Annotated in this window: 48 protein-coding genes and 1 tRNA gene (1 of these 49 running past the window's edge); 36 read left to right on the plus strand and 13 right to left on the minus strand. The window is 63.1% G+C overall.

All coding sequences use genetic code 11. The annotated features are described in order from the left end of the window. From phrB to QD280_RS16785, 4 genes are all read right to left on the minus strand, one after another. Nucleotides 1-1,256: the 5' portion of a deoxyribodipyrimidine photo-lyase gene (gene phrB, locus QD280_RS16770; protein ID WP_279840047.1), read on the minus strand. It extends 241 nt beyond the left edge of the window; 1,256 of the gene's 1,497 nt are visible here — the first part of the coding sequence; it begins with the start codon at nucleotides 1,254-1,256; the stop codon falls past the left edge of the window. 49 nt (nucleotides 1,257-1,305) lie between these two features. Then, nucleotides 1,306-2,334, minus strand: coding sequence for a MerR family transcriptional regulator (locus QD280_RS16775; protein ID WP_326998975.1), 1,029 nt, complete (start codon nucleotides 2,332-2,334; stop codon nucleotides 1,306-1,308). Between the two features lie 149 nt (nucleotides 2,335-2,483). Continuing rightward, the gene (locus QD280_RS16780) at nucleotides 2,484-2,870 is read right to left on the minus strand and encodes a CbiX/SirB N-terminal domain-containing protein (protein WP_279840048.1); all 387 of its coding nucleotides are present in this window, start codon (nucleotides 2,868-2,870) and stop codon (nucleotides 2,484-2,486) included. 39 nt (nucleotides 2,871-2,909) lie between these two features. Continuing rightward, complete coding sequence (locus QD280_RS16785; RefSeq protein ID WP_279840049.1) at nucleotides 2,910-4,094, minus strand: FAD-dependent oxidoreductase; 1,185 nt, start codon at nucleotides 4,092-4,094, stop codon at nucleotides 2,910-2,912. Nucleotides 4,095-4,257: 163 nt separating this feature from the next. Between QD280_RS16785 and QD280_RS16790 the strand changes: the two genes are divergently transcribed. Next, nucleotides 4,258-5,193 (plus strand): TIGR01777 family oxidoreductase, encoded by a 936-nt coding sequence (locus QD280_RS16790; protein WP_279840050.1) that lies wholly within the window; start codon nucleotides 4,258-4,260, stop codon nucleotides 5,191-5,193. Nucleotides 5,194-5,213: 20 nt separating this feature from the next. Here the strand turns inward: QD280_RS16790 and QD280_RS16795 are convergent, their stop codons facing one another. The 3 genes from QD280_RS16795 to QD280_RS16805 all read right to left on the minus strand — a co-directional run bounded on the left by QD280_RS16795 (nucleotide 5,214) and on the right by QD280_RS16805 (nucleotide 10,146). After that, on the minus strand, nucleotides 5,214-5,975 hold the full coding sequence (locus QD280_RS16795) for an RluA family pseudouridine synthase (RefSeq protein ID WP_279840051.1): 762 nt from the start codon (nucleotides 5,973-5,975) through the stop codon (nucleotides 5,214-5,216). Between the two features lie 232 nt (nucleotides 5,976-6,207). Beyond that, nucleotides 6,208-9,150, minus strand: a complete 2,943-nt coding sequence (gene rapA / locus QD280_RS16800; RefSeq protein WP_107335838.1) for an RNA polymerase-associated protein RapA — start codon at nucleotides 9,148-9,150, stop codon at nucleotides 6,208-6,210. Between the two features lie 138 nt (nucleotides 9,151-9,288). Further along, nucleotides 9,289-10,146 carry a TlpA disulfide reductase family protein gene (locus QD280_RS16805; protein ID WP_279840052.1) on the minus strand — a complete coding sequence of 286 codons (858 nt, stop codon included), beginning with the start codon at nucleotides 10,144-10,146 and terminating at the stop codon, nucleotides 9,289-9,291. Between the two features lie 184 nt (nucleotides 10,147-10,330). Here QD280_RS16805 and QD280_RS16810 point away from each other — a divergent pair, with 184 nt between their 5' ends. Next, nucleotides 10,331-10,591: a hypothetical protein gene (locus tag QD280_RS16810; protein ID WP_279840053.1), complete on the plus strand. Its 261-nt coding sequence runs from the start codon at nucleotides 10,331-10,333 to the stop codon at nucleotides 10,589-10,591. Nucleotides 10,592-10,626: 35 nt separating this feature from the next. On the opposite strand, the gene QD280_RS16815 is transcribed toward QD280_RS16810, so the two are convergent. The 3 genes from QD280_RS16815 to ispB all read right to left on the minus strand — a co-directional run bounded on the left by QD280_RS16815 (nucleotide 10,627) and on the right by ispB (nucleotide 12,269). Continuing rightward, on the minus strand, nucleotides 10,627-10,857 hold the full coding sequence (locus QD280_RS16815) for a hypothetical protein (RefSeq protein ID WP_054556922.1): 231 nt from the start codon (nucleotides 10,855-10,857) through the stop codon (nucleotides 10,627-10,629). A 136-nt stretch (nucleotides 10,858-10,993) separates the two neighbouring features. Beyond that, a tRNA-Pro gene (locus tag QD280_RS16820) sits at nucleotides 10,994-11,070 on the minus strand. A 209-nt stretch (nucleotides 11,071-11,279) separates the two neighbouring features. Then, nucleotides 11,280-12,269, minus strand: coding sequence for an octaprenyl diphosphate synthase (ispB, locus tag QD280_RS16825; protein ID WP_279840054.1), 990 nt, complete (start codon nucleotides 12,267-12,269; stop codon nucleotides 11,280-11,282). Nucleotides 12,270-12,552: 283 nt separating this feature from the next. Between ispB and rplU the strand changes: the two genes are divergently transcribed. From rplU to thiO, 26 genes are all read left to right on the plus strand, one after another. After that, nucleotides 12,553-12,864 carry a 50S ribosomal protein L21 gene (rplU, locus tag QD280_RS16830; protein WP_043335971.1) on the plus strand — a complete coding sequence of 104 codons (312 nt, stop codon included), beginning with the start codon at nucleotides 12,553-12,555 and terminating at the stop codon, nucleotides 12,862-12,864. 33 nt (nucleotides 12,865-12,897) lie between these two features. Further along, nucleotides 12,898-13,155: a 50S ribosomal protein L27 gene (gene rpmA, locus QD280_RS16835; protein WP_043335969.1), complete on the plus strand. Its 258-nt coding sequence runs from the start codon at nucleotides 12,898-12,900 to the stop codon at nucleotides 13,153-13,155. 125 nt (nucleotides 13,156-13,280) lie between these two features. Continuing rightward, nucleotides 13,281-14,477, plus strand: coding sequence for an Obg family GTPase CgtA (gene cgtA, locus QD280_RS16840; RefSeq protein WP_043335967.1), 1,197 nt, complete (start codon nucleotides 13,281-13,283; stop codon nucleotides 14,475-14,477). A 203-nt stretch (nucleotides 14,478-14,680) separates the two neighbouring features. Beyond that, nucleotides 14,681-15,862, plus strand: a complete 1,182-nt coding sequence (proB, locus tag QD280_RS16845) for a glutamate 5-kinase (protein ID WP_279840055.1) — start codon at nucleotides 14,681-14,683, stop codon at nucleotides 15,860-15,862. Between the two features lie 289 nt (nucleotides 15,863-16,151). Beyond that, nucleotides 16,152-16,418 carry a 30S ribosomal protein S20 gene (gene rpsT, locus QD280_RS16850; protein ID WP_043335965.1) on the plus strand — a complete coding sequence of 89 codons (267 nt, stop codon included), beginning with the start codon at nucleotides 16,152-16,154 and terminating at the stop codon, nucleotides 16,416-16,418. Between the two features lie 279 nt (nucleotides 16,419-16,697). After that, nucleotides 16,698-18,194, plus strand: coding sequence for a murein biosynthesis integral membrane protein MurJ (gene murJ, locus QD280_RS16855; protein ID WP_279840070.1), 1,497 nt, complete (start codon nucleotides 16,698-16,700; stop codon nucleotides 18,192-18,194). A 134-nt stretch (nucleotides 18,195-18,328) separates the two neighbouring features. Beyond that, nucleotides 18,329-19,462, plus strand: coding sequence for a bifunctional riboflavin kinase/FAD synthetase (gene ribF / locus QD280_RS16860; protein WP_279840056.1), 1,134 nt, complete (start codon nucleotides 18,329-18,331; stop codon nucleotides 19,460-19,462). A gap of 11 nt (nucleotides 19,463-19,473) precedes the next feature. Beyond that, nucleotides 19,474-22,305, plus strand: coding sequence for an isoleucine--tRNA ligase (gene ileS, locus QD280_RS16865; RefSeq protein ID WP_279840057.1), 2,832 nt, complete (start codon nucleotides 19,474-19,476; stop codon nucleotides 22,303-22,305). Nucleotides 22,306-22,423: 118 nt separating this feature from the next. After that, nucleotides 22,424-22,951: a signal peptidase II gene (lspA, locus tag QD280_RS16870; protein WP_279840058.1), complete on the plus strand. Its 528-nt coding sequence runs from the start codon at nucleotides 22,424-22,426 to the stop codon at nucleotides 22,949-22,951. 20 nt (nucleotides 22,952-22,971) lie between these two features. Then, the gene (gene fkpB, locus QD280_RS16875) at nucleotides 22,972-23,415 is read left to right on the plus strand and encodes an FKBP-type peptidyl-prolyl cis-trans isomerase (protein WP_043335961.1); all 444 of its coding nucleotides are present in this window, start codon (nucleotides 22,972-22,974) and stop codon (nucleotides 23,413-23,415) included. Nucleotides 23,416-23,474: 59 nt separating this feature from the next. Then, nucleotides 23,475-24,443 carry a 4-hydroxy-3-methylbut-2-enyl diphosphate reductase gene (ispH, locus tag QD280_RS16880; RefSeq protein ID WP_052384823.1) on the plus strand — a complete coding sequence of 323 codons (969 nt, stop codon included), beginning with the start codon at nucleotides 23,475-23,477 and terminating at the stop codon, nucleotides 24,441-24,443. Between the two features lie 221 nt (nucleotides 24,444-24,664). Then, nucleotides 24,665-25,153, plus strand: coding sequence for a type IV pilin protein (locus QD280_RS16885; protein ID WP_279840059.1), 489 nt, complete (start codon nucleotides 24,665-24,667; stop codon nucleotides 25,151-25,153). Nucleotides 25,154-25,226: 73 nt separating this feature from the next. Next, a complete protein-coding gene (locus QD280_RS16890) occupies nucleotides 25,227-25,727 on the plus strand; it encodes a GspH/FimT family protein (protein ID WP_279840060.1) in 501 nt (166 codons plus the stop codon). Further along, nucleotides 25,724-26,290 (plus strand): type IV pilus modification protein PilV, encoded by a 567-nt coding sequence (gene pilV / locus QD280_RS16895; RefSeq protein WP_279840061.1) that lies wholly within the window; start codon nucleotides 25,724-25,726, stop codon nucleotides 26,288-26,290. Before QD280_RS16890 ends, pilV begins: the two co-directional genes overlap by 4 nt. Further along, nucleotides 26,287-27,276 carry a prepilin-type N-terminal cleavage/methylation domain-containing protein gene (locus QD280_RS16900; RefSeq protein ID WP_279840062.1) on the plus strand — a complete coding sequence of 330 codons (990 nt, stop codon included), beginning with the start codon at nucleotides 26,287-26,289 and terminating at the stop codon, nucleotides 27,274-27,276. Before pilV ends, QD280_RS16900 begins: the two co-directional genes overlap by 4 nt. Beyond that, nucleotides 27,276-27,854, plus strand: coding sequence for a hypothetical protein (locus QD280_RS16905; protein WP_192839446.1), 579 nt, complete (start codon nucleotides 27,276-27,278; stop codon nucleotides 27,852-27,854). The genes QD280_RS16900 and QD280_RS16905 overlap by 1 nt, the downstream gene beginning before the upstream one ends. Nucleotides 27,855-27,867: 13 nt before the next feature. Further along, the gene (locus QD280_RS16910; RefSeq protein ID WP_279840063.1) at nucleotides 27,868-31,485 is read left to right on the plus strand and encodes a PilC/PilY family type IV pilus protein; all 3,618 of its coding nucleotides are present in this window, start codon (nucleotides 27,868-27,870) and stop codon (nucleotides 31,483-31,485) included. Nucleotides 31,486-31,495: 10 nt separating this feature from the next. After that, on the plus strand, nucleotides 31,496-31,834 hold the full coding sequence (locus QD280_RS16915; RefSeq protein WP_043335952.1) for a hypothetical protein: 339 nt from the start codon (nucleotides 31,496-31,498) through the stop codon (nucleotides 31,832-31,834). Continuing rightward, nucleotides 31,834-32,319 carry a type IV pilin protein gene (locus QD280_RS16920; RefSeq protein ID WP_192839444.1) on the plus strand — a complete coding sequence of 162 codons (486 nt, stop codon included), beginning with the start codon at nucleotides 31,834-31,836 and terminating at the stop codon, nucleotides 32,317-32,319. The genes QD280_RS16915 and QD280_RS16920 overlap by 1 nt, the downstream gene beginning before the upstream one ends. A gap of 244 nt (nucleotides 32,320-32,563) precedes the next feature. Next, nucleotides 32,564-33,109 (plus strand): GspH/FimT family pseudopilin, encoded by a 546-nt coding sequence (locus QD280_RS16925; RefSeq protein ID WP_279840064.1) that lies wholly within the window; start codon nucleotides 32,564-32,566, stop codon nucleotides 33,107-33,109. Between the two features lie 7 nt (nucleotides 33,110-33,116). Then, nucleotides 33,117-33,599, plus strand: coding sequence for a hypothetical protein (locus QD280_RS16930; RefSeq protein WP_192839443.1), 483 nt, complete (start codon nucleotides 33,117-33,119; stop codon nucleotides 33,597-33,599). After that, the gene (locus QD280_RS16935) at nucleotides 33,599-34,600 is read left to right on the plus strand and encodes a hypothetical protein (protein WP_279840065.1); all 1,002 of its coding nucleotides are present in this window, start codon (nucleotides 33,599-33,601) and stop codon (nucleotides 34,598-34,600) included. The genes QD280_RS16930 and QD280_RS16935 overlap by 1 nt, the downstream gene beginning before the upstream one ends. Next, a complete protein-coding gene (locus QD280_RS16940) occupies nucleotides 34,597-35,136 on the plus strand; it encodes a hypothetical protein (RefSeq protein ID WP_054556937.1) in 540 nt (179 codons plus the stop codon). Before QD280_RS16935 ends, QD280_RS16940 begins: the two co-directional genes overlap by 4 nt. A 13-nt stretch (nucleotides 35,137-35,149) precedes the next feature. Further along, nucleotides 35,150-38,560, plus strand: coding sequence for a PilC/PilY family type IV pilus protein (locus QD280_RS16945; RefSeq protein ID WP_279840066.1), 3,411 nt, complete (start codon nucleotides 35,150-35,152; stop codon nucleotides 38,558-38,560). Nucleotides 38,561-38,771: 211 nt separating this feature from the next. Beyond that, a complete protein-coding gene (locus tag QD280_RS16950; RefSeq protein ID WP_054556939.1) occupies nucleotides 38,772-39,227 on the plus strand; it encodes a type IV pilin protein in 456 nt (151 codons plus the stop codon). 132 nt (nucleotides 39,228-39,359) lie between these two features. Next, entirely contained in the window at nucleotides 39,360-40,505 is a 1,146-nt protein-coding gene (gene thiO / locus QD280_RS16955) for a glycine oxidase ThiO (RefSeq protein ID WP_279840067.1), read from the plus strand. A gap of 49 nt (nucleotides 40,506-40,554) precedes the next feature. On the opposite strand, the gene QD280_RS16960 is transcribed toward thiO, so the two are convergent. Then, nucleotides 40,555-40,818 carry a PP0621 family protein gene (locus tag QD280_RS16960; protein ID WP_043337174.1) on the minus strand — a complete coding sequence of 88 codons (264 nt, stop codon included), beginning with the start codon at nucleotides 40,816-40,818 and terminating at the stop codon, nucleotides 40,555-40,557. Nucleotides 40,819-40,998: 180 nt separating this feature from the next. On the opposite strand from QD280_RS16960, the gene QD280_RS16965 reads away from it, so the two are divergent. Next, entirely contained in the window at nucleotides 40,999-42,633 is a 1,635-nt protein-coding gene (locus QD280_RS16965; RefSeq protein ID WP_279834865.1) for an NAD+ synthase, read from the plus strand. Between the two features lie 126 nt (nucleotides 42,634-42,759). Here the strand turns inward: QD280_RS16965 and QD280_RS16970 are convergent, their stop codons facing one another. Next, nucleotides 42,760-43,551 carry an outer membrane protein assembly factor BamD gene (locus QD280_RS16970; RefSeq protein WP_107335861.1) on the minus strand — a complete coding sequence of 264 codons (792 nt, stop codon included), beginning with the start codon at nucleotides 43,549-43,551 and terminating at the stop codon, nucleotides 42,760-42,762. Between the two features lie 106 nt (nucleotides 43,552-43,657). Between QD280_RS16970 and rluD the strand changes: the two genes are divergently transcribed. The 5 genes from rluD to ilvN all read left to right on the plus strand — a co-directional run bounded on the left by rluD (nucleotide 43,658) and on the right by ilvN (nucleotide 51,191). Then, nucleotides 43,658-44,611, plus strand: coding sequence for a 23S rRNA pseudouridine(1911/1915/1917) synthase RluD (gene rluD, locus QD280_RS16975; protein WP_054556942.1), 954 nt, complete (start codon nucleotides 43,658-43,660; stop codon nucleotides 44,609-44,611). Between the two features lie 39 nt (nucleotides 44,612-44,650). Continuing rightward, nucleotides 44,651-45,427, plus strand: coding sequence for a peptidoglycan editing factor PgeF (pgeF, locus tag QD280_RS16980; RefSeq protein ID WP_043337183.1), 777 nt, complete (start codon nucleotides 44,651-44,653; stop codon nucleotides 45,425-45,427). A gap of 321 nt (nucleotides 45,428-45,748) precedes the next feature. Further along, nucleotides 45,749-48,397, plus strand: a complete 2,649-nt coding sequence (gene clpB / locus QD280_RS16985) for an ATP-dependent chaperone ClpB (RefSeq protein ID WP_279840068.1) — start codon at nucleotides 45,749-45,751, stop codon at nucleotides 48,395-48,397. Between the two features lie 578 nt (nucleotides 48,398-48,975). Beyond that, nucleotides 48,976-50,700: an acetolactate synthase 3 large subunit gene (locus QD280_RS16990; RefSeq protein WP_043337225.1), complete on the plus strand. Its 1,725-nt coding sequence runs from the start codon at nucleotides 48,976-48,978 to the stop codon at nucleotides 50,698-50,700. Continuing rightward, nucleotides 50,700-51,191 carry an acetolactate synthase small subunit gene (gene ilvN, locus QD280_RS16995; RefSeq protein ID WP_043337227.1) on the plus strand — a complete coding sequence of 164 codons (492 nt, stop codon included), beginning with the start codon at nucleotides 50,700-50,702 and terminating at the stop codon, nucleotides 51,189-51,191. Before QD280_RS16990 ends, ilvN begins: the two co-directional genes overlap by 1 nt. 91 nt (nucleotides 51,192-51,282) lie before the next feature. Here ilvN and ilvY read toward each other — a convergent pair whose 3' ends face one another. Next, entirely contained in the window at nucleotides 51,283-52,212 is a 930-nt protein-coding gene (gene ilvY / locus QD280_RS17000) for an HTH-type transcriptional activator IlvY (protein WP_043337230.1), read from the minus strand. A 320-nt stretch (nucleotides 52,213-52,532) separates the two neighbouring features. Between ilvY and ilvC the strand changes: the two genes are divergently transcribed. Both ilvC and pssA read left to right on the plus strand, forming a co-directional pair. Beyond that, a complete protein-coding gene (gene ilvC, locus QD280_RS17005; RefSeq protein ID WP_043337232.1) occupies nucleotides 52,533-53,549 on the plus strand; it encodes a ketol-acid reductoisomerase in 1,017 nt (338 codons plus the stop codon). A gap of 209 nt (nucleotides 53,550-53,758) precedes the next feature. After that, nucleotides 53,759-54,610, plus strand: coding sequence for a CDP-diacylglycerol--serine O-phosphatidyltransferase (gene pssA, locus QD280_RS17010; RefSeq protein ID WP_279840069.1), 852 nt, complete (start codon nucleotides 53,759-53,761; stop codon nucleotides 54,608-54,610). The last annotated feature ends 260 nt before the right edge of the window (nucleotides 54,611-54,870 follow it).

The following is a 54,870-nucleotide window of genomic DNA, read 5'->3' on the forward strand; positions in this document are numbered from 1 at the left end:
CCGGTGGAGGCCGCCCATTGCCAGCCACCATTGTTGGCGCCCAGCTCACCATCGACGAGATGGGTCATGAAGAAGGCCTCGCCACGCCGCCAGTCGATCAGCAGATGCTTGGTGAGGAACATCGCCGTCACCATGCGCAGGCGATTGTGCATCCAGCCGGTCTGCACCAGCTGACGCATGGCGGCATCGACGATGGGGTAGCCGGTACGGCCCTCGCACCAGGCGGTAAAGCCTGCGTCGTCATCGCGCCACTGCAGGGCTTCGGTGTGGCGCTGGAAGGGGCGGTGGCGATTGACGCGCGGGAAGCCGACCAGGATGTGCTGATAGAACTCACGCCAGATCAGCTCGTTGACCCAGCTGGTCAGACCGACATCGCCATCGGCGAGGCTGCCGTTCTCTGCCAGTACGGCGGCGTAGCATTGGCGGGCCGAGATCATGCCCAGCGCCAGATAGGGCGAGAGCTCGCTGGTGCCCCGGGTGGCGGGGATATCGCGCTGTTCGTGGTAGCGGCGCGCGCGGAAGGTCAGGAAGCGTTCCAGACGCTCCTGCCCGGCCTCTTCGCCGGCCGGCCATAGCTCGGCGTCCAGCGCTGTCGCCGGCTTGCCCTTGAGCGTCTCGGGCAGTGGCGGGATGGCGTCGCCGTGGATCTCGCGCCCCTGGGCGTCACGGGGCGTGGCTTGCACTTCAGGTGCCTCATTCAGCGCCAGACGACGGGTATCGACTTCCTTGTGCCAGCGCTTGGAGAAGGGCGTGAAGACGCCGTAGTAATCGCCCTTGCCGGTCAGCAGCTCGCCGGGCGTGAAGGCCAGCATGTCGGTGTAGCGATGCAGGTGGACGTCGCTCTCGGCAAGGCGCTCACGCACGCGCCTGTCCCGTTCACGCTCATTGACGGCATATTCGTCGTTGAAGTGCAGGGCCTGGGCACCAAGCTCGTCGCACAGCGCGGCCAGCGCCTCGGGCACCTCAGCGAAGGTGTCGCAGTCGAGCACCTTGAGCGGGATGTGATAGCCGGCGAGTGCCTGTTGCAGGACATGCAGGCCGCGGCGCAGGAAGTCGAGCTTGTTGGCGCCGTGGCCGTGCTCGACCCACTGCGCCAGGCAGGGGGCGACGACGGCCACGACCGGGCCGCGTGCGGCGGCCTGCGAGAGAGCAGTGTTGTCGTGTACGCGCAGGTCACTGCGCAGCCAGACCAGCTGCAGGGGAGCCCCCGCTGGTGCGGAGGCGGGGGAAGAGGCGGATGGTGAGTCAGATGACATCGGGGCTCCTTGGCGATCGGTGAAACCAATGCCGAGCAGGAGCCTGCGATCAACGTGCCATCAAGGACCTCAGGCGAGCGACCGCCTGAATCGGGTCGGCCCCCAGGCCTTCAATGGGCCCGTCTACCAGCTCCTGCTGGCGAATCTGGGCGGCCGGGCCAGCGATGGCCAGCGGCACGCTCAATTGTTCTGCGACCCGCGGCAACTGACGGCGCATGACATCCGAGCGCTCGGCCTGGGTGCCGACCAGCACCACGGCCTGTGCCTGCAGGCGCTCTGCGGCCAGCGGCAACTCCGCCAGCGGCAGTGGGCCATCCAGCAGGCTGACGTGATAGCCGGCGTCGCTGGCGACCAGCGCGAACAGCAGCAGCCAGCTCAGGCCCGGTTCTTCCGGCAGGCGCGTCAGCGTGATGTGCGGGGCGTGACGCTCCTGATTGGCAAACACCAGCCGGGCACCGATGCGCGAGCGCAGGAAGCTCTCGAAGAAGCACTGGGCCAGGCGGGTACCAAAGGTGGCGGTACCGCGCTCCTCGAGCTGCTCGAGCAGCGGACGCCACAGGCGCTCGACCACGCTGCTGACCGGGTACAGCGCCAGGCTCTGGTTGTACAGCTCGGCCAGGCGCGCCTCGTCCTGGGCGTCGATGGCGGCCAGCGCCAGCTGCTGCTGGCCACTCCAGCTGCCTTCGTCCGGCATCGGCGTGCTTTCCGGCTGCGGCTGGTCGAGCAGCTCGCGTACCTGGCTGACAGGTACTCCGCGGTTGAGCCACTGCAGGATGTGTTCGATCCGCTCGATGTCCTCGCGGGCATACAGGCGATGCCCCTTGGGCGTACGGCGGGGCTCGATCAGTCCGTAGCGGCGTTCCCAGGCTCTCAACGTGACCGAATTGACGCCGGTCAGGCGAGAGACTTCGCGGATCGGAAACAGCGGCGAACTGGCAGTTTCCGTGGCCTTGTCAGTCATGAATGGTGTTACCTCTGGCGGTGACGAGGCATCCCGGGTGAAGCACAGGTGAGGACGACACACAGGGTAAAGTTGAAGTGTCGTCACTTGGGGCGCTGTGGGATACCGGCAATGCATCTTGTGCACTAGCTGTACATGTGGGCATCAGGATGGCGCAGCCGCCAGAGCCTGACAAGAGGCAAGCTGCGTCGCATCCCCGGTGCGCATGTTTTGAAGGTGCATCACAGCGCCTTTGACGCCGAAGGTCCCGTCATGAAATCGGCCGTCTAGGCGTTGTCCTGTTGCTCCACAATCTGGATCAAGGCCTCGACAAAGGCCGGATGTGCACCCACCGGGTCAAGCAGACTGATGGGGCAGTCGGGGTGCTGGCGCTGCGAGCCTTCCAGCATGGCGGGCACGTCTTCACGCAGATGACGGCCGGCCGCGAAGAACAGCGGCAGGATGTCGATACGCGCGGCACCGTCTGCCGCCAGGGCATCGATGGTGTCGGTCAGCAGCGGATCGCACAGTTCCATATAGGCCAGGCGTGTCGGGCGCTTGAGGCGGGAAGCCAGTGTGGCTTCCAGTGCCTCGAAGGGTTCGCGCCAGCGCGGGTCACGTGACCCATGGGCCAATAGAATCAAGGCGTTGTCGTGATCTGTGGACGTAGTCATGCAGCTATCCTGTGGGCGATGAGGGGTCGCGGCAGCGTATCAGCTGTCGGCGAGGGTGTTGAGCAGCTGTTCGGCTACCTCGTGTCCTGACAGCCAGGCGTCCTCGACGCGCGGGCCACGCAGGGCATCTCCGGCCAGCCATAGCCCGGATGTCCCTTGGCCGCAGATATTGTGGACATGGACATTGTGGGCATGGGCATTGTGGCCGGCTGCCGCTGAGGTCTGCGGCAGTGTCTGGGTCGGGTGAGCGTAGCGCCAGCGATGCGCCGTGAGGGTGACCTTACCCTGACTCCAGCCCGGCGCCAGCTCGCGGAGCTCCGGCAGTGCCTCGAAGGCCTGCCACAGCAAGGTCGCGACTTCCTGTGGCGACTTCTCCAGATTCGCTCGGCTCCAGCCGGCTGTCGCCAGCAGGCTCAGGGTTTCCCGAGCATGCGTCGGTGTCTGGCGGCCGGGACGCGAATGCTGGCGCATCACGCAGCGCAGCGGGCCATCATCGCCGCGACTGACCAGCAACCCTTGCCAGTCGGCGTCGCCCCCCAGCGCGGGTAGCGGCGTCTCCAGAGTGGCCATCAGTGTCCAGGTCGGCGCCATCTCCACCTGCGCCAGCGCCTCACTCAGGATTGGGGCCAGCGAGTCCTCGGCGAGCGCCGCCCCCTGAGCGTCGGTACCGGCCGTGCTCAGCAGTGCGCGTGCCTGCGGCGCCGGTGCGCTGATCACCACGTGATCGAAGGGGCCGTGCTGATCATCGTCGCTGTCCTCGAGCCGCCAGCGCTTGCCTGGCGCTGTGCCATCGCCCGCGATCAGGCGCGTGATGCGCGTTTCGCTGTGCAGGCTGGCGTGGGCCGGCAGCTGTTCACTGAGGTGGCGGCTCAGGGCGCTCATGCACGGACTGGCCACGTAGCGGGTGGAGTCATCGCGCAGCCGCTGCCATTGGCTCTCGTCAGATGGCGACTTGCCGAGGCTCAGCAGCCTCTCACCCCAGGGCGCGACAACGCCTGCGGCCCGCCACTGCTCGAGCGCGGACTGGAAGCGTGGATCACGCGCCGTGAAGTATTGCGCGCCGATGTCGATGGGGCCTTCGCTCGTTCGGCGACTGGCCAGGCGTCCGCCGGGGCCGCGTGCCTTCTCGAAAATCGTCACCGCATGGCCCTGTGCGGCCAGTCGGGTGGCGGCGGACAATCCGGCGATACCGGCACCGATGATGGCGATGGACGATACTGGCATCTGGAGGCGACTCCTGCGCGGGCGGTGTTCAGGGGGGACGGGTCGTCATATGACCCGACAGCAGATACGCTAAAGTTAACTTCTTGCGCATAATTGTACAATATAAGTATAGATTTATGGCGGAAGTCGGCACACTCGATGCTTCATCGCCGAGGAGGGCAACATGCGAATATTGATAACGGGTGCAACGGGGTTCGTCGGCCAGGCGCTGTGTCAGTCACTGGCGGCGGCGGGCCACTCGCTGGCGGTCGTATCGCGCCGCCCTGAGCGTGCTGAGCGCCAGTTTGCCGACCTGGGGCTGACGGTGGTCGCGGCGGATTCGTCACTGGCCTTCAAGGATTGGCAGCCTGAGGGCATCGTCAATCTGGCGGGGGAGTCGATAGCCGGGCGGCGTTGGAGCGAGGATCACAAGCGTGAGCTGCGCCGTTCGCGGCTGGAGACCACCGAGCATCTGGTGATGCTGTGTCAGCAGTTGGCCGCCGAAGGCCATGCGCCGCAGGTGATGGTGTCCGGCTCGGCGATGGGCTTTTACGGCGCGCAGCCCAAGGCGGGCGAGCCGGACGATGTCGAGATCGACGAGCAGGCGACGCCCCACGACGATTTCAATCATCGCCTGTGTCGTGACTGGGAGGCAGCCGCCATGCCCGTCACCGAATACGGCGTGCGGCTGGCCATCATCCGCACTGGCCTGGTGATGGAGGCCGATGGCGGCACGCTGGCCAAGCTGCTGACGCCCTTCAAGCTCGGGCTCGGAGGACGGCTGGGCGATGGGCGCCATTACATGCCGTGGATCCACCGCCACGACATGATTCGCATCATCGAGCGTCTGCTGGCGGATGACAGTCTCAGCGGTGCCTTCAATGCCAGCGCGCCGCACCCGGTCACCAACATGGGCTTCACCCACGCTCTGGCACGCGGTCTGGGGCGTCCGGCGATCCTGCCGCTGCCGGCCAAGGCGCTTGAGCTGGGGTTGGGGGAGATGAGCACCCTGCTGCTGGAAGGCGCCCGCATGGTGCCGGCGCGTCTGCTGGCTGCCGGCTTCACCTTCGACTACCCGACCCTCGACGTGGCCTTCGCCGATATCCTGTCACGCAAGTGAGCCTTGGCAGCAAGGCGCCGCTAGAAGGGCAGCGGCGCTTCCAGCACCAGTGGCGGTGACTCGCTGTCGCTGGCTGGCGGAATCACCAGGCGCGCCGCATGCAGCAACAGGCGCGGGCTGGCATTGAGTGCCGCTCCGCGCGCATAGAAGCCATCACCGATGATCGGATGGCCGAGCGCCAGCATATGCAGGCGTAGCTGGTGTGAGCGCCCGGTATGCGGCGTCAGCGATACACGGCTGGCGGCGAGGGTCTGAGGCGTACCATCCGGGCGCTGGCCCTCGAGCGTCAGACGCTGCTCGACCCGATAATGCGTCAGTGCCGACTTGCCATGCGGGAAGTCGACGATCTGACGCGGGCGGCGTGGCCAGTCACAGCGCAGCGGCAGGGCGATGCTGCCCTCGGCGGGCGTGAGATGCCCTGCCACCACGGCCAGGTAGCGTTTCTCGATGGTGCGCGACTGGAAGAGCCGTGACAGCCGCCGCTGGCCCTCGACGTTGCGCGCCACCAGCAGCACCCCGGAGGTCGCCACATCCAGACGGTGCACGGCGCGGGTATCGTCGCTCAGCTGACACAGGCGCGAATGGACACTGTCGAAGCGCGAAGGGTCACGCCCCGGCACCGAGGGCAGCTCGGCCGGCTTGTCGATGGCCCACCAGTCATCGCCCGCCGCCAGCAGCGACAGCCCCACCTTCGCGACACGCTCGCCTTCCTCGGCCAGGCGCTCTCCCTGCCAGCTCTGCCCTGACGCTGCCTCGTCGCTCTCTGGATATGATCTCGCCATGAGGGTGCTCTGTAGTAATGAAACGATAGGATGAAACGATAGGGGTGAAGCGGAGGTGATAAAGCGTACGTGATGGGCCGCGATTCGCGACGTGCAAGCGATGGCATCGTCGCGGCCGCTGGTCGATCTGGCAAGTCCAGCGGGCCATTGTCGCTGGCGCACATGGCAAAACGCCCCACCTGCCGATGGCAGGTGGGGCGTTTCAGGTTCATCACTGACGCCTGCGGTCAGCTCAACGCTCGTGGGCATCCACGGTGACGATGACGCGCACGCTGTCCAGACGCAGACGGGTGGTCTCGATGGCGCCATCCAGCGCGGCACGTTCCTGCCGCAGCGCTTCGAGCTCTTCCTCGCGCACGGCCGGGTTGTGGCTGGCCAGGGCTTCCAGGCGCGCCAGTTCGGCACTGAGCTGCTCGCGCATCTGCTGCTGGGCCTGCTCGACGATGGTCGGCAGTTCGCGCTCGGCTTCCTGCTCGGCATCGCTCATCAGCTTGCGCAGCGTGGCGTGGCTCTGCTTGATCAGGTCACGCGCGACCGCCTTCTTGACCGGCTTGAGGTTCTTGGCCAGTCCGCCGAAGGAAACCTTGTCGGACAGGTTGCTGCCGGTTTCATCCAGCAGCACACGGATGGCGGTCGGCGGCAGGAAGCGGCCCAGACGCAGGCCGCGCGGCGCGGTGGACTGGGTGCGGAACACCACTTCCGTCATCAGGCGGCCACCGGGAATCGCCGGGTGCTTGAGCAGCGCCAGCGCGGTGTTGCCCATCGAGCCGTCCAGGATGCGGACCAGCATCTCGCGTACCAGCGGGTGCTCCCACGACAGGTGCTGCACGTCTTCGCGTGACAGCGCGGTGGCGCGGTCACTGGTGACGCTGAAGCCTTCCTCGCCCTTCACCAGCCCCGGCAGGCCATCGAGCATGTGCGGGCCCGGCGCCAGATAGGTGATGCCGTCGCCGAGGTCCCGGCTCTCGATGCCGAAGATGTCGAAGGCGCGCTCCAGATAGCCGGGCAGTGCCTTGTCGTTGTCCAGCGTCTCGATGGCGGCGATGACTTCCTCGGCGCGCTCGTGACGGCAGGCATTGAGTTCCAGCAGGCGGTTGCGGCCGGACTGACGCTCTTCCTGCAGGGCGTCGAAGCGCTCGCGGGTCTGCTCGATGATGCTGTCGATCTCTTCGCTGTCGAGCAGGGCTTCTTCCAGCTCGTCGCCGAACTGGGCGTAGAGCTCGCTGCCGATGCCGTGCGGCGCGCTGAAGGCGTCCATGCCGTCACGGTACCAGCGCAGCAGCTGGGCGCCCGGCGAGCCTTCGAAGACCGGCACGTGGATCTCGATCGGGAACTGCTGACCGATGCGGTCCAGGCGCCCGATGCGCTGTTCGAGCTGGTCCGGATGCACCGGCAGGTCGAACATCACCAGGTGGTGACAGAACTGGAAGTTGCGACCTTCCGAGCCGATTTCCGAGCACACCAGCAGCTGCACGCCTTCCTCTTCGGAGGCGAATGCCGCGGCGGCGCGGTCGCGCTCGACCAGGCTCATGCCCTCATGGAAGACCGGCGCATGCACGCCGCCCAGCACGCGCAGGCCTTCGGACAGCTCACGCGCGGTATCGGCGGTATGACAGATCACCAGTGCCTTCTCGTTGCCGAGGTCGGTCAGGGTTTCCAGCAGCCACATGACCCGCGGGTCGATCTGCCACCAGGGTTCCGCGTTCATGCGGTCATCGGGCAGGGCGCGATACATCTCGTCGAGGAACAGCACCACCTCGGGGTGGTTCATGCCGGTCTCGATCAGCAGGTCATCGAGATAGTCCTCGTCACGCTCCAGCTTGCGCACCACGCGACGGTAGGAGGAGGGCAGCTCCAGCTCGTGGACGTGCAGGCGACGCTCGGGGAAGCCAGCGACATGGGTGCGTGAGTTGCGGAACATCACGCGGCCGGTGCCGTGGCGATCGAGCAGCTGGTCGCGAAGCTGACGACGCGCGCTGTCGCGCTGGGCATCGTCGGCATCGCTGTCCATCAGGGTGTCGAGCAGGGCGCGGCTGTCGCTGTCATCCAGCACGCTGGCGAGGCTGTCGAGACCGGACTGATCGGCGGGCAGCGCTTCCAGGGCGTCGATGGCGCTGGCGACGGCCACATAGCCCTGTTCCTCGGCCTTGAAGCGCTCGATGTCGTGATAGCGCTCCGGGTCGAGCAGGCGCAGGCGCGCGAAGTGGCTCTCGAGCCCCATCTGCTCCGGCGTGGCGGTCAACAGCAGCACACCGGCGGTCTGGCGAGCGAGGGATTCGACACAGGCGTAGCCCGGGCCGACCTTGTCTTCGCTCCAGTCGAGGTGGTGGGCCTCATCGACGATCAGCATGTCCCAATCGCAGGCGGCAGCCTGGACCTGACGCGACGGGTTGGCGAACAGCCAGTCCTGGCTGGCCAGAATGATCTGGTTGCCTTCGAAGGGGTTGCGTGTGCCGTAGGCCTTGCACTGCTCCTCGTCGAGCAGCGAGACATCCAGCGCGAAGCGGCGCAGCATCTCGACCAGCCACTGGTGAGTCAGGCTCGCCGGTACCAGGATCAGCGCACGGCTGGCGCGGCCGCTGAGCAGCAGGCGGTGCAGAATCAGGCCGGCTTCGATGGTCTTGCCGAGGCCGACTTCATCGGCCAGCAGTACGCGCGGCGCGTGACGGCGCGAGACTTCATCGGCGATATAGAGCTGGTGCGGCACCAGATCGACCTTGGGGCCGGACAGGCCCAGCGCCGGGCTCTGCTCGACACGATGGAAGTGGCGCAGGGTGCGGTAGCGCAGGTCGAACCAGTCATTGCGGTCGACCTGGCCGGTCAGCAGGCGGTCACGCGCCTGATTGAACTGCATCTTGTCGTTCAGACGGGCTTCGGGAAGCTCGATGAGCTCGCCGGCATGTTCGCCGCTGCGCTCACAGATGTAGACGATCTGGCCGCGCACTTCCTTGAAGTCATCGACGATCAGCCACTCGCCATCGTCGGACTGGATGCGGTCGCCATTGCCGAAGGCCACCCGGGTAAGGGGCGCTTCGCGCAGACTGTAGGTGCGGGTTTCTTCGCTGGCGGCAAAGAGCACGGTGACGGTACGGAAGTCGACATTGAGGATGGTGCCAAGGCCGAGATCAGCCTCGCCGTCACTGATCCAGCGCTGACCGGGAATGAAGTCGCTCATGAAGCCTCGGGGTAGGACAAAGACGGGAATCGGGAATACAGGGGCGCGGTATCTTACCGGATCAGACGCCGTGGCTTAAGCGCCTTTTCTTGCGGCGAGCGTCTTTGTCGCACCGAGCGAGGTCAGCGGCGTGTCGCACTATGGCCGTGACGCCGGTAGCAGGGCGTCCAGCTGGGCGCGGCTCAGCTCGCCGATATGACGCTCGATCAGCTGTCCGTCGCCATCGAAGACGAGGGTCGCGGGCAGTCCCTGCGCCTCGGCCAGCGCCATCAGCTGCATGGCGGGGTCGAGCAGCGCGTACTCGAGCGTCAGCTGTTCGCTTTTCAGAAAGCGGGTCACCGCCAGTGCCTGCTCGCCCTGATTGGCGAGTACCACGGTGACGCCGGGTCTCTGATCAGCCTCTGCCAGCAGTGGCATCTCGCGCCGGCAGGGCGGGCACCAGGTGGCCCATAGATTGACGATCACGAGCTCGTCCTGGATGTCATTCAGCGCGACGGGGCGGCGATCCAGATGATTGAGGGTGATGGCAGGCATCGCCTCGATGGCGGAGTCGTTGCCCAGCGGGTCGAGTTGCTTGAGGCCGAGGAAGGCGGTCAGGCCCAGGGTCAGACTGCCCAGCGCGATGACCTGGCGAATCGCGCCATGCCGGCGCAACAGCCATAGGCTGGCCAGGGTCGCGACCAGCATGCCGCCGAGCAGGTGGTAGCCCGGTTGCCACAGCTTGAGGATATCCAGCGGCGCCTGCTGATAACTTGCCCAGTGCAGGGCGACATGAGTGAGGCGCGCACCGATCACCCAGCTGACCAGCATGCGATTGAACCAGCGCGAGGGGCTCAGCGGGGGAGAATCGTGAGCGGGCGCGGTCGTGCCCCTGGCGTGCATGCGTGCCAGCAGACGAATCAGCAGCGAGAACTCGATCAGCATCACCAGGGCTGCCACGAAGGCATAGAGGCGTTCGACGGAAATCAGGGCAGGGCCCAGGGCGATGGCGTCCATGCGGTTATCCTCTGGCGGTGTCCGGGGAGGGGTTCAGGGCAGCAATGCCTGTCGGCCTGTATGTGGCAGGCGCTGCAGTCGCTGCAGTCGCGAGGCTCGAGTATGCGATAATCGACGGACTTCGACATCCACGCCTCGCGCACTGATCAATGCTCTGCCGCGAGGACGCTGCAAGGATATCCCCATGCTGTCACATCATTATGACCGTAGCCGTGCGATCGCCGTTGCCAGTCAGGCCAGCGGCCTGATCGCCATCGTCGCGCTTGAGACCTGGCTTGGCGATGCCGCCCGCCCTTGGCAGGGGCTGGTATTCGCCCTGATGCTGGCCTTCGGTCTCGGCCTTGCCCTGCGCAGTTACTACCTCAAGCAAAAGGCCCGCCGCGACCGTGAACGTGCTGGTCGCGAGCGGGCCCGCAAGGCGAGTGGCAGCTGGATGTCCGACTGACTCGCCGCTCGATATGGTTCAGTGCGCGCCATGAATCAGTAACTCTGCAGGCGGTAGCCGTCGCGCTCCATGCAGTATTTCAGCAGTGTCTGCTTCTCGTTGGCGGACTTGTCGGTCAGGCCAAGCTCGTACTGGCAGCCCGCATAGGTATTGTGGGCTTGTGTGCTGTTGGCGCCGGGCTTTTCCCATTGCGCACGTGGGCTGGCGCAGGCGGAGAGCAGTGAGGTCAGCAGCAGGGACAGCAAGGCAAGACGCAGTGTGTGCATGGGGCACCCTGAGGGATGTAGCGCGCTGGGGAGTGCGTCGCAGACGCGAGCAAGCAGAAGTAGGCTTGTGAGGCAGGAAAAACCTTCCAGCATCAAAAAAGCCGCTGATCAGTGATCAGCGGCTTTTTCATATATCTGGTCGGAGTAGCAGGATTCGAACCTACGACCTCTGCCTCCCGAAGGCAGCGCTCTACCAAGCTGAGCTATACTCCGATGCGTCGTGAGCTTGTCTCGACGGAGGTGAATTATACGCAGGCAGCTTTGCTTTGCAAGCCCTTGAGGTCAAAAAGTTTTATCTGAGTCTCAAGGGGCAATTCCGCTGTCGAGAAGCGCGCTTCTCTTCACCTCATCCTGCCAGCGTTTCTCTGCTGTCATGATGGACTGACTGACGACCTGCCAGGCGGGCCATCGTCATGCGGGTATCAGGCCTGGCGGCCGACGCTCAACAGCGCGATGCGCTCGAGGCTGTCGCGGAATTCGCTCTCCGGCAGCGCCGTGAGCTCGTTCAGGGCGTTGTCGGCCATTTCCTGGGCACGGCTGCGGGTATAGTCGAGGCCGCCCGTGAGGCGCACCACTTCCAGTACCTCGTCGAGCTGCTCCAGCCCACCTTTCTCGATGGCGCCGCGCACCAGACTGGCCTGCGCCGGGCTGCCGACCTGCATGGCGCGAATCAATGGCAGGGTCGGCTTGCCTTCGGCCAGGTCATCACCGACGTTCTTGCCCATGGTCTCGGCATCGCCCTGATAGTCGAGCAGATCATCGATCAGCTGGAAGGCGAGGCCCAGGTAGCGGCCATAGTTCTGCAGCGCGCTGACCTGTGCCGGGGTGACGGTGTCGTCGGTTTCCCTGGCCAGAATCGCGCCGGCATGTGCGGCCGCCTCGAACAGCATGGCGGTCTTGCCGTGGATGGTCTCGAAGTAGGCGGCTTCATCAATGTCGGCGTTGCCGATATTGGTCAGCTGCAGGACTTCGCCCTCGGCGATGGTACAGGTGGCAGCGGAGAGAATCGCCATCACGTCCATCGAGCCGACTTCGACCATCATCTGGAAGGAGCGCGAATAGAGGAAGTCACCGACCAGTACCGAAGGCGCATTGCCCCAGGTGTCATTGGCGGTGGAGCGGCCACGCCGCAGGCTGGATTCATCCACGACATCATCGTGCAGCAGGGTCGAGGTGTGCATGAATTCGATCAGCGCGGCCAGATGAACGTGTTTCTCGCCTTGATAGCCCAGCGCGCGGGCTGCCAGCAGCACCAGCACCGGGCGCAGGCGTTTGCCACCACTCTGGATGATGTACTGACCGATGGTCTGGACCAGCGGCACGCGCGACTCGAGCTGCGCGAGGATGGTGCGGTCGACGGCGGCGAAGTCATCTGCCACTGCCGCGTGAAGGGTCGATGCGTCGGCTTGCATGAGATCGTCGTGCCCGTAGCGAGAGGTGAGGCCGCCGTGGCGTGCCGTTTGGCGGTAATGCTATGGGGCACCCCTATGGCCGTCAAGGCGTGCACCCGCGCAAGGACGCTGGCTGGCGGCCGATTGGTCGCGTAAACCTTGACATTGCTTGTCGGTCGCGGCACGTGGCGCTATAATACGCGGCCGTGACTCATCCCGCTCCCTGTCAGATGGCTCCAGAAGGGGCGCCACTCGCAGCAGGCCACCCAAGAGCACACCCTTGATGAGTCCGATGGAGAGAATCATGTACGCAGTTATCAAGAGCGGTGGCAAGCAGTACCGCGTTCAGGAAGGCCAGACCCTGAAGCTCGAGAAGCTTGAAGTCGCGACTGGCGAAGCTATCCAGTTTGACGAAGTCCTGATGGTTGCTGAAGGCGACGACATCAAGGTCGGCGCTCCGCTGGTTGAAGGTGCCAAGGTTTCTGCCGAGGTCGTGTCTCACGGCCGTGGCGACAAGGTCACCATCATCAAGTTCCGTCGCCGGAAGCACTCCATGCGTCGTGCGGGCCACCGTCAGTGGTTCACCGAAGTCAAGATCACTGGTATCTCTGCTTAATTGCAGCGCTACCCACCATAGGAGAATTATCCAATGGCACATAAGAAGGCGGCGGGCTCTACCCGCAACGGTCGCGATTCTGAATCCAAGCGCCTTGGTGTGAAGCTGTTCGGTGGCCAAGCGGCTATCGCCGGCAACATCATCGTGCGTCAGCGCGGCACCCGTTTCCACGCTGGTACTGGCGTCGGCATCGGCAAGGACCACACTCTCTTCGCACTGGCCGACGGCCACGTGAAGTTCGAGACCAAGGGTCCGAAGAACCGCAAGTTCGTCAGCATCGTTTCTGCCTGAAACGTCTGACAGCTTACGCAGACTGCTCGATGCCCCGGTGTCGCATGGCAGTCTGCAAGGAAGCCCCGCTCAGGCGGGGCTTTTTTGTCGCATGACGGCCCGGGTCGTCGTCAGGAGAGAGCAGCATGCAGTTCCTTGATGAAGCGTCGATCATTGTAGAGGCCGGACGTGGCGGCAATGGTTGCCTGAGTTTTCGCCGTGAAAAATACGTGCCGCGCGGTGGTCCCGATGGGGGCGACGGCGGGCACGGCGGCAGTGTGTACCTGATCGGGGATGACTCGCTCAATACCCTGATCGACTTCAAGTTCCAGCGCTATTATCAGGCGGAGAGCGGCGATGCCGGTCAAGGCCGCCAGATGGCAGGCAAGGCGGGCGAGGACCTGATCGTCAAGGTGCCGGTCGGCACCACCGTGATCGACGAGGAAACCCTCGAGATCATCGGTGACGTGACGGAAATCGGTCAGCTGTTGCTGGTCGCGCAGGGCGGACGTCGTGGTCTGGGTAACATCCACTTCAAGTCCTCGACCAACCGCGCGCCGCGCCAGACCTCCAAGGGAACCTGGGGCGAGCGTCGCAACCTGCGCTTCGAGATGAAGGTGATGGCAGATGTCGGTCTGCTCGGCATGCCGAATGCCGGCAAGTCGACGCTGATCCGCGCCGTCTCCGCCGCCAAGCCCAAGGTCGCCAACTACCCGTTCACCACCCTGGTGCCGAACCTCGGTGTCGTGAAGATCGGTAGCCACCAGCACTTCGTGATGGCCGATATCCCCGGTCTGATCGAAGGCGCTGCTGACGGCGCTGGCCTGGGTCTGCGCTTCCTCAAGCACCTGACGCGTACGCGCCTGTTGCTGCACGTGGTGGATATTGCGCCCTTTGACGAGAGCGACCCGGCCTATGCGGTCGAGGCGATCCTCAAGGAGCTCAAGAACTTCTCCGCGGCACTGACGGAGCTGCCGCGCTGGCTGGTGATCAACAAGATCGACCTGCTGCCTGAGGATGATCGCGACGCGATGGTCAAGGACCTCGTCGAGCGCCTGGGCTGGGAAGGCGAGCTGTTCGTCGTCTCCGCGGCCAGCGGTATCGGCACTCAGGAGCTGGTGCAGGCCGCTCACCGCTGGCTGGGCGAGCAACGCCTGCAGCTGGCGGAAGATCCGGAAGCTGCCGAGGCGCATGCCGCCCTGCTGGCGCGCATGGAGAACGAGTCGCTGGAGCGCGCTGAAGAGCGCCTGACACGTCGCAAGCGCAAGAAGGATGACGAAGAAGAGGACGATGACGACTTCAATGACGACGATTACGACGTCGAAGTCGAATACGCGCCCTGAGGGCTCAGTTCGTCCGGTGGCTGTCCTGCGCGGCAGCCACCGAGTGACGAGCGACCCGCTTCGCGATTCACGCCCCGCCCCGAACCTCATGGTCTCGCGGCGGGGCGTTTTCGTTGTCGGGGCCGGCGAGGAGTGATGACAGCGGGCTGGCGGGAGCAGACAATGGCAAGCAGGGAGGCAGAGCCTGCCGGGCGAGGGATTACATGACAGGAGAGAGCGCGGTGTCGGAGCAGAAGGTGGCGGAAGTGGCGGAACTGGGCAGTCAATCGGGGCGCGAGGCCTTGGCCAATGCACGACGCGTGGTGGTCAAGATCGGCAGTGCGCTGCTGACCGATGACGGCCGCGGGCTGGATGATGCCGGTATCGGTCGTTGGGTCGATCAGATCGCGGCGCTGCACGCGCGGGGTGTCGAGGTGATCGTGGTGTCCTCCGGGGCGATCGCCGTCGGCATGTCGCGGCTGGGCTGGTCGGCTCGCCCCAGCGGCGTGCATGAGCTGCAGGCGGCAGCGGCGGTCGGTCAGAATGGCCTGACCCAGTGCTATGAAGAGCATTTTCATCGTCATGGCCTGACCACGGCGCAGATTCTGCTGACCCACGATGACCTCTCCAACCGCAAGCGCTACCTGAATGCACGCTCGGCGCTGCGCACCCTGGTCGACCTGCGGGTGGTGCCGGTGATCAACGAGAACGACACCGTGGTCACCGACGAGATCCGCTTCGGCGACAACGACACCCTCGGTGCGCTGGTCGCCAACCTGCTCGAGGCCGATGCGCTGTTGCTGCTCACCGATCAGGAAGGCCTCTATGATGCGGACCCGCGGCATGATCCGGCGGCCAGCCTGATCGAGGAAGCCCAGGCCGACGACCCGATACTGGTCAAGGTGGCCGGCGGTGGCGGCGTACTCGGACGTGGCGGCATGGCGACCAAGGTGCGTGCGGCGCGTCTGGCGGCGCGCAGTGGCGCATTGACCGTGATCGCCTCTGGTCGTCAGCCCGAGGTGATCACCCGGCTGGCTTCCGGTGAGCGCTTCGGCACGCTCCTCTTGCCGGAGCATGCGCCGATCGCGGCGCGCAAGCGCTGGATCGCGGGGCAGCTGCAGGTGCGCGGCACCCTGACGCTGGATGCCGGCGCCGTCAATGTGTTGACCACGCGTGGCTCCAGCCTGTTGCCGGTGGGCGTCAGGAAGGTCGAAGGCGCCTTCAAGCGCGGTGATCTGGTGCAGTGCGTCGATGAATCCGGCCAGCGCATCGCAAAGGGCCTGGTGAATTACAGCGCCGAAGATGCGGGGCGGATTCTCGGCCTGCCCAGCCATCAGATCGAGGCGACGCTGGGCTATATCGAGGCGCCGGAACTGATCCATCGCGACAACCTCATCGTGCTGTAGCACCCATGAGGTCTGCTTCCTAGCTCTGTGCCCGACTCCTGCGCAGGCAAGCTCAGACTGGCGATATGCGCTCGGGTCATGCTAGACTCTGCCGTCCTGTCGGGTGCTGGTCCGCCCCGATGGCGAAGGTTTGACGGGGCTTCCACGTCAAGTCGCTGATTTCTCGAAAGTCTTCACATCAGTGTCGAAAGGCGAGAGATGATCGGACTCGCTGTCGCGGTGCGACAACGTCTTCCAAATTCAGGTTCATGAGTACGCGCCTACGGGTGGACTCATAAGGAGCATCAAAGTGGCAAATTCCAAGCAAGCACGTAAGCGCGCTCGTCAGGCTGAAGTTCGTCGTCAGCACAACTCCGCACAGCGTTCCGCCGTGCGTACCAGCATCAAGAACGTGCTGAAGACCGTCAAGACTGGCGATCACGCTGCTTCCATGGCCGCTTTCAATGTCGCGCAGAAGGTCCTCGACCGTTACGCCGACAAGGACATTCTGTCCAAGAAGAAGGCCGCTCGTCTGAAAAGCCGTCTGAACACTCGCGTCAAGGCACTGGCTGTCTAAGACGTGTGAGTGTGAAAAAACCGGCTTCGGCCGGTTTTTTTGTGTCTGTCTGTCGAGTGGATGACATCGGTGTCAGGTCAGGGAAGCGAGAGGGGTGTCAGGGTGAGCAAGCCGCAGGATGAGTCGCCCGCAGGCGAGAAGGAAGTCAGGGGAGAAGACGGCAAGGCCGAGGCCGCCGCGCAGTCCGCTTCACAGGCGAGTGCCCAGGGCGAGACCCGCTCGGGCGACAGCCTGCCGGTGCGGGGTGGTCTGTTGCGCTCCGGGTTGATCGTCAGCGTGATGACGATGCTGTCGCGCGTGCTGGGTCTGGCGCGCGATGTGACCATCGCATCCCTGCTGGGCGCCGGCAGTGGGGCGGACGCTTTCTTCGTCGCCTTCAAGATCCCCAACTTCATGCGCCGCCTGTTTGCCGAGGGTGCCTTCAACCAGGCCTTCATTCCGGTGCTGTCGGAGTATGCGACTCGCCGGACGCGGGAAGAGGTCCGCGAGTTGCTGGACGCCGTCAGCGGCAGTCTTGGCGTCATACTCGCGTTGATCACCGCGCTGGCGATGCTGTGTGCGCCCTGGCTGGTGTGGGTCTTCGCGCCCGGGTTCGGTGACGATGCCGGCAAGCTGGCGCTGACCGGCGACATGCTGCGCCTGACCTTCCCGTATCTGCTGCTGATCTCGCTGACCGCCTTCGCAGGCAGCGTGCTCAATACCTGGAATCGCTTTGCGGTGCCGGCCATCACGCCGGTGCTGCTCAACCTGAGCCTGATCGGTGCGGCACTGTTGCTGGCCCCGCGCTTCGAAACACCCGCCATGGCGCTGGCCTGGGGGGTGCTGATCGCAGGTGGCGTGCAGTTGCTGTTCCAGGTGCCGTTCCTGCTGCGGCTTGGCCTGATGCCGAAGCCATGGCCGAATTTCGCCCATGAAGGCGTGCGCCGCATCCTCAAGTTGATGACCCCGGCGCTGTTCGGTGTCTCGGTCTCGCAGATCAATCTGCTGCTGGATACCGTGCTGGCCTCGTTTCTGGTCACCGGCAGCGTGTCGTGGCTCTATTACTCCGACCGCTTGGTCGAGTTGCCGCTGGGCATCATCGGCATCGCCATCGGGACGGTGATCCTGCCGGCACTCTCCAAGCGCCACGCCGAGAAATCACTGGAGCACTTCCAGAAGATGCTCGACTGGGCGCTGCGCTCGGTACTGTTGATCGGTGTGCCGGCGGCATTGGCACTCGGCGTGCTGGCCGAACCTCTGCTGATCACGCTGTTCCACTACGGCGCGATGACCGACAACGATGTAGTGATGTCGGCCCAGAGCTTGCGTGCCTACAGCTTCGGTCTGCTGGCCTTCATGCTGATCAAGGTGCTGGCGCCGGGCTTCTATGCGCGTCAGGACACGAAAACGCCGGTCAAGATCGGTATCATCGCGATGGTCGCCAACATGGCCTTCAACCTGGCGCTGATCGTGCCGCTGGCGCACGCGGGGCTCGCGCTGGCCACGGCGCTGTCGGCTTTCCTCAATGCGGGTCTGCTGGCACGCGGCCTGTATCGTGACGGCGTGCTGCGCTTCCAGCCCGGCTGGGGACGCTATTCGCTGACCCTGATCGGCGGTTGCGCCTTGATGGGCGGCGGCCTGATGTGGCTGTCGCCGGACTGGACCACCTGGCTTGGTTGGGGCCTGTGGGAGCGCTGTGCGATGATGGGAGCGCTGGTCGTCGGCGGTGTACTGGCCTATGCGGTGTGGTTGGGGCTGTGCGGTGTCCGCCCGCGCCATTTCCGCATGCAGAGCTGAGTCTGCTGCCCGGGTGCCACGCAGGTTGGTGCCCCCGGTTCCAGCTGTTTTCTCCCTGGCGGGGCAACGGTGGCTGTCAGCGCCGTGCCCCTTCGCTATAATCGACCACTTTCGGCGGCTTGTGTGATGCACGCATGGACTTGATCAGAGGACTCCACAATCTCGCCCGCCTGCGCAAGCAGGATGGCAGTCGCGGCTGTGTGGCCACCATCGGCAATTTCGATGGCGTGCATCTCGGCCACCAGGCGATTCTGGAGCAACTTCGCGAGCGCGCGGCGGCCTATGGTCTGCCCGCCACGGTGGTGGTGTTCGAGCCGCAGCCGCGTGAGTTCTTCGCGGGTGACAAGGCGCCGCCGCGGCTGACGCGTCTGGCGGACAAGGTGCGTCTGCTGGGCAGCCATGGCGCCGAGCGCGTACTGTGTCTGCCCTTCAATGAGACGCTGCGCTCGCTGTCGGCACGTGAGTTCATCGAGCAGGTGCTGATCGATGGGCTCGGCGTGCGTCATCTGGTGGTCGGTGACGACTTCCGCTTCGGCTGCGATCGCGCCGGAGACTTCGCGCTGCTGGAACGCATCGGCGCCGCCGAAGGCTTTGCGGTGGAGCATACCCGCACCTTCGAGATCGCCGGTGAGCGTGTTTCCAGCACCCGCGTGCGTGAGGTGCTGGCCGCAGGCGACATGGCGCTGGCCGCCCGGCTGCTGGGGCGTGCCCACCACTGGCAGGGACGCGTGGTCGCGGACCGCCAGCTGGGCCGCACGCTGGGCGTGCCGACCGCCAACCTGCCGTTGCCGAATGCGCCGCTGGCGGTCTCCGGCGTCTACGCGGTAATGGCGCACCTTGCCGACGGCCGCGACTGTCCGGCGGTGGCCAACATCGGCTGGCGCCCGACGGTCGGTACGCCGCGGCCGGTGCTCGAGGTCCATCTGCTGGACTTCGCGGAAGACCTCTACGGCCAGCCGATGCGCGTCAGCTTCTGCGCCTTCCTGCGCGGTGAACAGCGCTTCGATGGCCTGGAAGCCCTCAAGGCCGCCATCTACGCCGACATCGCCCTGGCGAAGCGCTTCTTCGCGCTGGCCGCGGGCGAGATGCCTGCCGGTGATGAGCAGGCGTTGCTCGATTGCATGACCTCGATGGCTGACCTGCCGCTGGCCAGCCGTCCGCTGAGCGCACTGATGACGGATGCGCCGACGGCACCCTTACACGGCACTGCTGAGGTGTCTGATTCCACAGCTCGGGAAGCCCAGGCTTCCCGCCCCCACGACGGCTGACCCGAAAGGCTATGAGCGACTACAAGCACACTTTGAATCTGCCCGATACCGACTTCCCGATGCGCGGCAATCTCCCCAAGCGTGAGCCGGACCAACTGGCACGCTGGAACGAGATTGACCTCTATGCGCGTCTGCGTGAAGCAGGCAAGGGCCGTCCGAGCTTCGTGCTCCACGACGGCCCTCCCTATGCCAACGGCAATATTCACATCGGTCATGCCGTCAACAAGATTCTCAAGGACATCATCGTCAAGTCCAAGACGATGGCGGGTTTCGACGCGCCTTACGTGCCGGGTTGGGACTGTCATGGTCTGCCCATCGAGCACAAGGTCGAGACGACCCACGGCAAGCATCTCGAGTCCGAGAAGGCGCGTCATCTCTGCCGTGAATACGCCGGCGTGCAGGTGGAAGGCCAGAAGCACGAGTTCATCCGTCTCGGCATCGTCGGTGACTGGGGCAACCCGTATCGCTCCATGGACTTCGCCAATGAAGCCGGTGAGATCCGTGCGCTGGCCGAGATGGTCAAGGGCGGTTATGTCTTCAAGGGACTGAAGCCGGTCAACTGGTGCTTCGACTGCGGCTCTGCACTGGCGGAAGCGGAAGTCGAGTACGCCGACAAGACCTCTGATGCCATCGACGTCGCCTTCGCGGCAGACGATAGCGCGGCGCTGGCCAAGGCCTTCGGCCTCGAGTCACTGAGCAAGCCGGCGGCGATCGTGATCTGGACCACCACTCCGTGGACCATTCCGGCCAACCAGGCGCTCAACGTTCACCCGGACTTCGTCTACTCGCTGGTCGACACCGGCGAGCGCCTGCTGGTGCTGGCCGAGGAACTGGTCGAGGACAGCCTGGCGCGCTTCGGCCTGAGCGGCGAGACGCTGGCGACCGTCAATGGTGCGGCGCTGGAGCTGATCAACTTCCGTCACCCGATCTACGATCGTCTGTCGCCGGTCTATCTGGCCGACTACGTCGAGACTGGCGCCGGTACCGGTATCGTCCACTCCGCGCCGGCCTACGGCGAGGATGACTTCCATACCTGCCGTCGTTACGGCATGAGCTTCGACGAGATCGAAAGCCCGGTGCAGGGCAACGGCGTCTACGTGCCGGACCTGCCGGAATTCGGTGGCCAGTTCATCTGGAAGGCCAACCCGAACATCGTCGCGCGTCTGGAAGAGCTCGGTGCGCTGATGGCGCACGAGAAGATCTCCCACAGCTACATGCACTGCTGGCGCCACAAGACGCCGGTCATCTATCGCGCGACGGCCCAGTGGTTCGTCGGCATGGACATTGCCGGCACCGACGGCGTGACTCTGCGTGACAAGGCGCTGTCCGCCATCGAGGACACCGCCTTCATCCCGGCCTGGGGTCAGGCGCGTCTGAAGAGCATGATCGCCAACCGTCCGGACTGGTGCATCTCGCGTCAGCGCAACTGGGGCGTGCCGATTCCGCTGTTCCTGCATCGCGCGACGGGGGAACTGCACCCCGACAGCGTGGCGCTGATGGAAGCGGTCGCCGATCGCGTTGCCGAGCACGGCATCGATGCCTGGTGGTCACTCGACAGCCAGGAGCTGCTGGGCGATGAGGCCGAGAACTACGAGAAGGTCACCGACACGCTGGACGTGTGGTTCGACTCCGGGACGACCCACTGGCATGTGCTGCGTGGCTCGCATCCGCATGGTCACGAGCAAGGCCCGCGTGCCGACCTGTACCTGGAAGGCTCCGACCAGCACCGTGGCTGGTTCCACTCGTCACTGCTGACCGGCTGTGCCATTGACGGCCACGCGCCCTACAAGGCGCTGCTGACTCACGGTTTCACCGTGGATGCGCAGGGTCGCAAGATGTCCAAGTCCGTCGGCAACGTGGTCGCGCCGCAGCAGGTGATGGACAAGCTGGGCGCCGACATCCTGCGCCTGTGGGTGTCCTCCAATGACTACTCCGGCGAGATGGCCGTCTCGGACGAGATCCTCAAGCGGACCGCCGATGCCTATCGTCGTATCCGCAACACCTCGCGCTTCCTGCTGTCCAATCTGAACGGCTTCGAGCCCGAGCGTGATGCGCTGGCCTTTGACGACATGCTGGCGCTGGACCAGTGGGTGGTCGATCGTGCCGCTCAGCTGCAGGCACGTGTCGAGCTGGCCTACGAGGAATACCGCTTCCTCGACATCTATCAGCAGGTGCTGACCTTCTGCTCGCGTGAGCTGGGCGGCTTCTATCTGGATGTCATCAAGGATCGCCAGTACACCACGCAGCCGAACTCGCGTGCGCGTCGTAGCTGCCAGACGGCGCTGTATCACGTGATCGAGGCGCTGGCACGCTGGATGGCGCCGATCCTCTCCTTCACCGGTGAAGAGATCTACGCCAACATCCCGGGCCCGCGCAAGGACACCATCTTCCTCGAGACGGCCTACACCGGCCTGACCACTCTGGCGGATGATGCGGCCATGGGGCGTGAGTTCTGGGAGCAGGTGCTGCACGTCAAGCAGGCGGTCAACAAGACGCTGGAAGGCGCGCGCAACGCCGGTCTGGTCAAGAATGGCCTGGCGGCGGAAGTCACTCTCTACGTCAACGACGAGCTCAATACGCTGCTGGCAAGTCTCGGCGACGAGCTGCGCTTCGTGATGCTGACCAGCGGCGTGACCCTGGCGCCTCTCGAGGTGGCCGGTGAGGCAGAAGAGACCGAAGTGTCCGGCCTCAAGGTGGCGGTCAAGGTCAGCGAGAATGACAAGTGCGAGCGTTGCTGGCACCACCGTCCGGAAGTCGGCACCCTGCCGGAACATCCGACGCTGTGCAGCCGCTGCGTGACCAACCTGCCGGATGGCGAAGGCGAGACGCGTCACTTCGCTTGATCGCTGATGCGACCGCGGCATCGTTCAGCCTCCGCTGAGCGCTGATATCGAACGCCGGGCTCTGGCCCGGCGTTCGTGTCTTGCCGGTCGCAGACTCATTTCACGACAGGAAGGTAACATGACGTCTTCTTCACAAGGCCCCGCGACGGATACCCCTTCAGCCGGCAGTGAGCCGATGCGCTCGCCGCTGCGCTGGCTGTGGCTGTCGCTGGTGATCGTGGTGCTGGACCTGGCCACCAAGTGGCTGGCCAGCAGTTCGCTGGTCTATGGTCAGGCCAACCAAGTGCTGCCGATCTTCAATCTGACGCTGCTCCACAACACCGGCGCGGCGTTCAGTTTTCTGGCTGGCCATGATGGCTGGCAGCGCTGGTTGTTTGCGGGCATCGCGGTGGTGGCAGCCATCGGCCTGAGCATCTGGCTTGCGCGCCTCAAGCGTCACGAGACCTTCACCGCGCTGGGCATCGCGCTGGTGCTGGGGGGCGCGCTTGGCAATCTCTATGATCGTGTCGTGCATGGCTACGTGGTGGACTTCCTGTCCTTCCACTGGGGCAATGCCTTCTTCCCGGCCTTCAACGTGGCGGACGTCGCCATCAGCCTGGGAGCCGTGGCACTGATTCTTGAATCTTTCCGTGGCCGCTCCGAATGAGCGCCACAAGCGAGGTCAGCATGAGCGAGCATCGTATCGCCGATAACATGGAGGTCAGCCTCCATTTCCGTCTGCGTCTGGAAGACGGCACCGAGGTGGACTCCACCTTCGACAAGACACCGGCCACCTTCCAGGTGGGTGACGGCAATCTGCCGCCGGGCTTCGAGCGTTCGATCATGGGCATGGCGGCGGGCGAGACCGGCAGCTTCACGATCACGCCGGAGCATGCCTTCGGTCAGCACAATCCGCAGAACGTCCAGACCGTGGCGCGCAAGAGCTTCGATGAAGAGATCGAGGTCGGCATGGTGATGTCCTTCGCCGAGCCGTCGGGTTCGGAGCTGCCGGGCATCATCCGCGAGATCGATGAGCGTGACGTCAAGGTCGACTTCAATCACCCGCTGGCCGGGCGTACCCTGACCTTCGAGGTCGAGGTACTGTCAGTCGCCCCCGCGACCACGCACTGAGTCTACTATCAAAAGGTGCGCTCCCCGTGAGCGCACCTCGCCATCAAGCGGAGCCTGTCATGCAGATCAAGCTGGCCAACCCGCGCGGTTTCTGCGCCGGAGTGGATCGCGCCATCGATATCGTCAACGGGGCGCTCGACGTGTTCGGGCCGCCGATCTACGTGCGTCACGAGGTGGTGCACAACCGTTTCGTGGTCGACTCTCTCAAGGAGCGCGGCGCAATCTTCGTCGAGGAACTGCACGAAGTGCCGGATGACGTCATCGTCATCTTCTCGGCGCACGGTGTCTCGCGTGCCGTGCAGGAAGAGGCCGAGCGTCGCAACCTCAAGGTCTTCGATGCCACCTGTCCGCTGGTAACCAAGGTGCACATGGAAGTCCTGCGCTATGCGCGCAAGGGCCAGGATTGCGTGCTGATCGGTCATGAGGGCCACCCGGAGGTCGAGGGCACCATGGGCCGCTATGACACTTCCAAGGGTGGCACCATCCATCTGGTGGAAGACGAGTCCGATGTGGCGCGTCTGGAGGTCAAGGACCCGGAGCAACTGGCCTTCGTCACCCAGACCACGCTCTCGATGGATGATACCGCGCGGGTAATCGACGCGCTGCGCGAACGCTTCCCGGCGATTCAGGGCCCGCGCAAGGATGACATCTGCTACGCGACCCAGAATCGCCAGGACGCCGTGCGCATGCTGGCGGAAGCCTGCGATGTGGTGCTGGTGGTCGGCAGCCCCAACAGCTCCAACTCCAACCGCCTGCGCGAACTGGCCGAGCGCATGCAGACCCCCGCCTGGTTGATCGATGATGCGCAGCAGATCGAGGCCAGCTGGCTCGAGGGTATCGGCAGCATCGGCATCACCGCCGGGGCCAGTGCCCCCGAAGTGCTGGTGCAGGGCGTGATCGATCGTCTGATGGCGCTGGGAGCCTCGGCGCCCGAGGAGCTCGAGGGCCAGGAGGAAAACATCGTCTTCTCCATGCCCAAGGAGCTCAAGGAGCGCTTGATCGCCTCGGATCAGATCCGCGAGCTGTAACGCCTTGTAAGTTTCTGCCAGTGAAGAAGCCGCGACCCTGTCGCGGCTTTTTTGTGCGCGCCATTCGCATTTTGCCATCCAATTCAGCAGTTTCTTGTATAAGCAACGGCATTCTTGAGCACGATCGTTGATCAATCTGGTGCGTATTGAAAAAAAATGTAATGCGCAGTTACCAAAATGATACATAATAGAGGTATAGTTCGTACTCTGGAGAATTCCCCATGCCACGACTGTTCTCGGTCATCGGTGTCAGCAGTGCAGGTGCACGCCGCAAGCCGAGATCGGGGCGCGGGGCAGCTGGCAGGCGTCGGGCCAAGGGCTTCACCCTGATCGAGATGATGATGGTGGTCGCGATCATCGGCATTCTGGCGGCGGTCGCCATTCCCTCCTATCTCGGTTATGTGGAGCGCAGCTGGCGCTCGCATGCCCAGCAGGCACTGGGGCAGCAGGCCAGACAGCTGCATGGCTTCTACTACCAGAATTTTTCCGAGGCGCCCGTGGGGGATGATGACCAGCCGACGGATGGCGTCAGCCGTATAGAGGACGGCGGTGGCAATCTTCGCTACCTGATCACGTATCGCAGTCTGTCTGCCTCGGCCTTCGTCCTGCAGGCGACGCCTCAAGGGGCACAACTCAATGATGACTGTGGCGTGCTGTGGATGGACCAGGACATGAATACCGGTGCCGAAGGAGGAGGTCGGTGCTGGTGATGGTGGGCCCCAGAAGACAGACTCGAGTCCGGCACGGCCGGTCGACCCTCAGCGGCAAGGAGAAGTATCTCTCATGCGCCAATCCCGTGGTTTCACCCTGATCGAGCTGGTCGTGACAGTGGCGATCATTGCCATCATCGCGACCTGGGCGGTGCCGGCCTGGCAAGGCCTGGTGCAGCGCTCTCAGGTGGAGTCCGATGTGCGTGCCCTGACCCATGCGCTCGGCATGGCGCGCAGCACCGCCACCACGCGCGGTGTGGATGTGAGTGTCTGTCCCTATGCGCCGAGCGTCGCCACCCCCAACCCCACGACCTGCGACGATGACTGGGCGAATGGCTGGGTCGTCTATGTCGGGAATACTTCCAACTTCACCCTCGACGACCGCCTGTGGATCCATCAGGACAGCAATGCGGTTGCCCAGTCGGGTGGCGCCGCCAGGATCACCTACAACGATCGCGGCACGCTGACGAGTGGCAACAGTACGCTGGTGTTCTGTGCGGCCTCCGATGCTACCTCTGTGGTAGTGGCGCCTTCAGGCCGTGTACGCCTTGAATCAGGAGGGGACTGCTCATGACAGCATCGTTGATGACCACATCCCTCAAGCAAGCCCTGCAGCCGCGAGCGCTGAGGAAGACATTGCTGTCTCGCCTGCAGCGGCGCCGTTCCGCTCGGCATTCACAGCGCGGCATTGGCCTGATCGAGGCGCTGGTCGCGGTCATGCTGCTGGGGGTTTCCCTGCTGGGGCTGGGGTTGTTGCAAGTTCAGACGCTTCAGCATCAGCGCGTCAGCTACAGCAATACCGTGGCACAACTGCTGTCGCTGGACATGGCTGAGCGTATCCGCGCCAACCTTGAGGCCATCGATCAATATGATGATGCCGATACCACCAATGCGCCGGCGGATGGATGCAGCTCGGACTGCGTGCCCGCAGAGCTGGCGGACCAGGACATCATTGATTGGGGTGACGCCATCATCGGCTCTACGCTGACCAGCGGCGTCGGCAGCGTGGAAGTCGACGAGCGTGTTGTCGGCGGCGCCGGCATCGGCGTTCACGACGTCAGTGTCCAGGTGCAGTGGAGTGACCCCATCAGCGGGGGAGTTGACCAGCAGACCTATCGTTTCGAGGTAGAGCCATGAATCGCTGTTCCCCTGCATCGGTCCGCCGACGCTTCGCCCCCGCCACCACCCCCCCTCATGGCATGAAGCGCCAGGCGGGTGTGGGGCTTGTCGAGCTGATGATCAGCCTGGTGCTGGGGCTGCTGATCACGGCGATGGCCGTGCAGATGTTCTCGACCTCACGCAGTACCGTGAGCACCCAGGAGGCGCTTTCCTATCTGCAGGAATCGGCCCGCTACGTGTCCTTCCGGCTCCAGCCGCTGATGCGCAATGTGGGCTACGCAGGCTGTGCCAATAGCCGCGATATCACCAATGCCAGCTCGGTGGATGCCTCTCACGATCTCACGGCGCCTTTCGGGGGGCAGCAGCGTACCCAGCGGGGCCTCAGCTATTTCAATCTGACGTTCGTCGCTGCCAGCAAGGACGGCGATGAAACCACGCTGACCAGCAGCATGACGTCGTTGGGCGGCCCGCTGTCCGTGCGCAACGGCAGCGAAGATGCCTTCGTGACCAACGAGTATGCGCTGGTCAGTGATTGCAGCAGCACCGATGTCTTCAGGGTGTCGGGCACCACCCAGGGCAATGTGGAAACCAATGACACCCTGTCACGTTCCTACGGCAGCTCTCAGTCTTCGAACGCCTATCTCTACCCGGTGCAGGCCTGGGAGCTGCGGCTGGATGACCAGGCTGACGATTCTTCGGTGCGTTCACTGTATATCGACCGTATCGATGCCGCTTTCGCACGCGAAGAACTGGCCTCCGGCGTACAGGGCTTCGATGTCAGCTTCAGTCTGGATACCACCGGCAATGGCAGTGTCGATCGCGTCAAGGTGCCGGCCGCCACGGTGCGCAGCGAAGGCCGTTGGGATGAGGTGCGCCGTATCGAGATCGCACTCACGCTCGAGAGCCTGCCGGGAGTGGTGCCGGGCGGGGATAACGATGGGCGTTTGACGCGAACCTTCAATCTCACGTTCACACCGCGCAATCTGCAACTGAGGGGCAGCTGATGAATACATCGTCTTCAACGTCCAGAGTCTGCGCGGTCACTCGGGGGCCAGCACGTCAGCAAGGCATCGCCTTGCTGATCGTGTTGATCATGCTGGTCGTGATCGGCCTGCTGGCCGTGACCGGGGTTGAGGACAGTCAGCTGCAGACACGCATGGCCGTCAACAGCCGCAACTTCGAGCAGTCCTATTACAACGCGGAAACCAGCCTGAGCATCGGCGAGCGCGCGCTTCAGGAAAGCCTGGAGGATGGCACCTGGAGCCTGAACAGCTTCGATGACTCGGCTGGCCTGATGCTGGCACTGCCCGAGGATGCACCGCCGATCAACCCGCTCTCGGAAGCGGATTGGCAAGCCAGCGGTATCCAGACGCTGGACAGTGATACCGGTGCGGTCATCGGAGCCTATGTGATCGAGTACCTGGGGAAGGTCGGCGAGCCGCCGCTGAATGCCAGCAACGAAGTGAATGCGGTGGGCACGCGCCTGGATGCCTTCCGTATCAACGCGATGGGCACGGGGGGCGGCAATGGGGCCTCCTGGACAGTAGTGCAAAGCGAGATGGAACTGGGCCCTTACTTCTGAGAGGAGCAAGAATATGCGTTATCTGCTGAGTGGTGCCCTGTGCCTTGTCGCCTTGCCCTGTCTGGCGGCCCCCGGGGAAATCGCCCGCGCCCCGGTCACGGAAGCGACCGGGGTTCAGCCCAATATCCTGTTCATTCTGGATGATTCGGGCAGCATGGCCTGGGAAGACACTCTCAACAAGGGGGTGGAACACTGGAGTCTCCAGCCGGCTTCCTCGCTGATGGGATACACCGGGGTGTATTCCAAGAGCGGGATCTGGATAGAGAACAACCATGATGCCGATGATCGTATCGTTTCCTATACGGATCTTGGCGGGGCGGTCGGGGCCTGCATGGGCTTCAATGTCATGGCCTACAACCCGGCGCTGACTTATGCCCCGTGGGCCGGAGCGGACCGACTGGGAATCGCCTATCAAAACATGAGCCTGTCGAATGTCCGTGAGGATCCTTACGAGCCCACCAGCTCGGCAAGTATGAAGGATGATGTCTACTACGTTCGCTGGGACGACAATGGCGACGGGGACTATGACTATGGTGAATGCGGGGTCTATAGCAACAATTCGGGGCGCTTGTTTCTAGACGAAGATCATGTCGTTGAAGTGGAAGACCTGTCCGCGGCTCAGCAAGTCAACTTCGCCAACTGGTTTACCTACTATCGCGACCGCATGCTGGTTGCCAAATCCGCCATGGCCGGTGTGATCAACGCCAACGAGTCCCGGGTGGGGCTGCGCACCATCCAGGGCCGCAACAACCGCAACGTTGCTGACATGACGGATGTCGATGAGCGTGAAGACCTGCTGGAGGAGCTTTTTACCGCCTATCCCTCCGGTGGCACCCCTCTGCGTACCTCGCTCAAGAATGCCGGTGAGTATTATTCCAGCACTGGAAGCAATGCTCCCATCCTGAGTGCGGATGAGGGCGGCATGTGCCAGCAGAACTATTCCATCATGATGACCGATGGCTACTGGAATGGCTCCAGCCCCAGTGTCGGCAACGTCGACGGTGGCAGCGGCGACTTCATCAGTGCCAGTCACCGTGACAGCTATTCCAATACGCTTGGCGATGTCGCGATGAAATATTATCGCGAGGACCTGCGGACTGACTTGATCGACAGCGTGCCTACCATACCGGGAGTGGACGAAAACTCTGCTCAGCACATGGTGACCTACACCGTCGCTTTCGGTGTGGATGGCTCGCTGTCCGAGAACCCTGCTGATCTCGAGTCTGCCTTCACCTGGCCGCAGCCTTCCGCCAATGCCAATACCACCATCGATGATCTGCGTCATGCGGCCTGGAACGGACGTGGTGAATATCTCAGCGCCGCCAATCCGCAGGCATTGATTGATGCGCTGAACAATATCGCGCAGTCCATCGCAGGGCGCGCGGCCAGCACCGGTAGCCTGGACATCAGCAGTGGTGGGCAGACCAGCGGCGCTTATGTGATTCAGACCATCTATGATCCCGCTGATTGGTCGGGCGATGTGGTTGCACGCAAGATCGGCACCAATGGCGCCTTGAGCGCCACCTCGGACTGGTCCGTCGCGGAGTGGTTGCGTGACGATGATAGCCGTAGCTCCAGCCGCAAGGTGATCACCTACAACCCGGGGATCTCCGAAGTGGATGAGAAGGCGTTCTTCTTCAATATCGAGGAGGCCGGATCACTGGAGGCCGAACAGGTACTGGACCTCGTGGGCTTCCTCGATGAGTCCCTGCTGTCAGAAACGCTGTTGGCAACGCTGCGGAGAACCGTCCGGGATGATGACGACGACGACGACGACGACGATGACGATGATGATGATGATGATGGCATTCTTGGCGGTGTCGGCTCAGTGGTCGGAGGCGTCACCAGTGGCGCGGCCCAACTGACGGGACGCGTCCTGGACACTACCGGTACCTTCCTGAAGCTGGATGGCGCTGATCTTGGCGTCAGAACGTCGGATCTCGAGAACCTGATCGGTTATCTCAAGGGTGACGATGCCTACGAAGGCACCTTGTTCCGCGAGCGTGACGACAACTATCTCGGGGATATCGTGCATGCCTCGCCGGCGATCGTCGGGCCGCCTTCGGCCAGCTATCGCAATGACATGGAAGTGTCTTCGTACCGCTCCTTCAAGACGCTGTATGAGGACCGCCAGAACATGATCTACATCGGTGCCAACGACGGCATGCTGCACGCCATCGACATGGAGACCGGTGAAGAGAAGTTCGCCTACATGCCGTATGCCGCCTTCAGCATCGAGAGCGGGCGCGGTATTCGCCAGCTCGCTGATCAGAACTATGTGCACCAGTACTATGTCGATGCCACTCCGGTCGCACGTGACGTGCATGTCCAGTTGGGGGATGAGGATACGCCCGGCTGGCACTCGGTCCTGCTGGGTGGGCTGGGCGCTGGTGGCAAGGCGGTCTACATGCTGGATATCACCGATCCTGAAGGCTTCGAGTCATTGGGTGAATCTGACGGCACCTCGCCGGCCGAGATCGTGCAGTGGGAATTCACGCACGAGGACCTCGGCTATACCTTCAGCGATATTCAGGTAGCGCGTCTGGATGATGGCAAGTGGTATGCCATCTTCGGCAATGGCTACAACGCCGACAGCGATGGGCGTGCCAAGTTGTTCATCGTGGACCTGGAAGACCCCGACAACTATGCGCTGCTGGATTCTCAACAGGGCAGTAATGCCGGTGGGTCGTGCACCTCTGGCAGCAGTGACTGCAATGGCATGTCGAGCCCTGAGCTGGCCGACGTCGATGCCGATGGCATCACCGACTGGGTCTATGCCGGCGATCTGCATGGCAATGTCTGGGTGTTCGACATGCGCGAGTTCTCGCTGAGCAACATCGGCAGCAGCGAAATGTCGCGTCTGTTCCAGTCATGTGCCGTTGCCTTGAACAGCACGTCATCGACCTGTCCGGCAGCTTCCCGACAGCCCATCACATCGCGGGTAGCCGTGGCACGCAGCGGTGTCTTCAACAGCACCGTCGATACGCCGTACCTGAATGTGTACTGGGGCACCGGGCAATTGCTGACGCTGCAGGATGCGGTCGATACCTCGACGCAATCCTTCTACAGCGTGCTGCATACCGGTTCTTCGACTCGCCGTCATCATGGCCAGCTGGAAAAGCAAAGCTTTTCCAATATCAGCGGCGTGAGTGACGCGCGGACGGTCACGGGGGTAGGCGTCGATTATTCCAATCAGAACAACAATGGTATGCAGTATGGCTGGTACCTGGAGCTACCGGACTCCGGCGAGCGTCTGGTGACCATCCCGGCTGTCCGTGGTGATCTGATTGTCTTCAATACCACCATCCCGGGCTCCAATGGCCCCTGTACTGGCGGTGCCAGTGGTTGGCTGAATGCGCTCAGCTTGCGCAACGGCCTGCAGCCGGTACGCAGTTACAACAATGTGCAGCAGGTCTTTGATTACAACGCTGATGGCGAGGTCAACGCGAGCGACAACGTCAACAATCAGGTCGTACTCTCGATCAAGACAGAAGGCGAGCCCACCTCACCGAAATTCCTGGGTGATACCCAGTATGTCGGTCAGGGTGGCACCAATCAGGTGGTCGAAATGGCCATGGACTTCGGGATCGATGGGCTGGAAGGCCGTAGTGCCTGGTATCAGCTGCGCTAGGAGAGAGACCATGAAGACATCACGACTTAAGCTGACTGGTAGTGGACTGATGCTGGCGGCGGGCTTGCTCTTCACGAGCTGGGGCTCCCAGGCCCTGGCGGAAGATGCCCCGATTCCGCTGGTCATGGAGCAGAGCGTCACCGGCGTCATCGACGAGCGAGAGGGGGATCAGCTGCTCGTCGACGACATGGGGTTCGTGCTTCAGCCGGATAGCCGGATACTCAATCGCAATGGGCGCGAGCTGAAGGCCTTCCACCTCACGCCGGGGCAGGAGGTCGAGGTACGCTTTGACCCACGTGGTGAGCCGAAGCAGGTCATCGACATCACGCTGCTGCGTCGGGGGCGCTGATGATCAGACGAACAGTGGGTTCTCGGGCACAAGGCGGCTTCGGTCTGCTGGAACTCATGATTGCCGTGGCCATCATCGGCATTCTGGCGGCGATCGCCTATCCCAGCTATCAGGATCAGGTGGAGCGTTCACGTCGCACCGACGCCACCACCGCCTTGCTGGCACTGGCCCAGACCCAGGAGCGCATCATGGCAACCTGCGGTGAATACGCGACGGCCAGCGTGACAGCGGCGACCAGCTGTGGAGATGCGCTTGGAGGCGGTGGCGGTGGTATCGGGCTGGGCCAGGCAGATGCCGTCAGCGAGGAAGGCTTCTACAACCTGGCCGTCGCAGGGGATGCAGACAGCTATACCCTGACCGCCACTGCTACCGGCAGTCAGGCTAATGATGAGGACTGCGCCACCTTTACGCTCACGGAGCTGGGAGTGAAGGGAGCGGCAGTCCTTGAGGACTCGGAAGACACTGACAGCAGTGATTGTTGGTAGCCACTGACAGCCGACATTGCATGGCAAGCACCTGAAGCCTCGATCTACGATGATCGGGGCTTTTTTTGTTTGGTAGGCGAGGCCCAGTCGAGAAATATGGAATAACGGTGATTATGGGGAGTTTTCGGAATGATGGGTAATCTTGTGTAACATAATGATTCCATCTGTGGTTCATAGACGTTAAATTGCCCAATTTCACGCCCTGCAGGGTGCTTTGGCCTGCGTGGCTTTCAGGGGTAAGACGATGCAGCTTTTTCCTGCACTTCGGCATGGATGTCAGCAGGGCCGCCAGCAAGGCTTCACGTTGATTGAGCTGATGATCACGCTGGCCATTCTCGTGATCACGATCACGATTGCCGTCCCCGCCTGGCAGGGGGTGGTCGCGCGCAACGCCGTCACCGGCACGGCCGAGACGCTCGTGGCTTCCATCAACTATGCGCGTAGCGAGGCGGTGGCCAGCGGCGACGACATAACGCTTTGCCCCCTGAATGCGCAGGGTGACGCCTGCATGAATTCCACCAGCTGGAGCAATGGCTGGGCGGTGGTGCAGGGCAGTCAGGCCGAGGCACGGGCGTCGCTGGGCGATGACCTGTTGCGCGTATTTGATGCCGCCATCACCGTGCAGGCGGGTGTTGCCGGCGTGACTTTCGATGATCAGGGCGCGACCTCTGATTCCACCTGGTTGTTGATCTGCGATCAGTCGGGCGGGCAGGGCCATCGCCAGCTTGAATTGACTCCCATCGGACGAGTATTGACGGAGACTTATGGCAGCGATGACCAGAGTTGCTGAGCTTGGCATGCCCCGCGCAAGCGGTGGCCAGCAAGGTACCAGCCTGCTGGAGGCGTTGATCGCTCTGCTGTTGATGGGGCTGACATTGCTGGGGTTCGGGCTCATGCAGATGGAGAGTCTGCAGGCCAACAACGAGAGTTACGCGCGTACCGAAGCCCGTATTCTCCTGGTCAGCATGGCTGAGCGCATTCAAGCCAACCCCGATGGCGTGGATGACTATGATGGGCTTTCCACTGCGGGGGCAGGAAATCCGGGCGGTTGTCCCTGCAGTGTTGCCGAGCTTGCGGCCCGTGATGTGGCGGTGTGGGCGGACAGGCTTGAGGACAGCAGTCTGAACGCGCCGGTCGGGTCCATCGCCAGCAGCGGCAGTGACCTTCTCACCCTGACCCTCGGCTGGAGCGGTGCCGCGCAGCTCGGGCAGAACGAAGACAGCATGGACGCCGATGCTCAGGCGTTGAGCGAGACCCTACAGATACGAGTGGTGCCCTGATGTCGTCGAAAGCCTCCCTCCCGCTGCGAGCCTTCGCGTCGCGCTCGCCTCGGGCGCCGCGCTCGATTCCCTCACGGCATGCCCAGCAGGGCGTCGGCCTGGTCGAATTGATGCTGGCGCTGGTGCTGGGACTGTTCATTTCCGCCATGGCGCTGGAATACTTTCTGGCCTCGCGCTCTACCCTCAACACCACGTCTGCCGTGTCTTACCTGCAGGAGTCTGCACGCCACGTCACACGCCGCCTGCAGCCATTGGTGCGCAATGCCGGCTTTTCCGGCTGTGCGTCGGTGAGCAGTGTCAGTGATGGTACCGGCAGCCATGCGCTGTCCGATTCTCCTCTGACGGCCGAGTCCGACACGGTGGCGGGGATCACCTACGACCGTCTGGCCTTGCAGGTACCGGCGCTGGGAGCGCAGCGCGGTTGGCAACTCGGGGCGAGCGTCGCCCAGGGCGATACCTCGCTGACCCTGGAGGACTACACCTCCGGCACGCTGGAGACGGATAGCGTCGTGCTGATCAGCGACTGTGAGAGCGGCGACATCGCGCGCCTCTCGGGCGATGGCAACAACTCGCTCGAGCTGTCGAGCGCCGTCGAGCACGGCTATGGCGGCACCATACAGACCCAGGCATATGTCTATCCGCTGCAGCGTTGGTACCTGTTGCTGTCACAGGCCGATGACGACTCCCCCGTTCGGCTCTGCCTGAACGGCGAGGATGTCGATGGCGACCCGGCAGCAGGCTGTGGCGAAGAAGTGGCGCGATACGTCGAAGCGTTGGACCTGACCTTCGATACGGCCTCCGGCAGCGGTAGCGCGAGTCGCTTTGCCGTGGAGCGCAGCGTGGCGGAAGTGGAAGCCGCGAACGACTGGAGCAGCGTCAGACGGATCCACATCAGCCTGACCCTCAAGACGCCGCCGACGATCAACGTCGAGGGTGAGGGGAACGGTGAGTTGCAACGCACCTTCGATATCACCCTGAGCCCGAGGAATATCGGTCTATGAACCAGGCAAGTTCTTCCAGGCCGCCACGCCAGCAAGGCATGGCATTGCTGGTCGTGCTGATCATGCTGATCGTGGTGGGCGTGATGGCGGTGACAGGCAATGAAGATACCCAGTTGCAGACCCGCATGTTGATGAATACCCAGTTCTACGACAACGCCTACGCGGAGGCCGAGAGCCTTCAGCAACAGGCTGAGAGTCGTCTGCTCGAGGGGGAGCTGACCCTGGATGATTTCGGTGGGGACGGCTTCTATGACGTCACGGCGGGGGAGGACCTGGACTTCGATCCTCTGCAGGCAGACGCCTGGGAGGGGGAAGGTGTCTTGAGTGGTGATGCGGCTGACAACGGCAACTATGTCATCGAGTATCTCGGAGAGACGACGGAAGGCGTTCTGAATGACGATAACCTGAGCAGCAGTCAGTTGTTGAATGCCTTCCGCATCACGGCCGCCGGTTGGAGTCTTGAGAGCGCAGGTGACCCTGATAGCAGGAAGCGTGCACTGGCAGTGGTGCAAAGCGAAATCATGATGGCCGATTGAAGGGAATCTATCGATGAAATCGAAGCACTCACCCCGCCGTAGCGGCTTGCGTCGTATTCACCTGCCGGCCTTGCTGTCAGGCGGGCTGCTGGTCGCCTTGCCCGTGCTGGCAGATAGCGACACGCTACTCCAGTTGCCCACCACCCAGAGTGTCGGTGTTACCCCCAACGTCCTGCTGGTGCTGGATGATTCGGGCTCGATGACCTGGGAAGACACCTTTGATGGTGGTAGCTCCTATCAGGGCTACAACATGCTTTATAAGAAGCGACAGGTATGTGAGTGGGTCGAGAAAAAATATAGTAATGGATGGAAGTGGTCCTGTGAATATGTCTTCAAGCCGCAAGATCTTTCCAACAAATACTTCTGTGCTGACTCCAATAGCCAAGCCTATGACCCGGATCAGGTCTATCAGCCCTGGAAGTCTGGAAATGGGGATGAGCGTTATGATGACATGGACCCGGCAGCGGCGTGGATTGATTTCAATGAAGGCGATGATGAAGACAATCTGGTTGACCTGACGGATCCGGATCTCGAGTTTCGTTATTACACTGGCAGCAATTGCAGTGACAGCAGCGAAGTGCAGGTTTCGGATCTCACCCCGGATGAGCAGGTCAACTATGCCAACTGGTTCACTTATTATCGCAGTCGCTTGAATGTCGGCAAGGCTGCCGGTCTCGAGCTGCTTTCCGATATTGAGTACCGTACCGGCTTCATCACCATCAATCCCGGCTCAGAGACGGCAACCAAGGTAAAGGTCGATGATATTCTGGATTCGATCATAGAATATGTCACCAATGTACTGGGTAATCTGGTATCAGTCGTCACGACAAGTGACAGTGGCAACGATCATCTTGATGAGATCAAGGATGCCATCGTCAAAACTGAAATCAGCTCAAGCAACACCTATGTGTCGACGCCCTTGCGTGAGGCACTCTACCGCGCTGGTGAATATTACAGTGACAATTACTCCAGCCTGGGTTCCACGCCGATTCTTTCCGAAGATGAAGGCGGTATGTGTCAGCAGAACTTCACTGTTTTGATCACGGATGGTTTCTGGAATTCCGAAAACTCTTCCGCCTCCAATAATATTGAAAGCAAGATCGGCGATGCCAATGGTGACGGACGAACCTGGCGGGAAAGTTATAACTACAGTTATGGCGGTGATGCCACGCTGGCGGATGTCGCTTATTATTATGCTCATAATGATCTCTTGCCGAAGCTTGGAAGCGGGACCTATGAAAAGCAGGTGATGACGACCTATACGGTGGCGTTCGGGGTCGAGTCGACCAGTAACGACTGGGATGACAAGGATCGCGTCATCGAGAGCAGCTCCAGCACTATCGATGACCTGGAGCAGGCGGCCATCGATGGCGGTGGCTCCTACTTCAATGCCTCCAGCCCGACGGACCTCGTCTCGGCCCTGGCGGCGATCGCCTCCGAGATCGTCGCGGTGGGCAACAGTGTCAGTGGCCTCTCCACCAACCTGACCACGGCCAGTGTCGAGACGGACAGCCAACTGATCGAGAGCCGCTATTCCGCCTCGACCTGGACGGGTGATGTGGTGGCCTCGTCGGTACAGGAGGGCAAGGACGTCGAGGATGACGACCAGGTCTGGAGTGCTGCCACCCAGTTGAGTGAGGCATTGGAAGAGAAGGATGGTGTTGAGTCGCGTACGGTCTTCACCATGTCCGGCGGCAACGGAGTCGAGTTCACGACCGACAACGCGGGCCGTCTGAGCTCCAGCCAGCGCAATGATCTCGCGCGCATGGAGGTCGGTGGCAACTCCACCGATGACCATGTGGAGGCGGCGATCGAATGGTTGCGGGGCAGCGATGAATACGAAGGTGATGGCCTGCGCAATCGCACTGGCGTCCAGCTGGGCGACATCATCGGCTCGTCGCCTGTCGTCGTGACTCAAGAAGACTCGACGACAGAGGGCAGTGTCTTCGTCGGGGCCAACGACGGCATGCTGCATGCCTTCGACCTCAAGACCGGCAACGAGCAGTTCGCTTACATTCCGGAACTGCTCTACAGCGAAGAGGACGACGCAGGGTTGGGGTATCTGACGGACCCGGGCTATCAGCATCGCTACTACGTCGACGGTGAACTGCGTCTGGCCAGCCTGAATGGTGAGGAGTGGCTGGTATCCGGTCTCGCCGGCGGTGGGCGCGGCCTGTTCGCGCTCAATGTCACCAAGGCCGTGGCAGGCGAAGACTTCGACGAAGATGATGTGGTGCGCTGGGAATTCGGTGCCAGCGACGATGATGACATGGGGCATGTCTACGGCAGCGCGCATATCGTGTCACTGAACAACGGCGACAGCGCGGTGCTGGTCGGCAACGGTCTGGAAACGGCCGATGAGAACGCCGCGCCGACGTTGTTCGCATTGGAGCTTGATGGAGTCAATGCCGGCGGCGTGATCGCCAAGCTGTCCCCCAGCGGAGTGACCGGCGGATTGGCAAACCTGCAGGTCGCGGACCTCGACAGCAATGGCACCGTCGATTTCGCCTATGGCGGAGACCTGCAGGGGCGGCTGTGGAAGTTCGACCTCAGTGATGACGACAGCAGCAAGTGGAGTGTCACGCGCCTGTTCACGGCCTGTGCTACCAGCCTGACCGGCGGGGAGTGCCAGACGGACGCGTTGCAGCCGATCACCGTCAAGCCGACACTCAGTCGCTACTCCGGCGAGACGCACACCATGGCCTCGCCCAATCTGCTGGTGTCCTTCGGGACCGGCCAGGACATGTACGCCGATGCTGAAGATGAAGCCTGGGTCACGCAGAGCCTCTACACCGTGCTGGATACCGGCGGCAGTCATACCAGCCTGACGCGCAGTGACCTTGAGGCACGCAACTTCGTCAGCGGCAGCTACACCAACGGCGAGCTGACAGGCCGGACCCTTGGCGGCGACAGCTTTGCCTACTATCCCAGCCAGCTCGAGGATCAAGACACGGATCGCTTCGGCTGGTATCTGGATCTGGACGCCTCCGAGCAGGAAGAGCTGGTCGAGCCGGCCAATCTGCTCTCCAATCTGGTGGTCTTCTCCACCAGCACGTCCAGTACCGGAACCAACTTCTGTGAAAGTACCGGCGGTGGCTGGCTGGTCGCGCTGGACACCGAGACAGGTCTGCCGACCTACGACGATAGCGAAGGCAGCTACGTGACCATCTTCGATTTCAATCAGGATGAGGCCTTCAGCGCTGATGACCTGGTCGGTACCCTCGTTGATGGCACCGTCGCCGTCGGCAATGTCATCGTCAGCGTCAAGTTGAGCGGTACACCGACGTCCAGTGTCAGTGTCGGTGATACGGTCTACGTGGGCACCAGTTCGCTGGGCAGCGAGGAGGGCGGTGTCTCGTCCTATGATCTCAACGTGTCCAGCTCGACGGACACCGGCCGTGTCTCCTGGTATCAGCTGCGCTGAGCCCGCCTCGGACATGAGGCAAGGATGACACGCTGCGCCGCCACGCCTTCCCCGGAGTGGCGGCGCCTTGCCTTTCAGCAAGGTTTATTTCCTTCTGGCAGGCTTGCTCGATGCCTTTTAGCCGAGGCTTTCGCCCGAGTCTTTCACTGAAGTCTTTCGCCCTGGTCTTTCACCCAAGCCCCTTCATTCACGTTCTTCAAGGAAGCACTTCATGGCCAGTCTTCTCTCTTCCCGTTCGCGCCTCTCTCGGCGCCGGTACACCTCAGGCTTCACGCTGACGGAGATCATGATCGTGATCGTCATCGTCGGCATTCTCGCGGCGATCGCCTACCCGAGCTATCAGGACCAGGTGATCCGCTCGCGTCGTGCCGATGGGCAGGCGGCACTGATGTCATTGGCCCAGGCCCAGGAGCGCTACATGGCGCGTTGCGGTGGCTACGCGACCAGCATCGCCGGCGACAGTGATTGTGATGAAGAAGGACTGGGGCGTGCCACCGAGTCGCCGGAAGGCTATTACACCCTGAGCCTGGAGGATGGCGCCACGACCACGCGCTTCACGCTCATCGCGACCGCGGTGGCGCCTCAGAGCGCCGATGCCGACTGCCCCGCGCTGACCCTCACCAATACCGGTGTCCGAGATACAACCGGCGATGGCGATTGCTGGTAGCCGTGAAGCGCTCGGCTCTGCACGATGCTGGAGACTCTGTTCAATGCTGGATTGCACGCGGCTCGCTTGCACCGCCTTGCGGGCGGCGTATTCTTGATTCCTTTCCCGGGCTGATGGCAGGAGCGAACAGGCGTGAATGACTTTGTGGTGGTAGGCGGTGGCGTGATCGGCATGCTGACCGCGCTGGAGCTGGCGGATGGCGGTGCCGAGGTCACGCTGGTCGAGCGAGGCCAGTGTGGGCGTGAGGCGTCATGGGCGGGCGGCGGTATCGTCTCGCCGTTGTATCCGTGGCGTTATAGCGCGCCAATCTCGCGCCTGTCTGCCTGGTCGGAAGGCTTCTACCCCACGCTGGCCGAGCGCCTGATCGAGACCACCGGCATCGACCCCGAATATCGCCAGCAGGGCCTGCTGTACCTGAATGTCGAGGATGCCGAGCAGGCACTGGCCTGGTCCCGGGAATATGACAAGCCGCTGACGCGCGTGGACGCCGACTTCGTCTATGACAAGGCACCGGCGGTCGCGCCCGGTTGCGAGTCGGCGCTGTGGATGCCGACGCTTGGCAGCATCCGCAATCCGCGTCTGGGCAAGTCACTGCGCGCCGCGCTCGACGCTCACCCGCGCGTGCGCCTGCTGGAGAATGTCGCGGTGCAGGGCATTCTGCTGCAGGACGACACCGCCATTGGCGTACAGACCGCCAATTCAGTGCTGTCTGCCGGGCAGGTCGTGGTCTGCGGTGGTGCCTGGAGTCGAGAGATTCTGAGTGAGGCGGGGCTTGCGCTGCCGGTGCGGCCGGTACGCGGCCAGATGGTGTTGTTCAAGGCGCCCAAGGGGCTGGTGGAGCGCGTGGTGCTCAAGAATGGGCGCTACGTGATACCGCGGGGCGATGGTCGCATCGTGGCCGGCTCGACGCTGGAGGAGGTCGGCTTCGACAAGGCGACCACCGCCGAGGCGCGTGAGTCACTGATCAAGAGCGCCTGCGAGATCATCCCTGCGCTGGCGGAGTGTGAGGTCGAGCACCACTGGGCGGGACTGCGCCCCGGTTCGCCGACCGGCACGCCGTTCATCGGCGCCGTGCCTGAACGCCGCCACCTGCACGTCAATGCCGGCCATTACCGCAATGGACTGGTACTGGCGCCGGCCTCGACCCGTCTGCTGGCGGATCAACTGCTTGGGCGCACGCCGATCATCGACCCCGCGCCTTACCAGCCCGAGACCCTGCTGGCCGAGATCGCCACGCTGGATGCGTCGTCAGATGCCGGTGAGATCCGTTGGGCCTGAGGGATTGGTAGCCGTCTTTCGCCATCGAGCATCTCGTCTCGGTGGCGAATCATTTGCGCGGTCCTTCGTCGAGGAAGTGCTGCTGGTGTTCCTGGCAGCAGAAGTGCAGCGCCTCATGGCGGATGGCGTCATTTTCCGGCAGATGCAGGTCGCAGTAGGCGCAGCGCACCATGTTCTGCGCCTCGCGTTCGGCGGGGCTGTCGTTGCCGTAGTCGTCCTGGCTCAGCTTCCATTGGCGATACATGCGGTAAAGGCGCAGGCCGGCCCAGAACAGGGCGACGAAAACCAGCAGACGAATGATCAACAGGCTCATTCCTATATGACTCCCAGATGAGGCGGCGCGCGTGGTTTTTGCCAGCGGCGCGACCTTGCGGGACAATGGCGGCCAACATGATGACAGGTGGGCCGGTGCACGGCTCAGTGATCTGAGCCAGATGTCTGGCCACAGTGTACTGGCCCCTTATCGAACCGCCAATCGAGAGATCCTTACCGCATGCAAGATCTGACTCTGGTGATGGCCCAGCTCGACCCGCTGGTCGGTGATATTCCCGGCAACACTGCGCGTGCCATCGAATCGGTGCGTGAAGCGAGTCTTGAGCACAAGGCCGATGTCGTAGTGCTGCCCGAGTTGTGTCTGACCGGCTACCCGCCGGAAGACCTGCTGCTGCGCGAGTCCATGGAATCCCGCCTCGAGGAGGCGCGCGCCCAGATGGCGAAGAAGGTCGCGCCGGGCGTGATGGTCATCGTCGGCTACCCCGGCATGCGTGACGGCAAGCGTTACAACCTGGCCGGTGTGCTCAAGGATGGTGAGTGGATCGCCGAGTATGCCAAGCAGGCCTTGCCCAACTATCAGGTCTTCGATGAGCAGCGCTATTTCACGCCGGGCAGCGAGCCGTGTGTGGTCGAGTGCCGCGGTGCCCGCCTGGGCATCGTCATCTGCGAAGACCTGTGGGACGGCGCGCCGATCCGTCAGGCGCGCGATGCCGGTGCCGAGATTCTCGTCAGCCTCAACGCCTCGCCCTATCACCTGGAGAAGCCGGCCGAGCGCAATCAGCTGTTCGCCGAGCGGGCAGCCGAGGTCAATTGCCCGCTGGTCTACGTCAATCAGATCGGCGGTCAGGATGAGCTGGTCTTCGACGGGGGCTCTGCCGCCATCGATGCCGACGGCAAGACCTGCGTGCAGGCACCGTGGTGGGATGTCGGCCTGATGCCGGTGCAGTTCCTCAAGGCGGAGGGGGGCAACTGGGTGCCGCAGAGTGGCGAGATCGCCGAGCTGCTGTCGCCGGAGGAGTCACTCTACTGTGCACTGGTCACCGGACTGCGTGACTACGTCAACAAGAGCGGCTTCAAGGGTGTGGTGCTGGGGCTTTCCGGGGGCATCGATTCCGGCCTGTCGCTGGCCATCGCCGTCGATGCGCTGGGCGCGGACCGCGTGCACGCCGTGATGATGCCGTATCACTACACCGCGGACATCTCCAAGGAAGACGCCGCCGAGCAGGCCAGGCTGCTGGGCGTGAATTACGAGGTGATGCCCATCGCGCCGATGGTCGAGGCCTTCACCGAGACCCTGGCGGAGAGCTTCGCCGGCAGCGAGCGCGACACCACCGAGGAGAATCTGCAGTCGCGGTGCCGTGGCGTGCTGTTGATGGCCATCTCCAACAAGAAGGGCCTGATGGTGCTGACCACTGGCAACAAGAGCGAGATGGCGGTGGGTTACGCCACGCTCTACGGCGACATGGTCGGCGGCTACAACGCGCTCAAGGATGTCTACAAGAGCTGGGTGTTCCGTCTCGCCAACTGGCGCAACACCATGGGCCCGGCGATTCCGGAGCGCGTCATCACGCGCCCGCCGTCCGCCGAGCTCGCCGAAGACCAGCTCGACAGCGATTCGCTGCCGGACTACGACACCCTGGATGCGATTCTCACCCACTATATCGAGGGTGACATGAGCGCCGAGGCGATCATCCGCTCAGGCTTTGAAGAAGAGGATGTCTATCGCGTGGTGCGTCTGGTCGACCGTACCGAGTACAAGCGTCGTCAGGCACCGGTAGGCGTGCGCGTCACGCCGCGCGGCTTCGGGCGGGACCGCCGTTACCCGATCGTCAATGGCTGGCTGGCCGGCGAATGACGGATTGCGGATTCTTTGCGCAAGACGCTGAAAACGCCTGAATCTAACGATTCTGGCCATGCTGGCAGCACGAAAAAGCCCGTGATCGATGATCACGGGCTTTTCGATGGTGACGTCTGCCGGTCGTCAGACCGTCAGGTCGTCAGCCTTCACGTAACGCGGCTCGAAGGTACGACCATCCAGACGTTCGTTGTCCGGATCATTCTGGATCAGCACCTTGAGCGTCTCGCTGGCACGGTCACGCAGACCGAGGCCCAGATAGCCCTCGACCATCACGGCCAGCGCATCGCGGGTGGCAGGAGTGTTAGGGTAGTGCTCAATGACCCACTCGCCACGCTTCACGGCAGCCAGATAGGCCTGCTTGCGCAGGTAGAAATCGGCTGTCTGCAGCTCGCCGCGCGCCAGTACGTTGCGCAGATAGATGATGCGCTGACGGGAATCTGCCGCGTAGGTGCTGTTGGGGAAGCGACGTACCAGCTCACCGAAGTCGACATAGGCATCGCGTGTCGCGCCCAGGTCACGCTTGGAAATATCGATCAGATCGAGGGATTCCAGGCTGAAACGACCCGCGCTGTACGCTGCCAGTCCACGCATGTAGTAGGCATAATCGACCTGCGGGTGATCGGGGTGCAGGCGAATGAAACGGCTGGCCGCGGCGCGTGCCGCCTCCCAGTTGTCGACCTGGTAATAGGCGTAGATCAGCTCCAGCTGCGACTGTTCGGCGTAGCTGCCGAACGGGAAGCGAGTATCCAGGGCTTCAAGTTGTTGCACAGCGGAGTTGAAGCGGCTGGTATCCAGGGAAACCTGGGCCTGACGATACAGGTCCTGCTCCTGAAGATCCGGTGCCGGCTCGTTGGACGCACAGCCAGCCAGCAAGGTGCTGGCCAGGGCGAGGGCAGTCAAGGGAAGGGCGCGCATCGGTTTCCTCATCTCGGGCAATCCATGGCGGGCATGCTAGAATCCGCCGATCCGCACTCACTATAAAGCAAAGGCCCTTTCGTGCGAAACGGCCTCAGAGAGCAATATGGCAGACACCATCAACCGCGAAGAGCGGATCCCGGAGGCGATGATTGGCATGCGCCTTGATCAGGCCTGCGCCGAGATCTTCTCCGACTATTCCCGCGAGCGTCTCAAGCACTGGATCAAGACCGGTGCGCTGACCCTCGACGGTGCCGCCGTCAAACCCCGCGAGAAGGTCTATGGCGGTGAACGTCTGGCCCTGACCGCCGAGCTTGAAGAAGAAGTCAGCCACGAGCCGGAAGATATCGAGCTCGAGATCGTCTATGAAGATGACGACGTGCTGGTCATCAACAAGGAGCACGGCATGGTCGTGCACCCGGGCGCGGGTAACCACGATGGCACGCTGCTCAACGCCATCCTGCATCATTGTCCGGGCAATTCCATGATGCCGCGTGCCGGCATCGTGCACCGTCTCGACAAGGACACCAGCGGCCTGATGGTGGTGGCCAAGTCATTGACCGCCCAGGCGGACCTGGTCGAGCAGCTGCAGGCCCGTACCGTGTCGCGCGAGTACGATGCCGTCGTCACGGGCGTGCTGACCTCCGGTGCCACCGTGGATGCGCCCATCGGGCGTCACCCCAAGGACCGCAAGCGTCAGGCCGTCACTCACAGTGGCAAGCCGGCGGTCACCCACTTCCGCGTGGTGGAACGTTTCCGGGGCCACACCCATATCCGCTGCAAGCTGGAAACCGGGCGTACCCACCAGATTCGCGTGCACATGGCGCACCAGCGCTATCCGCTGGTCGGAGACCCGGTCTACGGCGGGCGTCTGAAGCTGCCGCCGGGGGCCAGTGACCCGCTCAAGGAGCTGCTGCGTCAGTTCCCGCGTCAGGCACTGCATGCCCGTCGTCTCGCCTTCATCCACCCGATCACGGGCAAGGAAGTCGAATTCCGCGCCGAGATGCCGGGCGACATGCTGGTGTTGATCGACTATCTCAAGGAAGACATCGCTCGCTGAGGCGGCAGGCTCGCGCGACACGCCGCACAAGGAGAGGTTATGCACGACGAGAGTCTACGCCCGACCCTGATACTGCCGGACTGGCCCGCGCCGAGCCCGGTGCAGGCCTTCGTGACCACGCGTGAGAGCGGCCCCAGCCAGGGGCCGTATGCCGGCTTCAATCCGGCGCTGCATGTGGGTGATGACCCGGCGATGGTGGCGCAGGTACGCGAGCTGCTCGCGGCGGAAGTCGATGACGGTCGTCCGCTGGCGTGGCTGGATCAGGTGCACGGCACTCAGGTGGTGGATGCCTTCGATGTCTGCCACGCCGAAGACCGGCCGGATGCGCCGCCACGGGCGGATGCCTGCATCAGTACCGGCACCGGGCAGGCCTGTGTGGTGATGACGGCGGACTGCCTGCCGGTGCTGTTCTGTGATCGGCAGGGCACGCGCGTCGGCGTGGCGCATGCGGGTTGGCGCGGGCTGGTCGAAGGCGTACTGGAAGCCACCATCGAGCGTCTCGGTGATGACCCCGGCGAGCTGATGGCCTGGCTGGGTCCGGCGATCTCCAATGCGCAGTTCGAGGTCGGCCCCGAGGTGCGTGACGCCTTCATCGCGGACCTTCCCGAGGCCGATGACGCCTTCGAGGCCAGCCCCTACCGGCTCGGTCACTACATGGGTGATCTCTACAAGCTGGCACGCCTGCGTCTCGAGCGTGCCGGGGTCGGTCATGTCAGTGGCGGCCACTTCTGTACCGCCTCTGAATCACGCTTCTATTCCCACCGGCGTGATGATGGCGTGACCGGACGCCTCGCCACGGTGATCTGGCTGCGCTGAGGCGCTGATCAGGAATCTCTGATCGGGACTTGGGTCAGCGCATTCCGCCAGCTCGACATGCAGTACCCACAAACGCCCCGTTGACCTGATGTCTCAGGTTGGCGGGGCGTTTCTGTGTGTGGCAAAGATGATGGCCGGCGGGGGAGCGCCGAGGCAGCCGGAATCTGACCTGGATCAGGCAAATGCCACAACATGCTGCAGCGCGGCGAATCCTGCCTTGAAAGCCGTGCGCCAGCCCCCATCTTGAGAGTCAGATACGAAATGTTACAGGCGAAGCTCCTGAGAAAAGGAGTACCGCCATGACTCTCAGGAGAAGGCACCATGCGCATCGACAAACTCACCAGCAAGCTGCAGAACGCTCTGGCGGATGCCCAGTCGCTCGCCGTCGGGCGAGGCCACAATGAAATTCACCCGCAGCATCTGCTGCTGGCACTGCTGGAAGACCGCGATGGCGGCCTCAAGGCGCTGGTCAACAAGGCGGGCGGCGATGCCACCAGCTTGATGAGCGGCCTCAAGCGCCAGCTGGATGACCTGCCCACCGTGTCCCAGTTCGACGGCAATGTCGCGCCCTCGCAGGCCCTCGGCAAGCTTCTGAATCTGGCCGATCGTGAAGCGCAGAAGCGCGGCGATCAATTCATCGCCTCCGAGCTCGCGCTGCTGGCTGCGCTGGAGCTGGGCGGTGATCTGGGCAAGCTGTTCACTTCCTCGGGCATCAAGAAGCCCGCCCTGACGTCCGCCATCGATGCACTGCGCGGTGGCGAAGCCGTGGGCGATGCCGATGCCGAGAACAATCGCGAAGCGCTCAACAAGTACACCCTGGATCTGACCGAGCGCGCGCGGGATGGCAAGCTCGACCCGGTGATCGGGCGTGACGAGGAAATTCGCCGCACGATCCAGGTGTTGCAGCGTCGCACCAAGAACAACCCGGTGCTGATCGGTGAGCCCGGCGTCGGCAAGACCGCCATCGTCGAAGGGCTGGCCAGCCGTATCGTCAATGGCGAGGTGCCGGAAGGCCTCAAGAACAAGCGCGTGCTGTCTCTCGACATGGGCTCGCTGCTGGCGGGGGCCAAGTTCCGCGGCGAATTCGAGGAGCGCCTCAAGTCGGTGCTGAAGGAGCTGGCGCAGGAAGAAGGCCAGGTCATCCTGTTCATCGACGAGCTGCACACCATGGTCGGCGCGGGCAAGGCCGAAGGCGCGATGGATGCCGGCAACATGCTCAAGCCGGCGCTGGCGCGTGGCGAGCTGCACTGTGTCGGTGCCACCACGCTTGACGAGTATCGCCAGTACATCGAGAAGGACGCCGCGCTGGAGCGCCGCTTCCAGAAGGTGCAGGTCGACCAGCCCAGCGAGGAAGACACCATCGCCATCCTGCGTGGCCTGAAGGAGCGCTACGAGGTGCACCACGGGGTCGACATCACCGACAGCGCCATCATTGCCGCCGCGCGGTTGTCCTCGCGCTACATCACGGACCGCCAGCTGCCGGACAAGGCGATCGACCTGATCGATGAGGCCGCGTCACGCATCCGCATGGAACTGGATTCCAAGCCGGAGGAGATGGACCGTCTCGACCGCCGCCTGATCCAGCTCAAGATGGAGCGTGAAGCGCTCAAGAAGGAAACAGATGAGGCGGCGCTCAAGCGTCTCGGCGCGCTTGAGGACCAGATCTCGGAGCTGGAGCGTGAATATGCCGACCTCGATGAGGTCTGGAAGGCCGAGAAGTCCAGCATCCAGGGCGCGGCCCAGTTCAAGGCCGAGCTGGAGCAGGCGCGTATCGATCTGGAGCAGGCGCGCCGCGCCGGTGATCTCAGCCGCATGTCGGAACTGCAGTACGGCGTGATTCCGGGACTCGAGAAGCAGATCAGCGAAGCCGGCGAAGGCGAGGCGGATACCTCCGCCCACGTGCTGCTGCGCTCCAATGTCACCGAGGAGGAGATTGCCGAGGTCGTCTCGCGCTGGACCGGCATTCCGGTCGCCAAGATGCTCGAAGGCGAGCGTGACAAGTTGCTGCGCATGGAAGAGGCGCTGCACGAGAAGGTGATCGGCCAGGACGAGGCGGTGATCGCGGTGTCCAATGCGGTGCGTCGTTCACGCGCTGGGCTGTCGGACCCGAATCGTCCCAACGGCTCCTTCCTGTTCCTCGGCCCGACCGGTGTCGGCAAGACGGAGCTCTGCAAGTCACTGGCCAGCTTCCTGTTCGACACCGAAGAGGCGATGGTGCGCATCGACATGTCCGAGTTCATGGAGAAGCATTCCGTGGCTCGCTTGATCGGCGCGCCTCCCGGCTATGTCGGCTATGAAGAGGGCGGCTATCTGACCGAGGCCGTGCGCCGCAAGCCGTACTCCGTGCTGCTGCTCGACGAGGTCGAGAAGGCGCATCCGGATGTCTTCAACATCCTGCTGCAGGTGCTGGAAGATGGCCGCCTGACCGATGGTCAGGGGCGCACCGTCGACTTCCGCAATACCGTGATCGTGATGACCTCAAACCTGGGCTCGGAAATGATCCAGCGCATGAGCGGCCTCAATGGCGAGCTGGCGGAAGACGAGGGCAGTACGGAAAGCGCCGACGAGCGTGCCGAGCGCAAGGCAGCCTTCCAGTACGACGACATGAAGACGGCGGTGATGGAAGTCGTCGGCAATCACTTCCGTCCGGAGCTGATCAACCGCATCGATGAAGTGGTCGTGTTCCACGCGCTGGGACAGGCGCAGATCGCCTCCATCGCGGGCATTCAGCTTGAGCGTCTCAAGGCGCGTCTGGCCGAGCGTGATCTCGGCTTCGAGATCACCGACCCGGCGATGGCCTTGCTGGCCAAGGCCGGCTTCGATCCGGTCTATGGCGCTCGCCCGCTCAAGCGCGCCATCCAGAGCCGCATCGAGAACCCGCTGGCCCAGGCCCTGCTGGGCGGTGACTTCGTGCCCGGTGACGTCATCCATGTCGGCGAAGAGGGCGGGGAGCTGACCTTCACGCGCTGATTCGTGCGCCCGTGAGTGACGCCCCACCGTGACGGAAGCACGCCCTTCCGCTTGCGGTGGGGCGTTTTCGTGTCTGCCGCCCGGGCGCAAAAAGACAACCCGGCGTGAGGCAGGCTGAAATTCACGAAGCAGAAAATTGCGAATTTATCGCCATTGGTGAGGTTTTACGCACGCTTATGGCCGGATTCGTTGTTATCGGTGTGGCATTTGGCGCAGGCGGCGCACACTGGCGTAAGGTTGAGTTGACAGCCCCTTGCGGCTGTTGGACTCTTGACCATTCCTGATTGCGGGCGCGGCCATTCGGGCGACCCTCGAAGCGCCGCGTGAAGGACAGACGCTGAGTCGCTGTCCGCCTGTCAAAGGATACGCCGGTCCGGGTACGCCAACCGTACCGACCGGCCATCAGCCCCGACCGCATCCAACCGATGCGACAAGAGTGCAGGCCCTAACCGGGCCGCAGACGCCAGGGTTTGGCATCAGGTGCCGCAATTTCTGCGGTAGCGACATTCAGGTCGCACTCGATCCGGCTTGCGCATTGCCGCCGGACGCACTCGAGACCTCCAGGGGAGAATAACCAAGTGGAATTGCTTTCCGGCGCTGACATGATCGCCCGCGCCCTGCATGACGAGGGCGTGGAATATATTTACGGCTATCCCGGTGGAGCGGCGCTGCATATCTATGACGCCCTGTTCCGCCAGGACAAGGTCCAGCACATTCTGGTCCGTCACGAGCAGGCCGCGACCCACGCCGCCGATGGTTACGCGCGCGCCTCCGGCAAGCCGGGTGTGGTGCTGGTCACCTCAGGCCCGGGCGCGACCAATGCCGTCACCGGCATCGCCACGGCCTACATGGACTCGATCCCCATGGTCGTGCTGTGTGGCCAGGTCGCCAGCCATCTGATCGGTGAAGACGCCTTCCAGGAAACCGACATCGTCGGTGTGACCCGCCCGATCGTGAAGCACAGCTTCTCGATCAAGCACCCGAGCGAGATTCCCGAGGTGATCAAGAAGGCCTTCTATCTGGCCTCCAGTGGTCGCCCGGGGCCGGTCGTCATCGATATCCCGAAGGACATGACCGCCCCGACCGAACGCTATGAGTACAGCTACCCCAAGAAGGTACGCATGCGCTCCTATAGCCCGGTCACCCGTGGCCACAGCGGCCAGATCAAGAAAGCCGTCGAGCTGATGCTCAAGGCGCGCCGCCCGCTGTTCTTCACCGGTGGTGGTGTGGTGTCCGGTCGTGCCAGCGAAGCGCTGACTGACCTGGTGCGTCGCCTCAACTTCCCCATCACCACCTCGTTGATGGGCATCGGTGCCTATCCGCAGGGTGATCGGCAGTGTCTGGGCTGGCCCGGCATGCACGGCTCCTACGAGTCGAACAATGCCATGCACCACACCGACCTGATCATCTGTATCGGTGCGCGCTTCGATGACCGCGTGACCAACAACACCTCGAAGTTCTGCCCGACGGCCAAGATCATCCACGTCGACATCGACCCGAGCTCGGTCTCCAAGACCGTGCGCGCCGATGTGCCGATCGTCGGTCCGGCCGATGCCGTGATCAACGAGATGATCAGCCTGGTGCAGGGCCGCGAGCTGGCCAATCCTGATGCACTGGAGGCCTGGTGGTCCCAGATCGATGGCTGGCGTGCCGAGCGTGAAGGCAAGCTGTATGAGCCGTCCGCCCCGGGTGAGCCGCTCAAGCCGCAACAGGTGGTGGAAGCCGTGCACCGTGCAACGCGTGGCGAAGCCTTCGTCGCCACCGATGTCGGTCAGCACCAGATGTTCGCCGCCCAGTACTACAAGTTCCAGCGTCCCAACCGCTGGATCACCTCCGGTGGTCTGGGCACCATGGGCTTCGGGTTCCCGGCGGCCATGGGTATCAAGATGTCCTACCCGGAAGACGATGTGGTGCTGTTCACCGGTGAAGGCAGCTTCCAGATGATGATGCAGGAGTTCTCGACCTGTAAGCAGTACGGGATCGGGGTCAAGATCATCAACCTCAACAACCAGTCGCTGGGCATGGTGCGTCAGTGGCAGGACCTGAACTACAAGTCCCGTCACTCGCATTCCTATATGGAGTCGCTGCCTGACTTCGTGCAGCTGGCGGGTGCCTATGGCTTCCGTGCCATCAAAGTGCACACGGTGGAGGAGCTCGAGCCTGCGCTGGAAGAAGCCTTCCGCAACAAGGACGAGCTGGTGTTCCTCGACATCTATGTCGACCCGCGTGAACACGTCTACCCGATGCAGGTGCCTCTCGGCTCCATGCGTGACATGCTGCTTACGAAGACGGAGCGGACCTGATGCGCCATATCATCTCCATTCTGATGGAAAACGAACCGGGCGCGCTGTCACGGGTCGTCGGCCTGTTTTCACAGCGCAACTTCAACATCGAGACCCTCAACGTGGCCCCGACCGAAGACGCGACCCTGTCACGTCTGACCGTCACCACGGTCGGTGAAGATCGCGTCATCGAGCAGATCACCAAACACCTCAACAAGCTGGTGGATGTGGTCAAGCTGGTGGATCTCACCGAGGGCAGCCACATCGAGCGCGAGCTGATGCTGGTCAAGGTCAAGGCGCTGGGCGCCCAGCGTGATGAGATCAAGCGCACGGCGGACATCTTCCGTGCCCAGATCGTCGACATCACGCCGAGCCTCTACACCATCCAGATCACCGGCGACGGTGGCAAGCTGGATGCCTTCCTGGCGGCGATGCAGCCGGTGGGCGTGCTGGAAGTGGCACGTACCGGTGTCTCCGGCATTGCGCGCGGTGAGAAGGTGTTGAGCCTGTAAGACGGTGGTGGTGGAATCGCAAGACAAGAACGGCGCCCCTCGGGGCGCCGTTTTCGTTGCTGCGCCATTTTCGTTGGCTCGCTATCAGGTATCAGTCAGCGGGTCGCTGCGGTGAACCGGGCAGTTGCTCCCACAACGCGCGCACCAGCGGATGTCGCAGGCGTTTTTCCTGTACGCACAGGCCGACCTTGTAGGGGGTCAGCGGCGGATCGACATCAAGGATGCGCACCTGGTCGGCCAGCGGCGAATTGTCGAGCACGATCTGCGGCACCACGCCGATCCCGAAGCCCAGTCCGACCATGCTGACGATGGCCTCGTTGCCGGCGACCTGGGCATACAGGCGCGGCTTGATGCCGCGTGTATGGCACCAGGCATCGAAGCGCTCGCGCGCCAGGCCAGTCTCCGACAGGATCATCGGCACGCGTGTCCAGTCGATGTGGTCGTCGCCCGCCGCCGAATCGTCCGCCTCGCCGATGCCTTCCAGTTGCTGGCCGGGGCCATCACGACGCGGGGCAATGAAGCGCAGCGGTGACTCGGCGAAGTCGGTGAAGGCGAGACGGGAAGGCAGCACGTCGGGGCGCGCGGCGATCGCCAGGTCCTCGTGGCCCATCAGGACACGCTCCAAGGCCACGGCGGGGTCGCCGGTATGCAGCTTGAGCTCCACATGCGGATGGCGGGCACGAAAGGTGGCCAGAATCTCGTAGAGAAAGCTGTAGCTGGCGGTCACCGAGCAATACAGGGAGAGCTCGCCGCGCAGTTCATCGCTGTCTTCCAGCAGTGACTGGCGAATGTCATCCCATTGACTCAGGAGTTCGCGAGCATGACGACGGAAGCGTTCACCCGCCGGTGTCAGCGCCACGCTGCGGTTGTCGCGTTCGAACAGGCTGACGCCCAGCTCTTCCTCCATGGCCCGGATGGCGCGTGACAGGGCAGAGGCGCTCAGGTGGCAGGCTGTGCTGGCGCGCCCGAAATGCAGCGTTTCGGCGAGGGTCAGGAATTGCTTGAGTTGACGATTGTCCATGCCGGAGTCCGCTGTCGGTGAGTGCTGAAGGCGGAAATGCCTTGTATTGCGTAATATGGCATATGATGGTGCAAATATAGCATTTTACGCAATGTCGAGGTGCAGGTAAGGTGGACTCATCGCCGCGCAGGAGGAGGACGGCAGACCTTGATCCAAGGCGCACGACCTCCCCAGGACGCAGAGCGGCCGAGACAGATGGCCGTCGGCGCTGGACACTGTCATACGCCTTTCCCTCGCGGGAAGGGTCGCAAGAATAACAGACACTCTTTCAAGATCTCACGCCATCCCGCTGACGGGGTGAGCCGCCAGGAGCAATGACGATGAAACTCTATTACGACAAGGATTGTGACCTCTCCCTCATCCAGGGCAAGAAAGTGGTCATCCTCGGTTACGGTTCCCAGGGCCACGCCCACGCGAACAACCTGAAGGAATCCGGCGTCGACGTCACCGTAGCCCTGCGTCGCTCTTCCTCCAGCTGGGCCAAGGCCGAAGCGGCTGGCCTGAAGGTTGCTGAAGTCGAGGAAGCGGTCAAGGCTGCCGACCTGGTCATGATCCTGGCGCCGGACGAGAACCAGAAGGCCATCTACGAGAACCAGGTGGAACCGAACCTGAAGCAGGGCGCGACCCTGGCCTTCGCTCACGGCTTCAACGTCCACTACAATCAGGTCGTTCCGCGTGCTGACCTCGACGTCATCATGATCGCGCCGAAGGCACCGGGTCACACCGTGCGTTCCGAGTTCGTGAAGGGCGGCGGTATCCCGGACCTGATCGCCATCCACCAGGATGCGACTGGCCAGGCCAAGGACATCGCACTGTCCTACGCGGCAGGCGTCGGCGGCGGTCGTACCGGCATCATCGAGACCACCTTCAAGGACGAGACCGAAACCGATCTGTTCGGTGAGCAGGCTGTCCTGTGTGGTGGCGCGGTCGAGCTGGTCAAGATGGGCTTCGAGACCCTGACCGAAGCGGGCTACGCACCGGAAATGGCCTACTTCGAGTGTCTGCACGAGCTCAAGCTGATCGTCGACCTGATGTACGAAGGCGGTATCGCCAACATGAACTACTCCATCTCCAACAATGCGGAGTATGGCGAGTACGTGACCGGCACCGAAGTCATCAACGAGCAGTCCCGTGTCGCCATGCGCAATGCACTCAAGCGCATCCAGAGCGGTGAATACGCCAAGATGTTCATCCAGGAAGGCAACACCAACTACCCGTCCATGACGGCCCGTCGTCGCCAGAACGCCGAGCATCCGATCGAGCAGACTGGTGAGAAGCTGCGCGGCATGATGCCGTGGATCACTGCCAACCAGCTGGTCGACAAGTCACGCAACTGATCCTGCCTATTGGATCCGGCGTGAAATGAGCGGGGCGCTCTCCATCAGGAGGGCGCCCCGCTTGCGTTGTTGCTCTATAAGCGCTATCGAATGGGAGAGGGAAGTGACAGTCGACGGTGAGGCCGCTAGGGTGTCACCACTATTCGCGCTCACTGGCAGGTGTAGAATGTGGTTACCCTGCCACGACGAGGCATGATGCAAGGAATCCCATGACTGACGAAAATCGACATCCCGGCGCAGAAGAAGCCCCCGAAGCACAGACACGCCGTAGCAGTTCAGTGTTGGACAAAGTAGTGGAGGAGTTCACCGACGACAGCGAGGTCGTGGAAGAAGCCATCGAGGACGGCAAGCCCGTTCGTCGGCGTGGCATCTATCTGCTGCCCAACCTGTTTACCACCTCCGCGCTGTTCTCCGGCTTCTTCGCTGTGGTGTGTGCGCTGAACGGGGAGTTTGCCAACGCCTCCATCGCCATCTTCGTCTCGATGGTGCTCGACGGCCTGGATGGTCGTGTGGCACGCCTGACCAACACCCAGAGCGCCTTCGGCGCCGAGTACGACAGCCTCGCGGACATGCTGTCCTTCGGCGTGGCGCCGGCGCTGGTCACCTTCAGCTGGATTCTGCAGGATGTCGGCAAGATCGGCTGGATCGCCGCCTTCGTCTACGTGGCAGGCGCTGCACTGCGTCTGGCGCGCTTCAACGTCCAGATCGGCTCCACCGACAAGAAGTGGTTCATCGGTCTGCCGAGCCCGGCAGCGGCGGCACTCGTGGCCGGCTGCGTATGGACCATGCATAACTTCGACGCCGAGACCTTCGCCTTCAAGTCGCTGATGGTCTTCGTGGTCGCGGCTGCCGGTATCCTGATGGTGTCGAACATCCGCTACTACAGCTTCAAGGAAATCGACCTCAAGGGGCCGGTGCCCTTCGTGGCGCTGCTCGCCATCGTGCTGGCCTTCGTGGTCATCTCGCTGGAGCCGTCCGTGATGCTGCTGGGCCTGTTCGGTTGCTATGTCGCCAGTGGCCCGATCATGGCGCTGGGGCGCAAGCTGCGCGGCAACCAGTAAGCGTCAGCTGTCAGCAATGTGATGATCGATATTCGGCCCCGCCATTCCTGGCGGGGCCGAATGCGTTTCTGGCCGGGGGAAGATGTCAGCAAGCAACGGCGCGACGAGGACAAGAAGAAAAGAGAAGCAGTATGAGGAGGGGAGAGAAAGGCAGAGCAGAGATGTCACCCGTATGTCCCGAGAATGACAATCTCTTGAAAAAGCCCTTGCCCTCACGCCGGTTCGTGCGTAAAGTACGCATCCGCTGCCGGGGACGCATG

Origin of the sequence: Cobetia sp. 1AS1 (genome assembly GCF_029846435.1) — a bacterium.
Classification (GTDB): Bacteria; Pseudomonadota; Gammaproteobacteria; order Pseudomonadales; family Halomonadaceae; genus Cobetia; species Cobetia amphilecti.

Bases quoted from the DNA above. Each gene is read 5' to 3' on its own strand.
- QD280_RS16775 (WP_326998975.1), bottom strand. From the start codon at position 2,334: ATGCATTGCCGGTATCCCACAGCGCCCCAAGTGACGACACTTCAACTT.
- QD280_RS16780 (WP_279840048.1), bottom strand. From the start codon at position 2,870: ATGACTACGTCCACAGATCACGACAACGCCTTGATTCTATTGGCCCAT.
- QD280_RS16785 (WP_279840049.1), bottom strand. From the start codon at position 4,094: ATGCCAGTATCGTCCATCGCCATCATCGGTGCCGGTATCGCCGGATTG.
- QD280_RS16790 (WP_279840050.1), top strand. From the start codon at position 4,258: ATGCGAATATTGATAACGGGTGCAACGGGGTTCGTCGGCCAGGCGCTG.
- QD280_RS16795 (WP_279840051.1), bottom strand. From the start codon at position 5,975: ATGGCGAGATCATATCCAGAGAGCGACGAGGCAGCGTCAGGGCAGAGC.
- rapA (WP_107335838.1), bottom strand. From the start codon at position 9,150: ATGAGCGACTTCATTCCCGGTCAGCGCTGGATCAGTGACGGCGAGGCT.
- QD280_RS16805 (WP_279840052.1), bottom strand. From the start codon at position 10,146: ATGGACGCCATCGCCCTGGGCCCTGCCCTGATTTCCGTCGAACGCCTC.
- QD280_RS16810 (WP_279840053.1), top strand. From the start codon at position 10,331: ATGCTGTCACATCATTATGACCGTAGCCGTGCGATCGCCGTTGCCAGT.
- QD280_RS16815 (WP_054556922.1), bottom strand. From the start codon at position 10,857: ATGCACACACTGCGTCTTGCCTTGCTGTCCCTGCTGCTGACCTCACTG.
- ispB (WP_279840054.1), bottom strand. From the start codon at position 12,269: ATGCAAGCCGACGCATCGACCCTTCACGCGGCAGTGGCAGATGACTTC.
- rplU (WP_043335971.1), top strand. From the start codon at position 12,553: ATGTACGCAGTTATCAAGAGCGGTGGCAAGCAGTACCGCGTTCAGGAA.
- rpmA (WP_043335969.1), top strand. From the start codon at position 12,898: ATGGCACATAAGAAGGCGGCGGGCTCTACCCGCAACGGTCGCGATTCT.
- cgtA (WP_043335967.1), top strand. From the start codon at position 13,281: ATGCAGTTCCTTGATGAAGCGTCGATCATTGTAGAGGCCGGACGTGGC.
- proB (WP_279840055.1), top strand. From the start codon at position 14,681: ATGACAGGAGAGAGCGCGGTGTCGGAGCAGAAGGTGGCGGAAGTGGCG.
- murJ (WP_279840070.1), top strand. From the start codon at position 16,698: ATGACGATGCTGTCGCGCGTGCTGGGTCTGGCGCGCGATGTGACCATC.
- ribF (WP_279840056.1), top strand. From the start codon at position 18,329: ATGGACTTGATCAGAGGACTCCACAATCTCGCCCGCCTGCGCAAGCAG.
- ileS (WP_279840057.1), top strand. From the start codon at position 19,474: ATGAGCGACTACAAGCACACTTTGAATCTGCCCGATACCGACTTCCCG.
- lspA (WP_279840058.1), top strand. From the start codon at position 22,424: ATGACGTCTTCTTCACAAGGCCCCGCGACGGATACCCCTTCAGCCGGC.
- fkpB (WP_043335961.1), top strand. From the start codon at position 22,972: ATGAGCGAGCATCGTATCGCCGATAACATGGAGGTCAGCCTCCATTTC.
- ispH (WP_052384823.1), top strand. From the start codon at position 23,475: ATGCAGATCAAGCTGGCCAACCCGCGCGGTTTCTGCGCCGGAGTGGAT.
- QD280_RS16885 (WP_279840059.1), top strand. From the start codon at position 24,665: ATGCCACGACTGTTCTCGGTCATCGGTGTCAGCAGTGCAGGTGCACGC.
- QD280_RS16890 (WP_279840060.1), top strand. From the start codon at position 25,227: ATGCGCCAATCCCGTGGTTTCACCCTGATCGAGCTGGTCGTGACAGTG.
- pilV (WP_279840061.1), top strand. From the start codon at position 25,724: ATGACAGCATCGTTGATGACCACATCCCTCAAGCAAGCCCTGCAGCCG.
- QD280_RS16900 (WP_279840062.1), top strand. From the start codon at position 26,287: ATGAATCGCTGTTCCCCTGCATCGGTCCGCCGACGCTTCGCCCCCGCC.
- QD280_RS16905 (WP_192839446.1), top strand. From the start codon at position 27,276: ATGAATACATCGTCTTCAACGTCCAGAGTCTGCGCGGTCACTCGGGGG.
- QD280_RS16910 (WP_279840063.1), top strand. From the start codon at position 27,868: ATGCGTTATCTGCTGAGTGGTGCCCTGTGCCTTGTCGCCTTGCCCTGT.
- QD280_RS16915 (WP_043335952.1), top strand. From the start codon at position 31,496: ATGAAGACATCACGACTTAAGCTGACTGGTAGTGGACTGATGCTGGCG.
- QD280_RS16920 (WP_192839444.1), top strand. From the start codon at position 31,834: ATGATCAGACGAACAGTGGGTTCTCGGGCACAAGGCGGCTTCGGTCTG.
- QD280_RS16925 (WP_279840064.1), top strand. From the start codon at position 32,564: ATGCAGCTTTTTCCTGCACTTCGGCATGGATGTCAGCAGGGCCGCCAG.
- QD280_RS16930 (WP_192839443.1), top strand. From the start codon at position 33,117: ATGCCCCGCGCAAGCGGTGGCCAGCAAGGTACCAGCCTGCTGGAGGCG.
- QD280_RS16935 (WP_279840065.1), top strand. From the start codon at position 33,599: ATGTCGTCGAAAGCCTCCCTCCCGCTGCGAGCCTTCGCGTCGCGCTCG.
- QD280_RS16940 (WP_054556937.1), top strand. From the start codon at position 34,597: ATGAACCAGGCAAGTTCTTCCAGGCCGCCACGCCAGCAAGGCATGGCA.
- QD280_RS16945 (WP_279840066.1), top strand. From the start codon at position 35,150: ATGAAATCGAAGCACTCACCCCGCCGTAGCGGCTTGCGTCGTATTCAC.
- QD280_RS16950 (WP_054556939.1), top strand. From the start codon at position 38,772: ATGGCCAGTCTTCTCTCTTCCCGTTCGCGCCTCTCTCGGCGCCGGTAC.
- QD280_RS16960 (WP_043337174.1), bottom strand. From the start codon at position 40,818: ATGAGCCTGTTGATCATTCGTCTGCTGGTTTTCGTCGCCCTGTTCTGG.
- QD280_RS16965 (WP_279834865.1), top strand. From the start codon at position 40,999: ATGCAAGATCTGACTCTGGTGATGGCCCAGCTCGACCCGCTGGTCGGT.
- QD280_RS16970 (WP_107335861.1), bottom strand. From the start codon at position 43,551: ATGCGCGCCCTTCCCTTGACTGCCCTCGCCCTGGCCAGCACCTTGCTG.
- rluD (WP_054556942.1), top strand. From the start codon at position 43,658: ATGGCAGACACCATCAACCGCGAAGAGCGGATCCCGGAGGCGATGATT.
- pgeF (WP_043337183.1), top strand. From the start codon at position 44,651: ATGCACGACGAGAGTCTACGCCCGACCCTGATACTGCCGGACTGGCCC.
- clpB (WP_279840068.1), top strand. From the start codon at position 45,749: ATGCGCATCGACAAACTCACCAGCAAGCTGCAGAACGCTCTGGCGGAT.
- ilvN (WP_043337227.1), top strand. From the start codon at position 50,700: ATGCGCCATATCATCTCCATTCTGATGGAAAACGAACCGGGCGCGCTG.
- ilvY (WP_043337230.1), bottom strand. From the start codon at position 52,212: ATGGACAATCGTCAACTCAAGCAATTCCTGACCCTCGCCGAAACGCTG.
- ilvC (WP_043337232.1), top strand. From the start codon at position 52,533: ATGAAACTCTATTACGACAAGGATTGTGACCTCTCCCTCATCCAGGGC.
- pssA (WP_279840069.1), top strand. From the start codon at position 53,759: ATGACTGACGAAAATCGACATCCCGGCGCAGAAGAAGCCCCCGAAGCA.